Annotated in this window: 36 protein-coding genes (1 of these 36 cut by a window edge); 20 read left to right on the forward strand and 16 right to left on the reverse strand. The window is 70.3% G+C overall.

All coding sequences use genetic code 11. The features are described from left to right. The 3 genes from ACIQ8J_RS20055 to ACIQ8J_RS20065 all read right to left on the reverse strand — a co-directional run. A protein-coding gene (locus ACIQ8J_RS20055) for a methylmalonyl-CoA mutase (protein ID WP_403272869.1) crosses the window boundary here: on the reverse strand, positions 1–1,269 show its 5' portion. The gene continues 432 nt to the left of window position 1, outside the view; the window shows 1,269 of its 1,701 coding nt (coding positions 1–1,269); the start codon lies at positions 1,267–1,269; its stop codon lies off the left edge, out of view. Positions 1,270–1,368: 99 nt separating this feature from the next. Beyond that, the gene (locus ACIQ8J_RS20060; RefSeq protein ID WP_403272868.1) at positions 1,369–1,707 is read right to left on the reverse strand and encodes a DUF3817 domain-containing protein; all 339 of its coding nucleotides are present in this window, start codon (positions 1,705–1,707) and stop codon (positions 1,369–1,371) included. A 90-nt stretch (positions 1,708–1,797) separates the two neighbouring features. After that, complete coding sequence (locus ACIQ8J_RS20065) at positions 1,798–2,307, reverse strand: MarR family winged helix-turn-helix transcriptional regulator (protein WP_403272866.1); 510 nt, start codon at positions 2,305–2,307, stop codon at positions 1,798–1,800. Between the two features lie 185 nt (positions 2,308–2,492). Here ACIQ8J_RS20065 and ACIQ8J_RS20070 point away from each other — a divergent pair, with 185 nt between their 5' ends. Beyond that, positions 2,493–3,506, forward strand: a complete 1,014-nt coding sequence (locus ACIQ8J_RS20070; RefSeq protein ID WP_403273040.1) for a glycoside hydrolase family 6 protein — start codon at positions 2,493–2,495, stop codon at positions 3,504–3,506. A 77-nt stretch (positions 3,507–3,583) separates the two neighbouring features. Here ACIQ8J_RS20070 and ACIQ8J_RS20075 read toward each other — a convergent pair whose 3' ends face one another. The 4 genes from ACIQ8J_RS20075 to ACIQ8J_RS20090 all read right to left on the reverse strand — a co-directional run bounded on the left by ACIQ8J_RS20075 (position 3,584) and on the right by ACIQ8J_RS20090 (position 8,156). Beyond that, positions 3,584–5,539: a galactose oxidase-like domain-containing protein gene (locus ACIQ8J_RS20075; protein ID WP_403272865.1), complete on the reverse strand. Its 1,956-nt coding sequence runs from the start codon at positions 5,537–5,539 to the stop codon at positions 3,584–3,586. A 3-nt stretch (positions 5,540–5,542) separates the two neighbouring features. Further along, positions 5,543–7,303, reverse strand: coding sequence for a glycosyltransferase family 2 protein (locus tag ACIQ8J_RS20080; protein WP_403272863.1), 1,761 nt, complete (start codon positions 7,301–7,303; stop codon positions 5,543–5,545). A 218-nt stretch (positions 7,304–7,521) separates the two neighbouring features. After that, the gene (locus ACIQ8J_RS20085) at positions 7,522–7,815 is read right to left on the reverse strand and encodes an MTH1187 family thiamine-binding protein (RefSeq protein ID WP_365440018.1); all 294 of its coding nucleotides are present in this window, start codon (positions 7,813–7,815) and stop codon (positions 7,522–7,524) included. Beyond that, complete coding sequence (locus ACIQ8J_RS20090) at positions 7,812–8,156, reverse strand: DUF3817 domain-containing protein (RefSeq protein ID WP_403272861.1); 345 nt, start codon at positions 8,154–8,156, stop codon at positions 7,812–7,814. Before ACIQ8J_RS20090 ends, ACIQ8J_RS20085 begins: the two co-directional genes overlap by 4 nt. A 137-nt stretch (positions 8,157–8,293) precedes the next feature. On the opposite strand from ACIQ8J_RS20090, the gene ACIQ8J_RS20095 reads away from it, so the two are divergent. From ACIQ8J_RS20095 to ACIQ8J_RS20110, 4 genes are all read left to right on the forward strand, one after another. Continuing rightward, complete coding sequence (locus tag ACIQ8J_RS20095) at positions 8,294–8,926, forward strand: AIM24 family protein (protein ID WP_403273039.1); 633 nt, start codon at positions 8,294–8,296, stop codon at positions 8,924–8,926. Then, complete coding sequence (locus ACIQ8J_RS20100) at positions 8,926–9,576, forward strand: AIM24 family protein (protein ID WP_403272860.1); 651 nt, start codon at positions 8,926–8,928, stop codon at positions 9,574–9,576. The genes ACIQ8J_RS20095 and ACIQ8J_RS20100 overlap by 1 nt, the downstream gene beginning before the upstream one ends. After that, complete coding sequence (locus ACIQ8J_RS20105; protein ID WP_403272859.1) at positions 9,573–10,349, forward strand: AIM24 family protein; 777 nt, start codon at positions 9,573–9,575, stop codon at positions 10,347–10,349. Before ACIQ8J_RS20100 ends, ACIQ8J_RS20105 begins: the two co-directional genes overlap by 4 nt. 145 nt (positions 10,350–10,494) lie before the next feature. Beyond that, positions 10,495–10,971: a MarR family winged helix-turn-helix transcriptional regulator gene (locus ACIQ8J_RS20110; RefSeq protein ID WP_403272857.1), complete on the forward strand. Its 477-nt coding sequence runs from the start codon at positions 10,495–10,497 to the stop codon at positions 10,969–10,971. A 346-nt stretch (positions 10,972–11,317) separates the two neighbouring features. On the opposite strand, the gene meaB is transcribed toward ACIQ8J_RS20110, so the two are convergent. Both meaB and ACIQ8J_RS20120 read right to left on the reverse strand, forming a co-directional pair. Further along, complete coding sequence (gene meaB / locus ACIQ8J_RS20115) at positions 11,318–12,277, reverse strand: methylmalonyl Co-A mutase-associated GTPase MeaB (RefSeq protein WP_399053605.1); 960 nt, start codon at positions 12,275–12,277, stop codon at positions 11,318–11,320. A 49-nt stretch (positions 12,278–12,326) separates the two neighbouring features. After that, the gene (locus ACIQ8J_RS20120; protein WP_403272856.1) at positions 12,327–13,529 is read right to left on the reverse strand and encodes an acetyl-CoA C-acetyltransferase; all 1,203 of its coding nucleotides are present in this window, start codon (positions 13,527–13,529) and stop codon (positions 12,327–12,329) included. Positions 13,530–13,668: 139 nt separating this feature from the next. On the opposite strand from ACIQ8J_RS20120, the gene mce reads away from it, so the two are divergent. The 7 genes from mce to ACIQ8J_RS20155 all read left to right on the forward strand — a co-directional run bounded on the left by mce (position 13,669) and on the right by ACIQ8J_RS20155 (position 23,480). Further along, positions 13,669–14,109, forward strand: coding sequence for a methylmalonyl-CoA epimerase (gene mce / locus ACIQ8J_RS20125; RefSeq protein WP_403272854.1), 441 nt, complete (start codon positions 13,669–13,671; stop codon positions 14,107–14,109). A 198-nt stretch (positions 14,110–14,307) separates the two neighbouring features. Next, positions 14,308–18,432 carry a polarized growth protein Scy gene (gene scy, locus ACIQ8J_RS20130; RefSeq protein WP_403272853.1) on the forward strand — a complete coding sequence of 1,375 codons (4,125 nt, stop codon included), beginning with the start codon at positions 14,308–14,310 and terminating at the stop codon, positions 18,430–18,432. A 113-nt stretch (positions 18,433–18,545) separates the two neighbouring features. Further along, positions 18,546–19,484, forward strand: coding sequence for a cellulose-binding protein (locus ACIQ8J_RS20135; RefSeq protein ID WP_329462994.1), 939 nt, complete (start codon positions 18,546–18,548; stop codon positions 19,482–19,484). A 94-nt stretch (positions 19,485–19,578) separates the two neighbouring features. Next, the gene (locus ACIQ8J_RS20140; protein ID WP_403272851.1) at positions 19,579–20,574 is read left to right on the forward strand and encodes an ABC transporter ATP-binding protein; all 996 of its coding nucleotides are present in this window, start codon (positions 19,579–19,581) and stop codon (positions 20,572–20,574) included. Between the two features lie 3 nt (positions 20,575–20,577). Further along, on the forward strand, positions 20,578–21,357 hold the full coding sequence (locus tag ACIQ8J_RS20145; protein ID WP_403272849.1) for an ABC transporter permease: 780 nt from the start codon (positions 20,578–20,580) through the stop codon (positions 21,355–21,357). Positions 21,358–21,507: 150 nt separating this feature from the next. Next, positions 21,508–22,632 carry an ABC transporter ATP-binding protein gene (locus ACIQ8J_RS20150; protein ID WP_403272848.1) on the forward strand — a complete coding sequence of 375 codons (1,125 nt, stop codon included), beginning with the start codon at positions 21,508–21,510 and terminating at the stop codon, positions 22,630–22,632. Beyond that, positions 22,629–23,480, forward strand: a complete 852-nt coding sequence (locus tag ACIQ8J_RS20155) for an ABC transporter permease (protein WP_403272847.1) — start codon at positions 22,629–22,631, stop codon at positions 23,478–23,480. The genes ACIQ8J_RS20150 and ACIQ8J_RS20155 overlap by 4 nt, the downstream gene beginning before the upstream one ends. A gap of 6 nt (positions 23,481–23,486) precedes the next feature. Here ACIQ8J_RS20155 and ACIQ8J_RS20160 read toward each other — a convergent pair whose 3' ends face one another. After that, positions 23,487–23,816, reverse strand: a complete 330-nt coding sequence (locus ACIQ8J_RS20160; RefSeq protein WP_403272846.1) for an ATP/GTP-binding protein — start codon at positions 23,814–23,816, stop codon at positions 23,487–23,489. Positions 23,817–24,033: 217 nt separating this feature from the next. On the opposite strand from ACIQ8J_RS20160, the gene ACIQ8J_RS20165 reads away from it, so the two are divergent. Beyond that, the gene (locus ACIQ8J_RS20165) at positions 24,034–25,071 is read left to right on the forward strand and encodes an LLM class flavin-dependent oxidoreductase (protein WP_403272844.1); all 1,038 of its coding nucleotides are present in this window, start codon (positions 24,034–24,036) and stop codon (positions 25,069–25,071) included. Between the two features lie 107 nt (positions 25,072–25,178). On the opposite strand, the gene ACIQ8J_RS20170 is transcribed toward ACIQ8J_RS20165, so the two are convergent. Then, positions 25,179–25,571 (reverse strand): SCO5389 family protein, encoded by a 393-nt coding sequence (locus tag ACIQ8J_RS20170; protein WP_329463001.1) that lies wholly within the window; start codon positions 25,569–25,571, stop codon positions 25,179–25,181. Between the two features lie 228 nt (positions 25,572–25,799). Here ACIQ8J_RS20170 and nucS point away from each other — a divergent pair, with 228 nt between their 5' ends. From nucS to ACIQ8J_RS20190, 4 genes are all read left to right on the forward strand, one after another. After that, entirely contained in the window at positions 25,800–26,471 is a 672-nt protein-coding gene (gene nucS, locus ACIQ8J_RS20175; RefSeq protein WP_403272842.1) for an endonuclease NucS, read from the forward strand. 339 nt (positions 26,472–26,810) lie between these two features. Beyond that, entirely contained in the window at positions 26,811–29,840 is a 3,030-nt protein-coding gene (locus ACIQ8J_RS20180) for a Tn3 family transposase (RefSeq protein WP_403272840.1), read from the forward strand. Positions 29,841–30,039: 199 nt separating this feature from the next. Then, on the forward strand, positions 30,040–31,527 hold the full coding sequence (locus tag ACIQ8J_RS20185) for a 2OG-Fe dioxygenase family protein (protein ID WP_403272839.1): 1,488 nt from the start codon (positions 30,040–30,042) through the stop codon (positions 31,525–31,527). A 456-nt stretch (positions 31,528–31,983) separates the two neighbouring features. Further along, on the forward strand, positions 31,984–32,589 hold the full coding sequence (locus ACIQ8J_RS20190) for a recombinase family protein (RefSeq protein WP_403272837.1): 606 nt from the start codon (positions 31,984–31,986) through the stop codon (positions 32,587–32,589). 73 nt (positions 32,590–32,662) lie between these two features. Here ACIQ8J_RS20190 and ACIQ8J_RS20195 read toward each other — a convergent pair whose 3' ends face one another. The 4 genes from ACIQ8J_RS20195 to ACIQ8J_RS20210 all read right to left on the reverse strand — a co-directional run bounded on the left by ACIQ8J_RS20195 (position 32,663) and on the right by ACIQ8J_RS20210 (position 37,592). Then, positions 32,663–35,242 (reverse strand): ATP-binding protein, encoded by a 2,580-nt coding sequence (locus ACIQ8J_RS20195; RefSeq protein ID WP_403272835.1) that lies wholly within the window; start codon positions 35,240–35,242, stop codon positions 32,663–32,665. 253 nt (positions 35,243–35,495) lie between these two features. Continuing rightward, complete coding sequence (locus ACIQ8J_RS20200; protein WP_403272833.1) at positions 35,496–35,819, reverse strand: STAS domain-containing protein; 324 nt, start codon at positions 35,817–35,819, stop codon at positions 35,496–35,498. Positions 35,820–35,966: 147 nt separating this feature from the next. Beyond that, a complete protein-coding gene (locus tag ACIQ8J_RS20205) occupies positions 35,967–36,815 on the reverse strand; it encodes a 3-hydroxyacyl-CoA dehydrogenase family protein (protein ID WP_403272832.1) in 849 nt (282 codons plus the stop codon). A gap of 135 nt (positions 36,816–36,950) precedes the next feature. Continuing rightward, complete coding sequence (locus tag ACIQ8J_RS20210; protein WP_403272831.1) at positions 36,951–37,592, reverse strand: TetR/AcrR family transcriptional regulator; 642 nt, start codon at positions 37,590–37,592, stop codon at positions 36,951–36,953. An 83-nt stretch (positions 37,593–37,675) separates the two neighbouring features. Between ACIQ8J_RS20210 and ACIQ8J_RS20215 the strand changes: the two genes are divergently transcribed. Genes ACIQ8J_RS20215 through ACIQ8J_RS20225 form a run of 3 tightly spaced genes read left to right on the forward strand, consistent with a single transcriptional unit; the run spans position 37,676 to position 39,830 of the window. Next, positions 37,676–38,458, forward strand: a complete 783-nt coding sequence (locus tag ACIQ8J_RS20215) for an ABC transporter ATP-binding protein (RefSeq protein WP_403272830.1) — start codon at positions 37,676–37,678, stop codon at positions 38,456–38,458. Positions 38,459–38,467: 9 nt separating this feature from the next. Beyond that, entirely contained in the window at positions 38,468–39,229 is a 762-nt protein-coding gene (locus ACIQ8J_RS20220; protein WP_403272828.1) for an ABC transporter permease, read from the forward strand. Positions 39,230–39,242: 13 nt separating this feature from the next. After that, complete coding sequence (locus ACIQ8J_RS20225) at positions 39,243–39,830, forward strand: cob(I)yrinic acid a,c-diamide adenosyltransferase (RefSeq protein WP_403272827.1); 588 nt, start codon at positions 39,243–39,245, stop codon at positions 39,828–39,830. Positions 39,831–40,063: 233 nt separating this feature from the next. On the opposite strand, the gene ACIQ8J_RS20230 is transcribed toward ACIQ8J_RS20225, so the two are convergent. After that, positions 40,064–41,455 (reverse strand): IS200/IS605 family accessory protein TnpB-related protein, encoded by a 1,392-nt coding sequence (locus tag ACIQ8J_RS20230; protein ID WP_403607901.1) that lies wholly within the window; start codon positions 41,453–41,455, stop codon positions 40,064–40,066. Positions 41,456–41,682 lie beyond the last annotated feature (227 nt).

The raw sequence follows: 41,682 nt of genomic DNA on the forward strand, positions 1-41,682 counted from the left end.
CCCCCGCTCCTTTATCTGGTCGAAGATCTTCTCGGCGTCGGCCTCGATGCGGTCGGTGAGCTGCTCGATGTACCAGGAGCCGCCGAGCGGGTCCGCCACGTTGGCGACGCCCGTCTCCTCCATCAGGACCTGCTGGGTGCGCAGCGCGATCTCGGCGGCCTGCTCGGACGGGAGCGCGAGCGTCTCGTCGAGGGCGTTGGTGTGCAGCGAGTTGGTGCCGCCGAGCACCGCGGCGAGCGCCTCGACAGCCGTGCGTACGACGTTGTTGTACGGCTGCTGCGCGGTCAGCGAGACCCCGGCGGTCTGGGTGTGGAAGCGCAGCCACTGCGCCTTGTCGGACTGCGCCCCGTACACCTCCTTCATCCAGCGGGCCCAAATGCGGCGCGCCGCGCGGAACTTGGCGATCTCCTCGAAGAAGTCGACGTGCGCGTCGAAGAAGAACGAGAGCCCGGGGGCGAACACGTCCACGTCCAGACCGCGGCTCAGGCCCAGTTCCACGTAGCCGAAGCCGTCGGCCAGCGTGTACGCCAGCTCCTGCGCGGCCGTCGCCCCCGCCTCGCGGATGTGGTATCCGGAGACCGAGAGGGGCTTGTACGCGGGGATCCCGGCGGCGCAGTGCTCCATCAGGTCGCCGATCAGCCGCAGATGGGGCTCCGGCTGGAACAGCCACTCCTTCTGCGCGATGTACTCCTTGAAGATGTCCGTCTGGAGCGTGCCGTTGAGGACGCCGGGGTCGACGCCCTGGCGCTCGGCGGCCACCAGGTACATGCAGAAGACGGGTACGGCGGGGCCGCTGATCGTCATCGAGGTGGTGACATCGCCGAGCGGGATGCCCTGGAAGAGGACCTCCATGTCGGCGGCCGAGTCGATGGCGACGCCGCAGTGGCCGACCTCGCCGAGCGAGCGGGGATCGTCGGAGTCGCGGCCCATGAGGGTGGGCATGTCGAAGGCGACGGAGAGCCCGCCGCCGCCGGCGGCCAGGATCATCTTGTAGCGCTCGTTGGTCTGCTCGGCGTTGCCGAACCCGGCGAACTGCCGGATCGTCCACGTGCGGCCCCGGTAGCCGGTCGGGTACAGGCCGCGGGTGTAGGGGTACTCCCCGGGCCAGCCGATCCGCTCGAACCCGTCGTACGTATCGCCGGGCCGGGGGCCGTACGCGGGGTCGACGGGGTCCCCGGAGAGCGTGGTGAAGTCCGCGTCGCGCTTGCGGGCCTTGTCGTAACGGGCCTGCCAGCGACGGCGGCCCTCCTCGATCGCGTCAGCGTCCATGGTTCAAATTTACTTGGACGTCCTACTAAATGTCGATGGGCGACCGCCGCGCATCGCTTGCGCGGCGGTGGGGTTGACCACAGGCCCCTAGGGCACGCCCTACGCGCTGGCGCCGGCCGGGACCTCGTCCGCGACCTTGGCCTCCAGCTCCTTGGAGACCTTGCGCTCGACGAAGAAGGCGGCGGTGGGGATCGTGCCGGCGATCAGCACCCACAGCTGCTTGCCGACCGGCCACTTCGCCTTGGAGCCCAGGTCGAAGGCGAAGACGAGGTAGATCACGTACAGCCAGCCGTGCGCGATGCCCACGATCTTCGTGAAGTCGGCGGCGCCGTTCATGTCGAGGATGTACTTGGCGATCACGCCCAGGGTCAGCAGGACCAGCAGCACGCCGGTGACGTAGGCCATCACGCGGTACCGGGTCAGCACGCTCTTTTTCATGCGGTCGAGCGTAACGGGACGCATGGGGCGATCTTCGCGCGGGTGGCGCCTGCGGCGGCCCTACAAGGGTGGGGGTGGGAAAGGCACCCCCTAGCTCTGCTCGAAGTCCTCGGCGGCCACTCGCAGCGGGCGCAGCATCGCGAAGATCTCGCCGCACTCCTCCGCGTCGTACACCCCGAGGCCGAAGTCCATCGCCATCAGGTCGCGGGTCGCGTCCTCCACCACCTCGCGGCCCTTGTCCGTGATGGACGCCAGCGTGCCGCGGCCGTCGTTCGGGTTGGGGCGCTTGTCCACGAGGCCCGACCTCACGAGGCGGTCCACCGTGTTGGTGACCGACGTCGGGTGGACCATCAGCCGCTCGCCGATCTTGGACATCGGCAGCTCGCCCGCCTTGGAGAAGGTGAGCAGGACCAGCGCCTCGTACCGCGCGAAGGTCAGTCCGTACGGCTTCACCACCGCGTCGACCTCCGCGAGCAGGATCTGGTGCGCCCGCATGATCGAGGTGATCGCCCCCATCGAGGGCACGGGACCCCAGCGCTGCTGCCAGAGTTCGTCGGCTCGGGCGATGGGATCGAAGGGGAGGCTGAGCGGCTTGGGCACGCGTCGACCTTACCCACTGGTCACATGCCGGTCAGCCCCGTCTCGCAGTTCGGTCCCCGGGCGTGCGCGGCACGGCCACCGCGCACGCCGCCCGGCATGGCGCTCCCCCACGCAGAGTGACCGCTATGTCACGATTGCCCGGTCCCGTAGAGGCCGTAGAGATCCTTGCCACCCAGGGGAACTGGATGTCCCGGTACCGCACCCTCCTCGCCGCCGCCCTGCTCACCGCCGTCGCCGGCTGCTCCTGGGGCGCCGCGCGCGATGAAGCCGCCGTGGTCCAGGGCCGCCCCAGGGTCGAGGCCGCCCCGGTGGTGGCGCCCGGCTCGCCGTTCTGGGTCGACCCGGAGAGCGATGCCGCCCGGCAGATCAAGATCTGGGAGGGCCAGGGCCGCAAGGCCGACGCCCAGGTGCTGCGCCGGATCGCCGAGCGGCCGGTCGCCACCTGGCCGTCCGATCAGAACCCGGGGCCCGACATCCGCAAGGCCGTCGCCGGCGCCGCCAGGGAGCAGCGGACCGCGCTGTTCGTGGCGTACAACATTCCGCACCGCGACTGCGGGATGTACTCGGCAGGCGGGGCGAAGGGCGTCGAGGGCTACCGCAGCTGGTACGGAATGTTCGCGGAGGCGATCGGCGACGCGCAGGCCGTCGTCGTCCTGGAGCCGGACGCGGTGGCCCACATGATCGACGGGTGTACGACGCCCGACCGCCACGCCGAGCGCTACCAGCTCCTGAACGAGGCGATCTCGCAGCTCAAGCAGTTGCCGAACACCAAGGTCTACCTCGACGCGGGCAACCCCTCCTGGATCCCCGACCCGCACAGCCTGGTCGAGCCCCTCAGGCGGGCCGGCATCGACAAGGCGGACGGCTTCGCGCTGAACGTCTCCAACTTCCAGACCGACGCCGCCGTACGGGCGTACGGGATGAGGGTGTCGCGGGAGCTCGGCGGCAAGCACTTCGTCATGGACACCAGCCGCAACGGCGAGGGGCCGCTGAAGGACGACCGCAACCAGTCCTGGTGCAACCCGCCGGGGCGGTCGCTCGGCACCCCGCCGTCGCTGACCACCGGGGATCCGCTCATCGACGCGTTCCTGTGGATCAAGCGGCCGGGGGATTCCGACGGGCCCTGCCGCGGCGGCCCGTCCGCGGGGACGTGGTGGCCGGATTACGCCCTGGGTCTTGCCAGGCGTGCGCGGGGTTGACGCGAGGCTTCCGGGGCGCCGCCCCCGGCCCTCCGCTCCTCGACCGCCGCAGGGGCTGCACGGCTCTTGACCGGTACTCAGTCGATCCGCAGCCACTTCGCCTCCGACGGGGTGCCCTCCTGGTCCGTCACGAAGAGCATGTACCAGCCCGGCGGGACCAGGGCCCGGTCCTTCGGGACGGTGACCGTGACCGAGTTCCTGTCCTTCGTCAGGCCCACGTCGATCGAGCGCTGCTCCACGTCCGTGGTGTGGGTCACCGCGCTCGGCCGCATCAGGCGGGCCTTCACGATGCGCTCGGGGTGGTCGGACTTGAACGTCGCCCGGCCGTCGCCCGCGGCCACCTCGGGGCCGTCGCCGAGCGCCGGGCGCTTGCTCTTGTCCCGGTAGAGGTACGGCGGGGTGTAGACCTCCATGCGCTGCTCGAACTTGCCGAGCTTGGTGTTGTCCTTGTCGCCGAAGAGCGAGTCGGAGCCGAAGGTGGCGACCCGGCCGTCGGGCAGCAGCAGCGCCTCGGAGTGGTAGTTGCGGCCGACCATGGGGTCCGCCGCCTCCCGGAAGGCGTTCGCCTTGGGGTCGTAGAACTGCGCCTTCAGGATGTTCGAGCTGCCCCGGCCCCGGTAGTCCTCGGATCCGCCGCTGGTGAAGACCGAGTCGTCGGGCATGATGACACTGTTCAAGTACCGGGTGCCCTGCGGGAGTTCGGGTCCGGACTGGAAGGCGGGGCTGTCCTGCTTCAGGTCCACCACGGCGGTGCGCGGCGTGGACTTCTTCGACTCGCCCACCCCGCCGCCGCCAAGCAGCATGAACCGCTGGTCCTGGGCCGGGGGCAGCAGGAGTGAACTGGCCGTCTCCAGCTGGTCGGTGGCGCTCAGGCCGCCGATCTTGGTGAAGGTGTTCTTCTCCACGTCCCAAAGCCCCGGCTCGCGGCCCTTGTCGGCGGGCCCGTACCCGGCGTTGGCCCCCGAGTAGAAGAGCTTGCCGCTCTTGGTCAGGAACAGCGAGGGGTAGGTCGGGAAGTAGCGGAAGGGGCCCTGGGACCACTTCTTCGTCTTCGGGTCGTAGATCTCGTTGTCGCCCGCGAGGATGGCGCCCACGTCGTCGAGTCCGGAGACCGCGAGGACCCTGCCGTCCTGGAGCGTGGTGAGCGTCGGGTACCAGCGGGCCTCCTTCATCGGGGCCACGGGTATGTACTTCTCGGCCTTCGGGTCGAATTCGTACGCCGCCCTGATGCCCTGGAAGTCCTGCTTGTCCAGGGTGAGCTTCTCGGCGAGCCCGTACACGTTGCCGGCGTCGGCGCCCGTGAGGCCCTCGATCTCGTACTGGGCCCGGTCGGTGGCGACCGAGCGGGGGCCCTCGGCGGCGGCCTCCACGAAGACCCGCGCCTCGGCGGCGGTGACCTTCGTGTTCCAGGGCTTCATCTGGCCGGTCGCGTCGTACGAGACCTCGAACTCGCGCTTGGCGCGCGGCACCGTGACGTCGAACCTGGACACGTACTCCATGCCCGAAGCGGAGCGGAACTTGGTGCCCTTCTTGATGGTGACGGCCTTCTCCGGGTTCTCGTTCTTGACCCGCATGCCGCCGCCGGCCCGCTTCACCGCGTCGTCGAGGACCTCGTAGCGGGCGGTGCCGCCGGCCACCAGGAGCTTGCCGTCGGGGAGTTGGGCGTGGCCGCCGCAGAAGAAGTCCTCGGGGGTGGGGATCTTCTTGAAGGAGTTGTCCTTCGGGTCCCACAGCACGGTGTCGAAGGTGCCCGCGTCGAAGTGGTCCTGCTTGTTGCCGGAGCCCGCGATGATCAGCACCTTGCCGGTGTGCAGCAGCGCCGCGTGGATCGCGTTGGTCCGGTACTCCTTCGGGATGTCGACGCCGTGCCAGGCGCCGTACTTCGCCATGTACTCGGGCTGGGCGATCTCGTACGCGTGGTACTGCTCGGTGGCGAAGGAGACCGCGGCGGGTGCGTTCAGTCCCGCCAGGACCACGACGGCGCCGCCGCCGAGCAGGGTCTTCTTCGTCCGCTTCGAGGGCCGGTAGGCCATGGCTCAGTTACCTCCGGTCGTCCTGGCGATGGCGGGCTCCGCCTCGCCGGCGGGCTTCGTCGTGGCACTCCGGGCGGCGGTGCGGGCCGCGCCGCGCTCCCGGGCCGAGGTCCAGGCCCAGATCGCCGCCGGGGCGAGCGCGATGCACAGGCCGAGCACGGCCCAGGTGCGCATGGCGGCGTGGGTGTGGTGGTAGTGGACGGAGGCGATCAGCGAGGCGGTCAGGAGGCCCGCCCAGAACAGGTGGATGCGGAAGGTCCACAGCCGGTCGGGGCTGGCCTGGCCGCCCTTGGGGGTGACGACGAAGTGGCCGGGGGTGCGCAGCACGGCCGAGCCGAGCGACTTGAGGTAGATGGGCGCCGAGAGCGCCGACATGCCCATCCCGGCGAGCCCGCCCGAGCCCTCCGGTTCGTGCGGGGAGACGTTGTGCCGCCGGTTCCACAGGTACAGGCCGATCTGCAGGGCCGCCGCGTCGCTGTAGAGCATCAGCCAGACGGAGGCGGTGACCTGGGTGCCGGACGCGCCGAACCAGAGGAAGAGCACGCAACTGACCATGCCGAGCAGCCAGTTGACGGCCGTCATCGGGTAGTAGACGAGCATCAGGGTGTACGAGAGCAGCCGGCCGGGCGGCATGCTGAAGGGCGCCTTCCAGTACTGCTTGAACAGCGTCTCGTAGGTGCCGCGCGACCAGCGCATCTGCTGGGTGAAGAAGTCGGTCCAGGAGGCCGGGCCCTCGCCGACGGCCAGCACGTCGGGGGTGTACACGGAGCGCCAGTGGCGGCCGGTCCGCGGGTTCTTGTGCCGGTGCAGCTCGAAGCCGGTGGCCATGTCCTCGGTGATCGAGTCGTACAGGCCGCCGATCTGCCGCAGCGCCGCGATCCGCACGACGTTGTTGGTGCCGACGAACATGGGCGCCCGGTAGCGGTTGCCGGCCCGCTGGATCAGCGCGTGGAAGAGGAACTGCTGGGACTCCGCGGCCTTGGTGACGGGCGAGCTGTAGTTCCCGTACACCTGCGGGCCGACGACGAAGGCGACGTCGGGGTCGCGGAAGTAACCCATCATCCGCTCCAGGAAGTTGGGGAGCGGGGCGTGGTCGGTGTCGACGGAGGCGAAGAAGTCGTAGCCGCCGCCGTGCATCGCGATCCAGGCGTTGTAATTGCCGTGCTTGGTACGGGCCTTGTGGACGCCCTTCTTGCGGTTCCACTCGGGGACGCCCTTGCGGGTGAAGTGGCGCACCCCCAGCTCCGCGCAGAGCGCCCTGGCCTGCTCGTCGTCGCCCTCGTCCAGGAGCCAGACGTCCAGCGGCCCGGCGTGGGTGAGCCGGGCGGCGGCCTCCAGGGTGCCCCGCACCATGGCCATGGGTTCCTTGCCCGGCACGTACGTGGTGAGGAAGGCGACCCGGGTGCCGTCTTCGGGGGTGACCGGGACGGGGTCGCGGGCGACCATCGTGGCGTGGGCGACCGAGGCGACGTTGACGACCATGAACAGCTCGATGAGCCCGATCGAGATCAGCATCGCGATGTCGAGGTTCACCAGCCAGCGGTCGCCCCCCTCGCGCTCGACCCAGTGGGTGGGCCAGACCAGATAGACGAGCAGCAGGCCGGTGAGTATCGGCGCCAGGGTCATCAGGAGGACGGCTCGTATGCGGTGCGGCTCCCGGGAGAGCAGGCTCCGGTACTGCACCCGGTAGGGCGAGCCGCCGGGCTCCGTGAGCAGTCCGGCTAGCCGGCTGTGGGTCTCGTAGTCGTAGCCCTCCGGTCGCACGGTGCCCTCCAGCTGATCATCGAGCAGGGGTTTCGAACTGGTTCGATATCCCCACAAAAGTGGAGATTTCCCGGCGTGTCGACTGGAGTACTCCGAGTGAGCGGTTCTAGATTGAACGGCTTCCCGCGCGGGCAGGCCGGCTGCCCCTCATCTCGTACGCCGCAGACGCGAAAGAGCCCCCGGCCGAGGAAGCGGCCGGGGGCTCTCGTGCGGGCGCGTTACGCGGACAGGTGGCGCTCCACCGTCTCGACCTTGGACGTCAGGCCGTCCGTGACGCCGGGGCGGATGTCCGCCTTGAGGACCAGCGAGACCCGGTTCGAGCGGGCCTCGACGGCGGCGACGGCGCGCTTCACGACGTCCATCACCTCGTCCCACTCACCCTCGATGGACGTGAACATGGCGTCCGTGCGGTTGGGCAGCCCCGACTCGCGGACCACGCGCACCGCGTCGGCGACGTACTCCCCCACGTCCTCGCCGACCCCGAGCGGGCTGACCGAGAAGGCGACGATCACGCGTTCACCACCCCTTCCTTGCGGGCCCGGGTGGCGATCACCGCGTCGTCCAGCTCGCGGCGGATCCTGCGCTCGGCGAAGAAGCCGCCGAAGGGCAGGACGGCGAGCACGAAGTACCCGGCGGCGGTCTTCTTCGCCCACTTCGTACGGTTCCAGGCGTCCAGCCAGAAGAGCACGTACACCGTGAACAGGATGCCGTGGACCATGCCCATCACCATGACCCCGTCGAACGAGGTGGTGCGCTTGAGCACCGAGCAGACCAGCAGGATCGGGAACGAGATGGCCTCGGGGAGCGAGACCAGTCGGAGTCGATGCAGGGCGGAGGCTGTCTTGATGTCCACGTGTGGGGCACCTTCGCTGGGAGGGAGCGGGCGGCTGTGATCGTTTGTGAACGGATGCACAAACGGCTCCCCATTCTGACACCGCACCGTTGCCCCTGTTGGGGCGGGGCCCCGGCGGCTAACGTCGGGCCGTGGCAATGTTCCGACTCCAGGGCAGCAAGATGCTTGCCGTAGACATGACAGGCGACGCCGTCAAGGCGAAGAACGGCTCGATGGTCGCCTACGACGGCCAGATGGCGTTCAAGAAGATGTCCGGCGGCGGTGAGGGCCTGCGCGGCATGGTGACCCGCCGGCTGACCGGCGAGCAGATGACCGTGATGGAGGTGAAGGGGCACGGCACGTGCTACTTCGCCGACCGCGCGAGCGAGATCAACCTCGTGAACCTCGGCGGGGACAAGCTCTTCGTCGAGGCGAGCAACCTGCTCGCCACCGACGCCGCGCTGCGCACCGGCACCACGTTCACCGGCCTGCGCGGCGCCAGCCAGGGCAACGGCCTGTTCACCACGACGATCGAGGGCCACGGCCAGGCCGCGATCATGTCGGACGGCCCCGCCGTGGTGCTCCGGGTCACCGCCCAGTACCCGCTGTCGGTGGACCCCGGGGCGTACATCGCGCACCAGGGCAACCTCCAGCAGCACTTCCAGTCCGGGGTGACCTTCCGCACCTTCATCGGCGAGGGCTCGGGCGAGGCCTTCCAGATCCGGTTCGAGGGCGAGGGCCTGGTGTACGTGCAGCCGAGCGAGCGCAACACGATCGGCGGGGACGTCTGATGCCCTTCCGCGAGATCAACTCGAAGATGGTCGAGGCGACGCTGAGCCCCGGTCGGAAGATGTTCAGCCAGCGCGGCGCGATGCTCGCGTACAAGGGCGAGGTGTCCTTCACGCCCAACATCCAGGGCGGCCAGGGCGGCCTCATGTCGATGATCGGCCGCCGGGTCGCCAACGAGGCGACGCCGCTGATGACCGTAGAGGGCAGCGGCACGGTGATGTTCGGCCACGGCGGCCACCACATCCAGGTCATCAACCTCCAGGGCGACACCCTGTACGTCGAGGCCGACCGCCTGCTCGCCTTCGACGGCACCCTCCAGCAGGGCACGATGTTCATGGGCTCGCAGGGCGGGGTCATGGGCATGGTGCGCGGCCAGGTGACCGGCCAGGGCCTGTTCACCACAACTCTCAAGGGACACGGGGCAGTTGCGGTGATGGCGCACGGCGGAGTGATCGAGCTGCCGATCACCCCGCAGCGCCCGGTCCACGTCGACCCGCAGGCGTATGTCGCCCACCACGGCGACGTACGCAACAAGCTCTCGGCCGCGCTGGGCTGGCGCGACATGGTGGGCCGGGGCTCCGGCGAGGCCTTCCAGCTCGAACTGTCCGGCAATGGCGCGGTGTACGTGCAGGCCTCGGAGGAGAAGCTGTGAGCGCGCCCGTGATCTTCGATCCGTACTCGCTGCCGACGGACGACAACGTCAACAAGTACACCTTCTGCGTGGAGCTCAAATCGAGCCAGTGGTTCCTGCAGAAGGGCAAGATGATCGCCTATTACGGGCGCATCGAGTTCAACGGCATCGGCCACGGCCGGCTCGACCGGCTGCTGCGCACCAGCTTCCACTCTCCGCTGCACGCCAGTGACTGGGTGGTGGCGGACGGCAGCGGCAAGATGCTGCTCGCGGACCGCGCCTTCGACGTGAACAGTTACGACCTGGACGACGGCAATCTGACGATCCGGTCCGGCAACCTCCTCGCCTACCAGCCGTCCCTCGCGCTGAAGCAGTCGATCGTGCCGGGCTTCCTGACGCTGATCGGCACCGGGAAGTTCGTGGCCGCCTCCAACGGCCCGGTCGTCTTCATGGAGCCTCCCGTCCGGGTGGATCCGCAGGCGCTCGTAGGCTGGGCGGACTGTCCCTCGCCCTGCCACCACTACGACCACGGCTACATGACCGGCCTGCTGGGCGGAATCCGGTCACTTACCGGGCTCGGGGGAACCTCCGGCGAGGAGCATCAGTTCGAGTTCGTGGGGGCGGGCACGGTGCTGCTCCAGTCCACCGAGGTGCTGATGCCGGAGCAGTCGACCGGGCAGGTGGACGCCGAGCCCGGAGTGCCGGGCGGCGGTCAGGGCGGGCAGGGTCAGGCGGGCGCGGTACCGCGTCTTCCCGGCCAGCTCGGGGACCTGCAGCGTCGCTTCGGGCTGTGAGCGGTAGTCTGCGGAGTGTGACGTCGAACGTCTGAGCCCGTGCGGGCCCGGTCGGGGCCCGCACGAAGTGGCGCGACCGCATCGCGTGCCAGGCGTCACATCCGACACTTGGTTCAGAATTCAACTTCTTAGGTAGAATCCACATATGGAGACCGAGACGGCCACGAACTGGCTGAGCGATGACGAGCAGTGTGCCTGGCGCACCTATCTGGACGTCAACAGGATGCTGACGTACCAGATGGAGAAGGATCTGCAGCCGTTCGGCCTGACCAACAACGACTACGAGATCCTGGTGAACCTCTCGGAGTCGGCCGACAAGCGGATGCGGATGAGCGACCTCGCGGCCGCCACCCTGCAGTCCAAGAGCCGGCTCTCGCACCAGATCACCCGCATGGAGAACGCGGGCCTGGTCCGGCGCGAGAACTGCGAGTCCGACCGGCGCGGACTCTTCGCCGTCCTCACCGAGCACGGCGCGCAGACCATGGAGCAGGTCGCCCCCCACCATGTGGCCTCCGTACGCCGCCACTTCATCGACCTGCTGTCGAGCGAGGCTCTCGCGGATCTACGCGGGTCACTGACCCCGGTCGCGGAACACCTGCGCGGCCACCGCGGGAAGCTCTGACGGCCAGCGCGGAACCGAGGACGGGGACGCCGGCCAGCACGAAGCAGAGCGCGAGCGGGACGACGCCGTAGGAGAGCCTGCCGAGCAGTCCGGCGCCGAAGGCGCGGCAGGCGTGGGGGGTCCGCAGAACCGCGGCATACGAAGACATGGGAATTCCTCACGGTGGGCGTACGAGCGGGAACGCGAAACGGCGCCGTGAGGAGGTCGTCTCAACTCACGGCACCGACGCCCGCGTTACGCACACAGAAGGAACATGCGGTCCAAGGCAGCAGCGCGCCCAAAAGCCAGCTCCTCCGGCGTTTGGGGAGCGGGGCTTGGGGCGGAGCCCCGACGGCCGCAGCCGCGGTCAGGCCTGTTCTGTCAGGCCCGCCACCAACTCGTCCGCCGCCGCGTACGGGTCCAGCTCGCCGTCCACGATGCGTGCGGCCAGCGCGTCCAGGCGGCGGTCGCCGTGCAGGGAGCCGATGCGTTCGCGCAGGGCGGTCACCGCGATCGTCTCGACCTCGCGGGCCGCGCGGGCGCGGCGGCGCTCCGCGAGGACGCCGTGTTCGGCCATCCACGCGTGGTGCTTCTCCAGCGCCTCCACGACCTCGTCGATGCCCTCGCCGCGCGCCGCCACCGTCTTGACGATGGGCGGGCGCCAGTCGCCGGGGCCGCGGGATTCGCCCAGGCCCAGCATGTGGTTGAGCTCGCGGGCGGTGGCGTCCGCGCCGTCCCGGTCCGCCTTGTTGACGACGTACACGTCGCCGATCTCCAGGATGCCCGCCTTCGCCGCCTGGATGCCGTCGCCCATGCCCGGGGCGAGCAGCACGACCGAGGTGTCGGCCTGCGAGGCGATCTCGACCTCGGACTGTCCGACGCCCACCGTCTCGACCAGGATCACCTCACAGCCCGCCGCGTCCAGCACCCGGATCGCCTGCGGCGCGGACCAGGCCAGTCCACCCAGGTGGCCCCGGGTCGCCATCGAGCGGATGTAGACGCCGGGGTCGGAGGCGTGCTCCGACATCCGGACCCGGTCGCCGAGCAGCGCGCCGCCCGAGAACGGCGAGGACGGGTCGACGGCAAGGACGCCGACCCGCTTCCCGGCCCGCCGGTACGCCGTGACCAGCGCGGAGGTGGACGTCGACTTGCCGACACCCGGCGAGCCCGTGAGTCCCACGACGTACGCGCCGCCCGCGAGCGGGGCCAGCGCCGCCATGACCTCGCGCAGTTGCGGGGACGCCCCCTCGACCAGCGAGATCAGCCGGGCGACGGCCCGGGGCCGGCCTTCCCGCGCCTGGGCCACCAGTTCGGGGACGTCCACCATTGCCGCTCCGTTCAGTCGCGTACGCACCGCAGGAATCAGGGAGTTGGGGTCACTTGCCGGGGACGCGCACGATCAGCGCGTCGCCCTGGCCGCCGCCGCCGCACAGGGCCGCGGCCCCGATGCCGCCGCCGCGGCGCTTCAGTTCGAGCGCGAGGTGGAGCACGACGCGGGCGCCGGACATGCCGATCGGGTGGCCGAGCGCGATGGCGCCGCCGTTGACATTCACCTTTTCCGGGGACACCCCGAGGTCCTTCATTGACTGGACGGCGACCGCCGCGAAGGCCTCGTTGATCTCGATCAGGTCGAGGTCCTCGACCGTGATGCCCTCCTTGCCGACCGCGTGCCGGATCGCGTTCGAGGGCTGCGACTGGAGCGAGTTGTCGGGGCCGGCCACATTGCCGTGGGCGCCGATCTCGGCGATCCACTCCAGGCCCAGCTCCTCGGCCTTGGCCTTGGACATGACGACGACCGCGGCCGCGCCGTCCGAGATCTGCGAGGAGGTGCCGGCGGTGATGGTGCCGTCCTTGGCGAAGGCGGGGCGCAGCTTGCCCAGGGACTCGACCGTCGTGTCGGCCCGTACGCCCTCGTCCTTGGCGAACAGGACCGGGTCGCCCTTGCGCTGCGGGATCTCGACCGGGGTGATCTCGGCCTCGAAGATGCCGTTCTTCTGGGCGGCCGCGGCCCGCTGGTGCGAGGCCGCCGCGATCGCGTCCTGCTCGGGGCGGGCGATGCCCAGGCGGGTGTTGTGCTTCTCGGTCGACTCGCCCATGGGGATGTTCTCGAAGGAGTCGGTCAGACCGTCGTACGCCATCGCGTCGAGCATCTCGATCGCGCCGTACTTGAAGCCCTCGCGGGACTTCGGCAGCAGGTGCGGGGCGTTGGTCATGGACTCCTGGCCGCCGGCGACCACGATGTCGAACTCGCCCGCGCGGATCAGCTGGTCGGCCAGCGCGATCGCGTCCAGGCCGGACAGGCACACCTTGTTGATGGTGAGCGCGGGGACGTTCATCGGGATGCCGGCCTTGACGGCGGCCTGGCGGGCCGGGATCTGGCCGGCCCCGGCCTGGAGCACCTGGCCCATGATCACGTACTGCACCTGGTCGCCGCCGATGCCGGCCCGGTCCAGGGCCGCCTTGATGGCGAAGCCGCCGAGGTCCGCGCCGGAGAAGGACTTGAGGGAGCCGAGCAGGCGGCCCATGGGCGTACGGGCGCCCGCGACGATCACTGAGGTGGTACCGGTCGTTCCAGACATGAGGCACGGCCCCTAGGGAGGTGAGGTGTGAACGAGGGTTTACTTCGAATGTACTGAGCGGTACTGCCCACGTCACCGGGCAGCCGGTGTGATCGCGCGCACGTTGCGTAACCGGCCCTGCGAGCGCTGCACTGGACCCATGCTGACGCGAATCGACCACATCGGGATCGCCTGTTTCGACCTCGACAGGACCGTCGAGTTCTACCGTGCGACGTACGGCTTCGAGGTGTTCCACACCGAGGTCAATGAAGAACAGGGCGTGCGCGAGGCCATGCTCAAGATCAACGAGACCTCGGACGGCGGGGCCTCCTACCTCCAGCTCCTGGAGCCCACCCGCGAGGACTCCGCGGTCGGCAAGTGGCTCGCCAAGAACGGCGAGGGCGTCCACCACATCGCCTTCGGCACCGCGGACGTCACCGCCGACTCCGAGGCCATCCGCGACAAGGGCGTACGCGTCCTGTACGAGCAGCCGCGGACCGGTTCGATGGGCTCGCAGATCACCTTCCTGCACCCCAAGGACTGCCACGGCGTGCTCACCGAACTCGTCACTTCCGCACCCCAGGACACCGCCGGCCACTGAGCCCACACAGTGGAGGCCCGACCTCCGGATACTCCGCCCGGTACAGTGGGCGGTTCCGGGCCGGGGTCGGGTCGGGGCCTGGGACCCACGCCCCTGTTTCGATCTGACACCATTCACCGGGGGCCCCGTCCGTCGTGTGCGGTCGGACGGTGCTCGTACGGGCAGTGTTCGCGACCAGGGGACGGATGGGACCGCGCAGTGCGGGGCTACGAACGCCAGGAGAGCCAGAGCCACCGGCCTGACGACCACCTCTCGCGGTTCGAGGCCGAGATGGATCGGCTGAAGACCGAGCGGGAGAAGGCCGTTCAGCACGCCGAGGATCTCGGCTACCAGGTCGAAGTGCTGCGCGCCAAGCTCCACGAGGCGCGCCGCAATCTCGCGACCCGTCCCGCCTACGACGCCGCCAACGTCGGCTACCAGGCCGAACAGCTGCTCCGCAACGCCCAGATGCAGGCCGAGCAGCTGCGTACCGACGCCGAGCGCGAACTGCGCGACGCCCGCGCCCAGACGCAGCGGATCCTCCAGGAGCACGCCGAGCACCAGGCGCGGCTCCAGGCCGAACTGCACGCGGAGGCCGTCAGCCGCCGCCAGCGCCTCGACCAGGAGCTGTCCGAGCGCCGGGCCACCGTCGAGTCGCACGTCAACGAGAACGTGGCCTGGGCCGAGCAGCTGCGGGCCCGCACCGAGGCGCAGGCCCGCCGGCTCCTTGAGGAGTCCCGTGCCGAGGCCGAGCAGTCGCTCGCCGCGGCTCGCGCGGAGGCCACCCGCGTCGCCGAGGAGGCCCGCCAACGGCTCGGTTCCGAGGCCGAGTCGGCCCGCGCCGAGGCCGAGGCGACGCTGCTGCGTGCCCACAAGAACGCCGAGCGGCTCCTGAACGCCGCGTCCACGCAGGCCCAGGAGGCCACCTCCCACGCCGAGCAGCTGCGGACGTCCACCACCGCCGAGACCGACCAGGCGCGCCAGCAGGCCGCCGAGTTGAGCCGGGCCGCCGAGCAGCGGACGCAGGAGGCGGAGGCCGCGCTGCGCGAGGCGCGCGCCGAGGCCGAGCGGACCGTCACCGAGGCCAAGGAGTCGGCGGCCAAGCAGCTCGCGAGCGCCGAGTCCGCCAACGAGCAGCGCACCAGGACCGCGAAGGCCGAGATCGCCCGTCTGGTCGCGGAGGCCACCAAGGAGGCCGAGGCTCTCAAGGCCGAGGCCGAGCAGGCTCTTGAGGACGCGAAGGCGGAGGCCGAGCGGCTGCGCACGGAGGCCGCCGAGTCGGCGCGCACCAGCGCCGCCGAGGACACCGCGGCCCAGCTCGCCAAGGCTGCGCGTACCGCCGAAGAGGTCCTGACCAAGGCGTCCGAGGACGCCCGGGAGACCACCCGCAAGGCCTCCGAGGAGGCCGAGCGGATCCGCCGCGAGGCGGACGCCGAGGCGGAACGGCTGCGCGGCGAGGCCGCCGAGCAGGCCGACGAGCTCAAGGGCGCGGCCAAGGACGACACCAAGGAGTACCGGGCCAAGACGGTCGAGCTCCAGGAGGAGGCCCGCCGACTGCGCGGCGAGGCCGAGCAGTTGCGCGCCGAGGCGGTCGCCGAGGGCGAGCGGATCAGGGGCGAGGCGCGGCGCGAGGCCGTCCAGCAGATCGAGGAGGCGGCGAACACCGCCGAGGAGCTGCTCGCCAAGGCGAAGGCCGACGCCGACGAGCTGCGCACGGCCGCGGGCAACGAGTCCGAGCGCGTACGCAATGAAGCGGTCGAGCGGGCCAACACGCTGCGCAAGCAGGCCGAGGAGACCCTGGAGCGCACCCGCGCCGAGGCCGAGCGGATGCGTACCGAGGCCGAGGAGCTGGCCGAGCAGACCACAACGGACGCCGACCGGGCGGCAGTTGAGCTCCGCGAGGAGACCGAGCGGGCGATAGCGGCCCGTCAGGCCGAGGCCGCCGGAGAGCTGACCCGGCTGCACACCGAGGCCGAGCAGCGCCACGCCGCCGCCGAGCAGGCCCTCACCGACGCCCGCGGCGAGGGCGAGCGGATCCGGCGGGAGGCCGCCGAGGAGACCGAGCGGATCCGCACCGAGGCCGCTGAGCGCATCCGTACGCTCCAGGCGCAGGCCGAGCAGGAGACCGAGCGGCTGCGCACCGAGGCCGCCGCGGACGCCTCGACCGCCCGTTCCGAGGCGGAGAGCGCGGCCGAGCGGCTGCGCGGCGAGGCGTCCGCGGAGGCCGAGCGGCTCAAGTCCGAGGCGCAGGAGACCGCCGACCGGATGCGCGCGGAGGCCGCGGCCGCCGCCGAGCGGGTCGGCGCCGAGGCCGCCGAGGCGCTGGCCGCCGCCCAGGAGGAGGCCACCCGGCGCCGCCGGGAGGCCGAGGAGACCCTCAACTCGGCGCGCACCGAGGCCGATTCGGAGCGCGCTCAGGCCCGCGAGCAGAGCGAGGAGCTGCTCGCTTCCGCGCGCAAGCGGGTCGAGGAGGCGCAGGCCGAGGCGCAGCGGCTCGGCGAGGAGGCCGACCGGCGCGCCACCGAGCTGGTGTCGGCGGCCGAGCAGACCGCCAAGGACGTACGGGATTCGGTGTCCGGGCTCCGCGAGGAGGCCGAGCAGGAGATCACGGGGCTGCGCAGCGCGGCCGAGCACGCGGCGGAGCGCACCACGACCGAGGCGCAGGAGGAGGCGGACCGGGTCCGCGCCGAGGCGCACGCCGAGCGGGAGCGCGCCACCGAGGACGCGGGCCGCATCCGCGCCCGCGCCCAGGAGGAGTCCGAGGCCGCCAAGGCGCTGGCCGAGCGGACCGTCACGGACGCCATGGCCGAGGCGGAGAAGGCCCGTTCGGACGCTTCCGAGTACGCGCAGCGGATGCGCACCGAGGCCTCCGACGCACTCGCCTCCTCCGAGCAGGACGCGGCCCGCACCCGGGCCGAGGCCCGCGAGGACGCCAACCGGATCCGCTCCGACGCCGCGAGCCAGGCCGACCGCCTGGTCACCGAGGCGACCGCGGAGGCCGAACGGCTGGCGGCGGAGTCCACCGCCGAGGCCGAGCGGCTCACCACCGAGGCCCGGCAGGTACGGGTCGAGGGTCAGGCCGAGGCCGACGCGCTGCGCGCCCAGGCGCGCGAGGAGGCCGAGCGGGTCACCAGCAAGGCCGAGGCGGACGCCGAGCGCACCACCAACGAGGCCAACGCGTATGCCGAGTTGGTCACCACCGAGGCGCGCGCCGACGCGGGTTCGACGCTGGGCGCGGCCGCCGCCGAAGCCGAGCAGACCCTCGCCGACGCCCGCGCCGAGTCCGACCGGATCCTGGACGAGGCGCGTCAGGCCGCCGACAAGCGCCGCGCGGACGCGGCCGCCCAGGCCGACCAGCTCATCGCGGAGGCGAGCGGCGAGGCCGAGCGGCTGCGCGCCGAGGCCGCCGACACGGTGGGCTCCGCCCAGCAGGCCGCCGAGCGGATCCGCGCCGAGGCCGAGAAGAACCGGGCCCGCACGGACGAGGCCGCCGAGCAGACGCGTACCGAGGCGCGCGAGGAGGCGGACCGGCTGCTCGACGAGGCCCGCACCGCGGCGGCCAAGCGGCGCGCGGACGCGGCCGAGCAGGCCGACCAGCTCGTCAACAAGGCCCAGGAGGAGGCGCTGCGCGCCGCGACCGAGGCCGAGGAGCAGGCCGACACGATGGTCGGCGCGGCCCGCAAGGAGGCCGAGCGGATCGTCGCCGAGTCGACCGTCGAGGGCAACTCCCTGGTGGAGAAGGCCCGTACGGACGCAGATGAGCTGCTGGCCGGCGCCCGCGCGGACGCCACCGCCATAAGGGAGCGTACGGAGGAGGTGCGCGCCCGCACCGAGGCGGAGGTCGAGGCGCTGCACGATCGGGCCCGGCGGGAGAGCGCCGAGCAGATGAAGACGGCGGGCGAGCGCGTCGACAATCTGGTGAAGGCCGCCACCGAGCAGGCCGCCGAGGCGGAGGCCAAGGCCAAGGAGCTGGTGTCAGACGCCAACTCGGAGGCGGGCAAGGTCCGTATCGCCGCGGTGAAGAAGGCGGAGGCGCTGCTCAAGGAGGCCGAGACCAAGAAGGCCGAGCTGGTCCGCGAGGCGACGAAGCTGCGCGACGACGCGGCCGACGAGGCCCGTCGCACGGTCGAGGAGGGCAAGCGCGAACTGGACGTCCTGGTACGGCGGCGGGAGGACATCAATGCCGAGATCTCCCGTGTCCAGGACGTACTTGAGGCGTTGGAATCCTTCGAGGCGCCGACCTCGGGCGGCAAGACCGCGTCCACCGGCGGTTCTTCCGCAGGTGTCAAGGCAGGTGCGACGGCTGGGGCAACACGTTCGAGTGGCAAGTCTTCCGAGGGCTAGCCACTCAAAAGGCTGGACATTCTCCAGATCAAACGGTCATCCGCTCGATGACACGCCGCTTGGGCCCCTAGGATCCCCTTATCACCTCACCGGTCTCATTCGACAGGAACCCCATGAGCGACACTTCCTCCCCCTTCGGCTTCGAGCTCGTGCGGCGTGGTTACGACCGCGGTCAGGTGGACGACCGCATTACCAAGCTCGTCGCCGACCGTGACAGCGCTCTGGCACGGATCACTTCTCTGGAAAAGCGCATCGAGGAGCTCCACCTCGAAACGCAGAACGCCCAGGCCCAGGTGAACGACGCGGAGCCGTCGTACGCGGGTCTGGGTGCGCGGGTCGAAAAGATCCTGCGGCTCGCCGAGGAAGAGGCGAAGGACCTGCGCGAGGAGGCCCGCCGGGCCGCCGAGCAGCACCGCGAACTCGCCGAGTCCGCCGCCCAGCAGGTGCGCAACGACGCGGAGTCGTTCGCCTCCGAGCGCAAGGCGAAGGCCGAGGACGAGGGCGTTCGGATCGTTGAGAAGGCGAAGGGTGACGCCTCTCAGCTCCGTTCCGAGGCACAGAAGGACGCGCAGTCCAAGCGCGAGGAGGCGGACGCGCTCTTCGAGGAGACCCGCGCCAAGGCCGCCCAGGCCGCCGCGGACTTCGAGACGAACCTCGCCAAGCGCCGCGAGCAGTCCGAGCGCGACCTGGCGTCCCGTCAGGCCAAGGCCGAGAAGCGCCTCGCGGAGATCGAGCACCGCGCGGAGCAGCTCCGCCTGGAGGCCGAGAAGCTGCGTACGGACGCCGAGCGCCGGGCACGCCAGACGGTGGAGACCGCGCAGCGCCAGGCAGAGGACATCGTGGCGGACGCCAACGCCAAGGCGGACCGGATCCGTTCGGAATCCGAGCGCGAGCTGGCGGCGCTCACCAACCGCCGCGACTCGATCAACGCGCAGCTGACCAACGTCCGCGAGATGCTGGCGACGCTGACCGGTGCGGCCGTGGCCGCCGCCGGTTCCCCGGTCGACGACGAGCCCGTCTCGCGCGGCGTCCCGGCGCAGCAGACCCGCTAGTCTCCGCAGCCCTACCCCCGTGGGCTGCGGTCACCGGTCGAAGCCCCCTGCCACTCCAGTGGCGGGGGGCTTCGTCCGCATCTAGCGTGGCCGCATGATCGAGCTAGCGGGGCTCACCAAGCACTACGGCAGCAAGGTGGCGGTCGACCACCTGTCCTTCCAGGTCAGGCCAGGGGTGGTGACCGGATTCCTGGGACCCAACGGGGCCGGCAAGTCGACCACGATGCGGATGCTCCTCGATCTCGACAACCCGACCAGTGGGACCGTACGCATCGACGGCAGGCACTACCGCGAGCTCTCGGAGCCGCTGAAGTACATCGGGGCGCTGCTCGACGCCAAGGCGATGCACGGCGGCCGCAGCGCGTACAACAACCTGCTGTGTCTCGCCGAGTCCAACCGGATCCCGGCGGCGCGGGTGTCGGAGGTCCTGGACACGGTCGGTCTGACGGCGGTGGCGAAGAAGAAGGTGAAGGGCTTCTCGCTGGGTATGGGTCAGCGCCTGGGAATCGCGTCCGCGCTGCTCGGCGACCCCGAGATCCTCATGTTCGACGAACCCGTCAATGGTCTGGACCCCGAGGGAATTCACTGGATCCGCAATCTGATGAAGCAGCTCGCGGGCGAAGGGCGAACGATCTTCGTTTCGTCTCACCTGATGAGCGAAATGGCGCTCACGGCGGATCACTTGATCGTTATCGGGCAGGGCCGACTGCTCGCCGATACATCGATGGCGGATTTCATCCGGGAGAACTCGCGGAGTTTCGTCCGGCTCCGTTCACCGCAGTGGGAACGCCTCCTCGACGTGCTTCAGCGGGCCGGCGTCCCCTTCCTCCAGACCGGTGACGGCGCCATCGAAATCGACAACGGCAAGATCGAGGCGCTGGGTGAACTGGCCGCCCAGCACCAGCTCGTACTGCATGAGCTGTCCGGTCAGCAGGCCTCCCTCGAAGAGGCGTTCATGCAGATGACGGCGGCTTCGGTGGAGTACCACGCACACGGCGCCACCACCTCGGGCGGGCCGCCCGCGGCGCCCGACCGGGGTGCGCGGCCGACGCCGAACTGGGGCGATCCCGGCCGGGGCAAGGGGGTCTGAGCGATGGCGTCGGTACCCGCGGTCCTGAAGTCCGAGTGGACCAAGATCCGTACGGTCTCCTCCACCACCTGGACGCTGGCCAGCGCCCTGATCGTGACGGTCGCGATCGGCGCGGCGCTCTGCGCGCTGATGAAGTCGCAGTTCGACAACCTCAGACCGGCCGAGAGGCTCACCTTCGACCCGACCCTCATCAGCTTCTCCGGGATGATCCTCGGTCAGCTGGCGATGGTCGTCTTCGGCGTGCTGGTCGTCGGCACCGAGTACAGCTCGGGCATGATCCGCTCCTCGCTCGCCGCGGTGCCCCAACGCGCCACCTTCCTCTTCTCCAAGGTCACCGTCGCCACCCTGCTCGCGCTGGTCGTGGGCATGGCGACCAGCTTCCTGTCCTTCTTCCTCGGCCAGGCGCTGCTGGGCCCGCACCGCACCACCATCGGCGAGCCCCATGTGCTGCGCGCGGTCTTCGGCGCCGGGCTCTACATGGCACTGATCGCGCTCTTCTCGATGGGCGTCGCCACGATGCTGCGCAGCTCGATGCTGTCACTCGGCATCCTGATGCCGTTCTTCTTCCTGATCTCGCAGATCCTGTCGGCGGTGCCGGGCGCCAAGAACGTGGCCCGCTACTTCCCCGACCGGGCCGGCTCGCGGATCATGCAGGTGGTCCCGGACGCGATGAACAGCGATCCGGCGCCGTACGGGCCCTGGGGCGGCCTCGGCATCATGGCGCTGTGGGTGATCGCGGCGCTGGCGGGCGGCTGTCTCGTACTGAAGAAGCGGGACGCCTGAGCCCTGCTACGCCCGGCGACCGAAGCGGAACGAACCGTTTGACTTAGCTGGAACCGTCAAGGCCTGGATAAGCTCCTCACTCATACGGGGGCAGACCGGCCGCAGGCCGGACACCGCCCCGACGACCCAAACCGTCGATGGGGCTGGAGAATGATCGAGGCAGTCGGACTGACCAAGCGCTACGGCGCCAAGACGGCCGTGCACAACCTTTCCTTCCAGGTGCGGCCCGGTGCCGTCACCGGCTTCCTGGGGCCCAACGGCTCCGGCAAGTCGACGACGATGCGCATGATCCTCGGCCTCGACCAGCCGACCGCCGGCCACGTCACCATCGGCGGCCACCCCTTCCGCAGCCTCCCCAACGCGCCCCGGCAGGTCGGCGCGCTGCTCGACGCCAAGGCCGTGCACGGCGGCCGCAGCGCCCGCAACCACCTGCTCTCGCTCGCCCAGCTGTCCGGCATCCCGGCCCGCCGGGTGGACGAGGTGCTCGGCGTGGTCGGCCTCCAGGAGGTCGCGGGGCGCCGCTCCAACGGGTTCTCGCTCGGCATGGGCCAGCGGCTCGGCATCGCCGCCGCGCTGCTCGGCGACCCTCAGGTGCTGCTCTTCGACGAGCCGGTCAACGGCCTCGACCCCGAGGGCATCCTGTGGGTCCGCAATCTGATGAAGCAGCTCGCCGCCGAGGGCCGCACCGTCTTCGTCTCCTCGCACCTGATGAGCGAGATGGCGCTGACCGCCGACCACCTCATCGTGATCGGCCGCGGCCAACTGCTCGCGGACATGCGCATCACCGACTTCATCTCGCACAACTCCGCGGACTTCGCGCGGGTGCGGACGCCGCAGACGGAGCCCGCGCAGCGCGAGAAGCTGACCGCCGCGCTGACCGAGGCGGGCGGCCAGGTGCTGCCCGAGCCGGACGGCGCGCTGCGCGTGACCGGCCTGGCGCTGCCCCGCATCAGCGAGGTGGCGCACGGGGCGGACGTACGGCTGTGGGAGCTGTCCCCGCACCAGGCCTCGCTGGAGGAGGCGTACATGCGGATGACGCAGGGCGCGGTCGACTACCGCTCGACGGCCGACGAGAAGGCGGGCCTGATGCCGCCGGTGCCGCCCGGGTACGCCCCGCCGCCGGTGATCCCCGAGGTGCCGCAGCAGGGCTGGTACGCCCCGCCGCCGCCCGGCCAGAACCCGTACGCGGCCGCACCCCAGCCGCCCGCCGCTCCCCCGGCTCCGCAGGCCCCGGCCGCTCCCGCCGCCCCGACCAAGCCCGAGGACGCCCGATGACCACCCCCTACCAGCAGCAGCCGCAGTACCAGCAGGCGCCGGGCGCGCCCCTCGGTCCGTACACCTCGCCGATCGCCGTGCGGCGCGCCACCTTCGGTGATGCGCTCGCCTCCGAGTGGACCAAGATCCGGTCGGTTCGTTCCACCATGTGGACACTGGGCGCGATGATCGCACTCGTCGTCGTCCTCGGCGTGCTCGCGGCCTACCTCGCACGGAACAGCGGCGCACGCATGGGCGAAACCCCGGTCCTGGTGCTCGGCTTCTACGGGGTGCCGCTCGGCATGATCTGCGTGATCGCGCTCGGCGTGCTGACCATCACGTCCGAGTACGGCACCGGCATGATCCGTACGACCCTGACGGCCTGCCCGAGCCGGGGGCGGATCCTGGCGGCCAAGTCGATCGTCTTCTTCCTGCTCGCGTTCGTCACCGTGACGGCGGCGACGACCCTGGTCGCCGCGGTCCAGACCGCCATGGTGCGCGACGCGACGCAGCCGACCGGCGGCCAGTGGCTGCGGGCCACCGTCGGGGTCGGCCTCTATGTCGCGATGATCGGGCTGCTCTCGCTCGCGGTCGGAGCGCTCATCAGGCACTCCGCGGGCTCGATCACGATCATGATGGGCGTGGTGCTGCTGCCGCTGGTGCTCGCGCTGTTCATGTTCAACCAGTCACTGCGGAGCCTGCAGCAGTTCCTGCTCCAGTACTCGATCCCCAGCCAGCTGAGCGCCTTCTACGGGGTCTCGATGTCGAACTCGGGGCCGAGCGGCTGGGAGCCGCTGTGGATCATGACCGGGATCACCGCGGTCGCTCTGGGCGGAGCCTTCCTCGCGCTCAACTCGCGCGACGTGTAGGCGCGTTCAGTATTTGGGCGCGTTCCTGGACCGCTGCACCCTGGTGGTGCGGCGGTCCTTCGCGTTCCAGCAGGCCTTGTGCCAGTGACGGCGCTCGTCGACGCCCGCGTACTCGGGCCAGGCGACCAAGTGCGGGGCGCCGGACGGGATCTCCTGGTCGCAACCGGGGCAGCGGTACCGCTTGCCGGCGGCACTGGCCCCCGCCACATGCCGCACCGACCACTCCTCGCCCTGCCACGACTCGGTGCCCTGGAGGCCGAAACGTTCGCCGCCCGTCCGGCTCTCGGACTCGGTCGGCTTCTCGCCACCCTTGGGGCGGTTGCGGCGCGGGGACACGTGAACACCTCACGGGGCGGGTCGGACGTTTCTCCCAGCCTAGGGCCACGCCGCCCGGGTACCCGCCCTGGGGAGGAGGTCGCGGAGTCACTCGTTCGGGCGAACCCCAAGCGGACAATCGCAAGAAGTCGGCGCAGGACCGTGCCTTTGGCACTTGTCAGACGTTAATGCCGGTAAGAGGGGGAGTACCGCGTCGGCCGCAAGGAGGCAGAAGGCGATGCGTGTGGGAACTTTTGTACTGGCAGCGCAGTTCCCGGGCCAGGGGCAGGGAGAAACACTTCACCGGGCGGTCCGGTCCGCCGAGGTCGCCGAGGAGTCGGGTCTCGACTCGGTATGGCTGGCCGAACACCACTTCGTACCGTACGGCGTGTGCCCGTCCGCGGTGACGCTGGCCGCGCTGCTCCTCGGGCGTACGCGCCGGATCAGGGTCGGCACCGCGGTCACCGTGCTGCCGACCGCGCACCCGGTGGCCCTCGGCGAACAGGCCGCGCTGCTGCACCTCACCTCCGGCGGCCGGTTCTCGCTGGGCCTGGGGCGCGGCGGGCCCTGGGTCGACCTGGAGGTGTTCGGCTCGGGCCTGCGGGCGTACGAGGAGGGCTTCCCGGAGTCGCTCGATCTGCTGCTGCGCTGGCTGCGCGAACCCCGCGTCGCAGGTCTGGGGGAACGGTTCACCTTCCGGGAGGTGAACGTCGTGCCGCGGCCCGACGAGATCCTGGACGGCGGCCCGGGGGGCGCGAGCCCCGAGGTGATCGTGGCGTGCACCTCGCCGACGAGCGTGAAGCTGGCCGCCGAGCGCGGTCTGCCGATGCTGCTCGGGATGCACTGCGGCGACGAGGAGAAGGCCGAGATGGTCGCCCTGTGGCGCCGGGAGGCGCTCGCGGCGGGTCATGGGCCGGAGGTGGTGGCGGCCGCGGGCCATGTGTCGGCCGGGGTCGCCCAGATCGCGGACGGCCGCATCGAGGCCGCCGAAACGTTGCTGAAGTCGATGCCGGGCTGGCTGAAGCAGGGCCTGGAGGCCCATGTGACGGTCGACGGCCGCCATCGCGCGATGCGTGACCCGGTGACGTACACCGAACTCCTCTGCCGCCTGCACCCGGTGGGCACCGCGCGCACGGCCGCGGACCGCCTCGCGGCCACCGCCGAACGCACCGGCATCACCCGCTTCGCCCTGCTGGTCGAGGGCTCGGGCGACCTGGCGGCCACGGAGGAGAACGTACGGAGGCTGGGGACGGAGGTGCTGCCGATGCTGAGCTGAGGCGCCGAGCGGCCCAACAGCCGCCCCAGGTCGGGCTCGGCCACCCTCAAGTGGCCGCCGCCCCACGTCAGTTGCACCTCCCGCGACGCGGAGCGGCGGCGAAGACTTCAGCAGTCCCGAAGCTCCGGCGACTGGTTGAGAAGCTGACCCCTGATCGAGGTGAAGCGGGCCAGCCGCTCATCGGACGAGGGGTCCAGCGGGAACACCGCGACACGGTGGCAGTTCTGGAACGCCAGGCGGACACCGAAGTGCCGCTGGAGCGCACCGCGAATGGCGTCACTCGCGAGGGCGCGCAGCAGTTGGCCGCGCGCCTGCTCGTCCGGCGGTGGCGTCTGGTTGTCGGCGAACTCTCCGCCGTCGACCTTCAGCTGGGCCACCAGAGAGCTGATCATCTCCCACGCGTAGGGCAGGGAGCTCCGGACGCAGTCGACGAAGGCGGCTTCGTCGACCTCGCCTCGCTCGGCCTGTTCGAGTAGGGCCGGTGAGACGTCGAGCGACATGGTTTCTCCTCTCGCGACCCCGGGGTGCGGGGCCTTACGGGCAGGGAAAGGGACGATGACGGCCGCTCCTCCCGACAACACAGCGTGCACGGCCGACAACCTCCCGCTTCCACGGTAGGCGCGTTGTCCGGCCCGTGGCAGCCACTTGGCGCATAACCGGCCAATAACGAACAGTGCACTCCAGGGCGAATCGCGTTCGGCGGGGGGCTTCGAGTAGCGTTGCCCACCATGCGTCTCGTCATCGCCCGCTGCTCCGTCGACTATGCGGGCCGGCTCACCGCCCACCTCCCCTCCGCTCCCCGCCTCATCCTGGTGAAGGCGGACGGCAGCGTCTCCATTCATGCGGACGACCGGGCGTACAAGCCCCTCAACTGGATGTCTCCGCCCTGCACACTGAAAGAGGGATCGGGGGACGACGCGGGCGTCTGGACCGTCATCAACAAAGCGGGCGAGAAGCTCATCATCACCATGGAGGAGGTCATCCACGACTCCTCCCACGAACTCGGCGTGGACCCTGGCCTGATCAAGGACGGCGTGGAAGCGCACCTCCAGGAGCTCCTCGCGGACCGCATCGAGACCCTCGGCGAGGGTTACACCCTGATCCGCCGCGAGTACCCGACGGCGATCGGCCCGGTCGACATCCTGTGCCGGGACGGGGACGGCAAGACCGTCGCGATCGAGATCAAGCGCCGCGGCGAGATCGACGGCGTCGAGCAGCTGACCCGCTATCTGGAACTGCTCAACCGCGACCCGCACCTCGCCCCGGTCCAGGGCGTCTTCGCGGCCCAGGAGATCAAGCCGCAGGCCCGGGTGCTCGCCACCGACCGCGGCATCGGCTGCGTCGTGCTCGACTACGACGCCCTGCGCGGCATCGAGGACGACAAGCTCCGCCTGTTCTGAGTCCGTCCGGTACGTACGAGAAGGGGCCCGCAGAGTGCTGCGGGCCCCTTCTCGTGTCTTGCGTGGATCCGTGTCTTACCGGGTCCCCGTAGTAATCGCCGAAAAAACAACGGATATCGCCGACCTGCTCGACGCGACGGACTGAGCGCCCAGGGCGCTGGGGGCACTTCTCTGCCGGTGTCCGGGCCGGGTCTGGCACCGCGGATGGGCAACGGCCTTGACCGGCTTGGCATCCGATACGCCGCGATGTGACCGTTTGCCTGACCGTGCCCCGCCATGGCTTCTACGGTGTGGCGCACGGTGCCCACGAGACGTGGGCGGTTGCGGTGGAGGTTCCGGGTGGCGACCCGTGTGTTCGCGGATGACGAGCTGGAACGGCTGCGGGACTTCCCGGAGATCAACAAGGAAGAGCTGATCCGGTTCTTCACGCTGACCCCGGCGGACGTGGGGTTCATCGACCCGGGACGCGGTCGTAGCGCCAAGGACCGGATCGGGCTGGCCGTCCAGCTGTGCACACTGCCCTGGCTCGGGTTCGTACCGGATGACGTCGCCTCGGCCCCGCCGGCGGCGGTGGCCCGGCTCTCGGAACGCCTGCGGATACCCATCGGCGAACTGCGTTTCTACGGCGAGCGAAAACAGACCCGGACTGACCACCTGCGGGAGGTGTCCGGGTACCTGAACTGGAAGCCCGCCAAGGCGATACAGCTGAAGGAGCTGGACGAGTTCCTGCTCGCTCGGGCGATGGAGCACGACTCGCCCTCGCTACTGTTCCGTCTGGCATGCGAACATCTGGTGGCCTCGCGGGTGGTGCGGCCCGGGGTGGTCAGTCTGCTGGAGCGGGTGGCCGCCGCGCGGGCGGAGGCGGGCCGGGAGACCTACCAGCGGGTCAGGCACCTGCTGACGCCCAAGCTGATGGGTGAGCTCGACGGCCTGCTGAGCATGGATCCGTTGATCGGGGCGACGAGGCTGAACTGGCTGTCGACGGGCGCGACCGGGGACTCGGCGAACGCGGTCAAGGGGGAGCTGGAGAAGCTGGGGTTCCTGCGCGGCCTGGATGCCCACGCGCTGGATCTGACCGCGCTGCCCGCCGAGCGGCGCCGGTTTCTGGCCCAGGTGGGGCGCCGGCTGACCCCGCAGTCGCTGGACCGGCGCGAACCCCAGCGCCGCCACCCGATCCTGCTGACGGTCCTCGCGCAGTCGGCGGCCGACGTGCTGGACGAGGTCATCGGCCTGTTCGACCAGGCCGTCTCGGCCCGGGAGAGCCGAGCGCGGACCAAGATGCGCGACGCACTGGCGGCACGGGCCGCGGCCGGGGAGGGCCGCCAGGCGCTGCTGGACGAGATCCTGCCGGTACTGCTGGATTTGGGAATCGAGGACGAGCAAGTCGGCGGCCTGCTGCGGGACACCATCGGCATGGAGCGTCTGCGGGCCGCGGCGGCGGGGTCCTCACCTCGGCTGCCGCGCGATCACGGGCACCTGGCGATGCTGGACGACTCCTACGCCTACCTGCGGCAGTTCACCCCGGACGTGCTGCGGGCCATCTCCTTCAAGGGCGGCACGGGCGCGGAGTCGCTGATGGAAGCCGTGAAGATCCTCAAGGAGTTGAACGCGACCGGGGCGCGGAAGGTCCCCGACGGCGCGCCCTCGGACTTCGTGCCGGTGCGCTGGGTGGGCTACCTGGAGCAGGCCGCGAAGTCCAGGGACGTCACGGCGTACCGGCACTTCTGGGAGCTTACGGTGCTGCTCGGTCTGCGCGACGGGCTGCGGTCGGGCGATGTGTACGTGCCTTCGTCTCGCCGGTACGCCGATCCGGCCTCGTACCTGTTCACGCCCGAGCAGTGGACGGTGCAGCGGGACCAGTTCTGCCATCTGGTCGGCAAGCCCGCGTCGGCCAGGGCCGCGCTGGACGGGTGCAAGGAGGAGCTTGAGGTGGCGATGGGGGACCTGGAGAAGGTCCTGGGCAACCGCCAGGCGAGCACCGGGGAAGTACGGCTGTCGGACAAGGGAGAGTTGATCATCCCTCCGCTGTCGGCCGAGGACGTCCCGGCCGAGGCCGCCGCGCTGCGCGACGAGTTGTCGGAGCTTTTGCCGCTGGCGCCGATTGCCTCGCTGCTGGTGGAGCTGGACCGCCGCACCGGGTTCCTGGACTGCATCACTCACGCCGGCGGGAAGCAGTCGCGTTCCCCGGAGCTCAAGCGCAATCTGCTGGCCGTGCTCATCGCCAACGCCACGAATCTGGGGCTGGTGCGGATGGCGGAGGCGTGCGGGATCTCCTACGACATCCTGGCCTGGACCCAGGAGTGGTACATCCGGGAGGAGACGCTGGCCGCGGCGAACGCCGCGATCGTGAACTACCACCACCGCCTGCCGATGACCCAGGCGTTCGGCGGCGGCACGCTGTCCTCCTCGGACGGGCAGCGGTTTCCGGTCCAGGGCAAGTCGACGACCGCGCGGGTGATGAAGAAGTACTTCGCCGGGCAAGGGCTGTCCACCTACACCCACGTCTCGGACCAGCACTCGACGTTCGGTACGAAGGTCATCGTGGTCACCCGGCGTGAGGCCCAGTACGTGCTGGACGAGATCATGGGCAACAAGACCGATCTGCCGATCACCGAGCATGCCACCGACACGCACGGGGTGACGCTGGTCAACTTCGCCTTGTTCGACCTGGTGGGGATGCAGCTCTCGCCGCGGATTAGGGACCTGGGGAAGATCACCCTTTACCGGATGGACCCGCAGCGCGACGTCGGCAGGCTCTGGCCGGTCGCGGGACCGCTGCTGACCCAGAAGATCAACATGGGGTTGATCGAGGAGAACTGGGACGATCTGCTCCGTCTGGCGGCCTCGATCAAGTTCGGGCACGCCACCGCTTCTCTGATTGTCGGCAAGCTCTCCGCGTCCTCGCGGCAGAACACCCTGGCTGCCGCGCTCAAGGAGTACGGGGCGCTGCGGCGCACGATCTACGCCGCCCGCTATCTGGCGGACGAGACCTATCGCCGCAAGATCGCCCGGCAGCTCAACAAGGGTGAGTCGCTGCACTCCCTGCGCCGGGACCTGCACTACGCCCACCAGGGGAAGATCCGTGAGCGGTTCCTGGCCGGGCAGACCGAGCAGGCGTGGTGCCTGACAGTGCTGACCAACTCGGTGGTGACCTGGACCACGGAGTACTACGGCCTGGCCGTCGCGCAGATGCGCGCCGAGGGCCGGGCGGTGGACGACGAACTGCTCGCGCACATCTCCCCAGCGCACAGCGAGAACGTCAACTACCACGGCACGATCAACGTCGAGGTCGACACCGAACTCGCCAAGCTCGACCCGGCCGGCTACCGGCCACTGCGGTCACGGCGGCCGGAGCGCGCGAACACGTGACGACCATGCGGGCCCCGTCGAACTGTCGGTCGACGGCACGAATGGCCCGACGAGTCCTTGACCAGCGCATACATCTCCGAATCGTCCGAAACCACGGCGCCGCACAGGTCGCACACCTCAGGCTGCTGCGGCCCTTTCGTTCACTCGATCGGTGCACCAGCCGTGGCGTGACCTCTGCGTCTGTCCATACGGTTTCTGCATGACTGCGCGAAGGCCGTATCCCACCGTCCTCGACGGTTCACACGTCTGCCTGACGCCGTTTTCCGAAGCCCATATTCCCGAGCTGCTGGCCGCAGGTGGCGGGGATGACGAGCTGTGGCGTTGGATGCTGGCGCCCACTCCACACACGGAGGAGGACCTGCGGAAGGTTGTCGCGGCCATGCTGCACGACCATCTGATCATATTCACGGTGTTTCACAAGGAGAGCGGGCGGGCCGCCGGCTGGACGTGTTACGAATTCGACGCGACAACCGAGGAGCATGAGCGTCTGGCGATGGAATGGACCTGGTACGGCCAGTCCTATCGCGGTAGCGCGGTCAATACCGAGGCAGCCTTGCTCACGCTCACGCATGCCTTCGAGGAATTGGGCATCGGGCGGGTGTCCTGGGAAATTGATGCCCTCAACGTGCGGTCCTGGCGCGCCGTGGAGCGTTACGGTGCGGTCCGCGAAGGACTGTTTCGTCGTCATCACCGACGCGTCGACGGCACCTGGAGCGACTGCGTCCGGTATTCGATGATCCGTAGCGAATGGCCGGCCGCCAAAGCCGCGTTCCATGCACGCCTGCAGGAGAAAAGCAGCCCAGCACTAGTCTCCACTACCCCGCCGTCACGGGCCGGCGCCGGAGGAACGATGACCGACAGCACCATCCCCCGCACCATGGCGGCCGCGTCGGCGCCTGCATCGCCGAGCCCCGCCACCGACCTCGGTGACCTGCCGACACGGGGATACGCACGCTACAGTCCGCAAGACCTGGACCTCAACGCGCTCGGCGGCTCGTGGCGCGATGAGCTCGCACGGCTGTCACGAGCCTTCTGTAACCTGCCTCACGATCAGTACGCACCGGAGGAGAACCGTCTGCGGCGCTATGCCGCCGCCGTCTATCTACCCTGGGACGACACGTTGTCCTGGATCCCGGGCAAGCCCGACACCGATCACGGCTCTCTCGCTGAGTACCCGCAGGCACGCCACCCCGATTACGAAGACGCACGGTACTGGCCCGCTATCCCAGACGAGGCCCGCGACAATGCACTGTTGCGGCACTTGATGCGCTTCGACGTACACCAGACCCTGTATCGGGAGGATCACCAGCGCTCCCCGCTGTACCTTGCGGTCCACCTGATGAAGCTGATCGCGCACAAGGCGGGCGACGCGGCAGTCGCCTCGCCCAACTGCTTCCATCAGGACGGTGACGGCACTTTCACCTTCGCGCATCTCATCAGCCGCAGCAACGTCGCTGGCGGCGAGAACTTCATCGCCCGGCCAGAGTGTGCCGGGCGGCAGCCCGACGAGGTGGTGCCGAACCACGTCCACTCCACCTTCACCCTCGATGAGCCGCTGGAGTCCTACGCCGTCTACGATCCCCGGGTTACACACTATGTCGCTCCCGTGCGACGCGGTCAGGGACCTGGTCCCGGTGAGCGTTGCATGATCTTGATCGGCGTGGTGCCCTTCGGCCCCCGGCTGTGAGCAGCTCTCTCCGAGCGCTACTCGGTCCACCATCGCCCGAGGTGTGCTGTGACTTGCGTCTATGGCCCAGGCGGCCCTGACGGGCGGAGTATGAACCGGTGCCCCACTTTTCCGCCCTCGCCTTCATCACCTGGCTCGACAGCCTGGGCCACCGCGACGGAAGCCTTCACCCAGAACGGCAACGTCAACTCCTCCCGCCCGTCCGGCGCACTCGACGACCTCCGCGGCCAGCTGGCCCCGCACCGGGACGTACGGACAGTACGCGACTTTCTCAGCATCAGCGCATAGCCGGCCGGAGAGTCAGTTTTCGCCTGTGTCACAAGCATGGTTGTGACACAGGCGACCACTGGCGCCGCGGTGATCACGTCCCCGCAGGTCGACCGGTGTCAAAAGCTGGTGCCACAAGTGTGTGTCAGAAGCCGTGCCGCGGGGTCAACTTGTGAGACTGTAGCGCGCATGGATCTCGCGTATTGCAGAGTAAGTACGACCGCACAGGACCTCGCCCGGCAGATCGACGCGATACGCGCCGCCGGAGTCGCCGAGGAGCATATCTACGTCGACAAGCGCACCGGCGCGAACATGGACCGCGAGGGCCTGACCGCCCTGCTCGGCTTCGCCCGTCCCGGCGACCGGATCAACGTGCTCACCCTGGACCGGCTGGGCCGCAACATGCGCGAGACCCTGAACCTCGTACACGACCTCACCCAGCGCGGCATCTTCCTGCGCACGCTCGGCGACAAGCTCGCCGTGGACACCAGCGAGCCGGGGCCCGGAACAGACATGGCCATCGCGCTGCTGGCGATGTTCGCGCAGATGGAACGGATCTACATGCTGGAGCGCGCCGCCGGCGCCCGCGCGGCCAAGGAAGCCCGCGGCCTACCGACCGGCCGCCCGGCGAAGCTCAACGCCACCACCCGAGCTGGAGCCGCCCAACGGATCAAGGACGGTGCGATCCCCGAACAAGTAGCCGTCGAACTCGGCGTCAGCCGCTCCACGCTCTACCGAGAACTGCGCAAGCACCGCGAAAGCGCCACTGCCGAGCCCGTTGGACATGAAGGCTGATCAACGAGCTAGGTCGCATCCGTGCAGGTCAGCGATATCCGTTGTTTTTCCGGCGATTACTACGGGGACCCGCTTACGCGGGGGCGCCGGCGGCCGTCGGTTGCGAGGTGGCCTGGGCGCTGGTGGTGGGACCGGTGGACGTCGCCGTCGGCTTGGAGCCTGCCGGGGTGCTGGACGTCGGGGACTTGGAGACCGCGGGGCTCGAAGGCGGCGGCTTCGTGGCTGGCGGACTGCTGCCCCCGGGGCTCGCCGGCGGGCTGGACGGCGACGACGGCGTGCCCGTCGGGGTGTGGCTGCTCGGGCTCGGGTCCGGGATGTGCGACGGCGAGTGCGACGGCTTGCCCGAGCCGGACGGCTTGCCCGAATTGGAGGGCTTCGTCGAGCCCGGCGTGGACGGCTGGCCGCTCGGGCTGTCCGGGCTGCCGCTGGTGCCGGGCTCCGGCCGGCCGGAGGTGCCGGGCTTGGCGGATCCCGACTTGCTCGGACTGGCCGGGCCGCCGCTCTTGGTGTGGCCGGGCTTGGAGGTGCTGCCCGGGTCGTTCGGGTCGGCGTTCAGGCCGCCGCCGCTGTCGCCCTCGTTGGCCGACTGCTGCTGCTTCACCTTGTCGCCCTGGCCGCCGTCGTTGTTGTTGGAGGTCGCGCCGAGCGTGACGACCGTGCCGAGCACCGCGGCGAGCAGTGCGCCGGCCCCGGCCGCGACGAGGTTGCGCCGGGCGCCGCCGAGCAGGGTGCGCCGCGCCTTGGGCATGGCGCCGCCGACCGGGGTCTCCCGCCGGGTGATCAACGTGGCGCCGACATCCGGGAGTTGGGCCGTCACGGCCGCTGCCGGGACGCCCCGGGGCGGCGACTGGGACTCCTCGTAGCGGGCCGCGGGCACCTCTTCCCCGGCGGGGGTGCGGCCGCCCGGCAGCAGCCCGCCCGAGCGGTCCTCGACCAGGGCGAGCGCCCGGCGTCCGGCGACGGTGCCGCGCTTGTCGGCGAGCGCGCCGCGCAGCGCGATGGACGCCTCCAGCTCGGCGCGGGCCCGGTCCGGGCTGCCGCCGCAGAGCGCGAGGACGCCCAACTCGTGGTGGAAGTACGCCTCTTCGGCCACCTCCCCGGTCAGCCGGGCCGCCTCGGAGCCGACCCGCAGGGCGCGCTCCCAGGCCGTCCAGTGCAGTCCGGCCGCGAAGGCGGGCGCCGAGCTGCGGGCCAGCTTGACCACGGTGGCGGGGTGTTCGGGAGCCGCGCCGGGCACCAGGGCGCCCATCGCGGCGAGCACCGCGTCCGCCTCGGCGGCGGCCCGCTCGGGGGTGACCGAGGGGTGCCCGGTCCACCAGGCGTAGTGCTGGGCTGCGGCGTAGGCCTGCTCGGCCGCGTCGGCTGCGTAACCGGCGCCTTCCAGCTGGGTGAGTACGCCGGCCGCGAGGCGGTAGCGGGCGCCGACCGGTGACAGCAGCCCGCCGTCGAGGAGTTCGCCGAGGGCGGCGTCCGCGTGGGTGTCGCCGACCAGGGCGGGCAGGTGCGCCTGGTGCGGCACCTCGCCGCCGAGCGCCACGGCGAAGCGCAGGGTGGCCCGAGCGGCCTCGCTCAGCCGGGAGGCGAGCAGCGCCGCGGGGGCCGCGCCCTCGCCGAGCGTGGGCAGCGGTATCTCGCGTCCCTCGCCCGAGAACACCGAGGCCTCGGCGGGTTCCTCCGACGGAAAGCCGTACGGGTCAAGGGAGTTGACCTCGCCGCGCAGCCGGTCGCGCTGGCGCAGCAGGGCTCCGGCCTGGACGAAGCGCAGCGGCAGGCCCTCGGACTCGAACCACAGGTCGCCCGCCCAGTTGGCCTCCTCGTCGGTCAGCGCCCGGTCGACCGCCTGCTCCAGGAGTTCGAGGGAGGCGCCGCGGCCGAGGCCGGACAGGAAGACCTCTTCGACGTGCGATTCGGAGTGCGGCGCCGGTACGTCGGGGGTGGCGGCGAGCAGATAGGCGCACTCGGGGGTGGCCATGAGCAGCTCTTCGAGGGTGGCACCGCCGAATTCGAGGTCGTCGAGGACGACGATGGCGCCGATCTGGCGGACCCGTTCGAGCAGCGTGGCCCGGTCGGGCCGGTGCAGGGGTGCGCGGAACACCGTGGCGTACAGCTCGTACAGCAGCTCAGCGGGGCTGCGCCGGTGGCCGGAGAGGCGTACGACGCCGTCGGGCGCGAGCTCCGCGCAGTCCGCGGCGACGGCGTCGAGCAGGGCGCTGCGCCCGGAGCCCGCGGGGCCGGTGAGCCGCACGGAGCGGCCGCGGCCGAGGAGGCGTACGAGCCGGGCGCGCTCCTCCTGCCGTTCCAGGAGCGGGGGTGTCAGTGCCAGGGGGCCCGGCGGGAGCGGGGGCCGGGCGGCGCGCTCGGCCTCGGCACGCTCGGCGGCGCTGTGCCGCACGGGCCGAGCGGGTGTCTCGCTCGGCGGGCAGTTCTCGATCTCGCTGCCGTCCACCGGATTGACGGTGAGGAGGAAGTCTCCCGAGACGAGCTGGACGGTGCGGGCGAGTCCGGCCGCGCGCCCCGCGAAGTCGGGCGTGGCGGAATCTCTGTCGCGCGGCGGACGCTGCGGCCCGGCACCCGGCTCCGCGTGTGCGCCCGCACCGCCGACCGTCTCGTCGGCATGGTTGAACTCTTCCGGTCCCCGGTTCATCGGGTCCATGGTGAAAGCCCCCCAGATGCGTGGTGCGTAAGGATTGGCCCCTCCCGGCCCTTACGCACTTCGCTCTTCGCTGTCGCTTCTGGTCCGGTGCCCGCCGTGTGGGTTCGTCGATCGGCGGGAAGCCGAACCCTAGACTCCGCACAGTATCTCTGAACAGGCGGGGTGCCGCCCCGCCCAAGACGTCACGGTCTCGTGAGGATTGCGCGCGGAGTCCGATTCCTTCCCGCTCGCGGTCCCTACGACACCCCCGCGGCTACACGCGCGGCAGGGCCTCCGCCACGATGCCGCCCTCGATCGCCAGGATCCGGTGCAGCCGCGTCGCGACCAGGAGGCGCTGCATCTGGGGCGGTACGCCGCGCAGTACGAGGCGCCGGCCGCACCGCCCGGCCCGGCGGTGCGCCCCCATGATCACGCCGAGTCCGGTGGCGTCCCACGAGTCCAGTTCGGTGAGGTCGAGCACGAGGTCGCCGACCCCGTCGTCAACCGCCGTGTGCAGGGCCGTACGGGCGTCCGCCGCGCTGCGGACGTCGAGGCGGCCCCCGACGACCAGCTCGACGTGGTCGCCCCTGATGTGCATATGCGCTCCCGGGAGTGCTACTGGCTGCTGGATTTACGACAACCGACTCATCAACTGACTGCCCCACGGCCACAGAAGTTGCCGCCCGTGAGCGAACCGAGACCTAATTCACCCCTTGGGGTGAACACCCCGGAAGACGGACGGTTCTCAGTGCTTGTAGAAGCCCTGCCCGCTCTTGCGGCCGATGTCACCCGCGTCCACCATCCGGCGCATCAGCTCCGGCGGGGCGAACTTCTCGTCCTGGGACTCCGTGTAGATGTTGCTGGTGGCGTGCAGCAGGATGTCGACGCCGGTGAGGTCGGCGGTGGCGAGCGGGCCCATCGCGTGGCCGAAGCCCAGCTTGCAGGCGAGGTCGATGTCCTCGGCGCTGGCCACGCCCGACTCGTACAGCTTGGCCGCCTCGACGACGAGCGCCGAGATGAGGCGGGTGGTGACGAAGCCGGCCACGTCGCGGTTGACCACGATGCAGGTCTTGCCGACCGACTCGGCGAACTCCCGTGCCGCGGCGAGGGTTTCGTCGCTGGTCTTGTAGCCGCGGACCAGTTCGCACAGCTGCATCATCGGCACCGGCGAGAAGAAGTGGACGCCGACGACCCGCTCGGGGTGCTCGGTGGCCGCCGCGATCTTGGTGATCGGGATGGCGGAGGTGTTGGAGGCGAGCACGGTGTCCGCGCGCACGATCTTGTCGAGCGTGCGGAAGATCTCGTGCTTGACCTCCAGCTTCTCGAAGACGGCCTCGACCACGATGTCGGCGTCGGCGGCGGCGTCCAGGTCGGTGGTCGTGGTGATGCGGGCGAGCGCGGCCTCGGCGTCCTCGGCCGCCAGCTTCCCCTTGCTCACGAACTTGTCGTACGAGGCCTTGATGCCGTCGGTGCCCCGGGTGAGGGCCTCGTCGGTGACGTCGCGCAGCACCACGTCCCAGCCCGCCTGAGCGGAGACCTGCGCGATACCGGACCCCATGAGTCCGGCTCCGATGACGGCGAGCTTCCTGGCCACGACACTTCCCTCCAACAGGTTTCCACCCAAGCCTTCTTGGCGGAGGCTATCGGCCGGGCGGCCTTCTGGGACCGCTAAGAGATGCGCGTCACGTCTCAGATGACGGACATCACACCGGACCGCGTGAGGTGGCTCTCAGCGTGCGCCCCGTACGGCGTAGTTGAGCACCTTCTCCCCCAGCAGTCCCTCCATCTCGTCGATCAGGACGAGCACCTCGCGGGAGACCGCCCGGGGGTCGCGGCCGGCCATCATCTCGCGGCTGATGGCGGCCATCGCCGTCTGGTGGACCCAGTTGATCTGGCCCGCGACCAGGGAGGGCAGCGGTTCCTCGGGGCGGGCGCCGACCTCCTCGCGCAGGGCCGCGTCCAGGTTCTCCAGGACCTCCTGGCCCACCGCCCACAGCCGGGCCTTGAGCGCGGGCGATTCGTGGATGACGGCCATGAACCGGCTGTAGCCCTCCATCAGCCCGACCCGCGGCGAGACCGCCTCGACCTCGGCGCGCAGCTCGCGCAGGACGGCCTCGGCGGCCGACTCCCCCGCGTCGCGGCCCCGCACCCAGCGCGAGAGCCGGTCCACGACGCCCTCGGTGCGGTCGAGGAACAGGTCCTCCTTGGCGGGGAAGTAGTTGTAGACGGTGTTGACCGACACGTCGGCCACCTCGGCGATCTCGGCGATCGTCACCGCCTCGAAGCCGCGCTCCAGGAAGAGCCCGGTGGCCAGGTCCGAGATCCGCTGCCTGGTCTCGCGCTTCTTCCGCTCCCTGCGCCCCTCTGTCATGGACCGAAGCCTAGGCGATGATCTGCACCCCCCTAAATTTTGGGGCCATTGCAAAATTTAAGAGACTCTGTTTTTCTGGGGCCATGGCAATCATCAGTACCGCCGGGCTCGCCCGGACCTTCCAGAGCAAGGGCGGCCCCGTCGAGGCGGTGCGCGGCATCGACCTGACCGTGCGGCCCGGCGAGATCCTCGGCCTCCTCGGCCCCAACGGCGCGGGCAAGACCACCACCCTGCGGATGCTCACCACCCTGCTCCCGCCGACTGGCGGCGCCGCGACCGTGGCCGGCTGCGATCTGCTCCGGGACCCCGCCGGAGTCCGCCGGGCCTGCGGCTACGTGGCCCAGTCCGGCGGCGTCGACCCGCACATCTCCGTACGCGAGGAGCTGGTCACCCAGGGCCGCCTCTACCGCCTCCCCAAGGCCCAAGCCGCCCTGCGCGCCGAGGAGTTGGCGGACGACCTGGGTCTGAGCGAACTCCTGGAGCGCACGACGGCGGCGCTCTCCGGCGGCCAGCGGCGGCGGCTCGACATCGCGATGGGCCTGATGCACCGGCCGGCGGTGCTCTTCCTGGACGAGCCGACCACCGGCCTCGACCCGGGCAGCCGGGCCGATCTGTGGGACCTGGTCCGCCGGATCCGCACGGAGCACGGCACCACCGTGCTGCTCACCTCCCACTACCTGGACGAGGCCGACGCGCTCGCCGACCGGCTCGTCATCGTCGACCGGGGCGTGATCGTGGCCGAGGGCACCCCGGCCGAGCTCAAGACCCGGTACGCGGGCGGCCCCGACGCATCCCTCCAGGACGCCTTCCTCGCCATCACCGGGCGCACCGCCGCGCCGCAGGAATCCACCCCCGTAGCCGTCTAGGACTCCCCCATGACCGCCTCACCACTGCTCTCCGACATCGCCCTGATCTTCGGCCGGTACGCCCGTGCGACCCTGCGCTCGAAGTTCCAGGTCCTCTTCGGCGTACTGATGCCACTGCTCTACCTGGTCTTCTTCGGACCGCTCCTCACGGGCATGCCGCTGGCCTCCCGCGGCAGCTCCTGGCAGGTCCTGGTGCCGGGGCTGCTGCTCCAACTCGCCCTGTTCGGCGCCTCGTTCGCCGGTTTCTCGATCATCATCGAGAACGGCTGGGGCGTCGTGGAGCGCATGCGCGTCACCCCCGTCCCGCGCCTCGCCCTGCTGCTCGGCCGGGTCCTGCGGGACTCCGCGCTCTTCGTCTTCCAGGCGGTGCTGCTCGTGCTCGCCGCGCTCGTGATGGGCCTGCGCGCGCCGCTCGGCGGCATCCTCATCGGCTTCGCGTTCGTGGCGCTGCTCACGCTGTCCCTCGCGTCGCTCTCGTACGCGCTCGCCATGAAGGTGACCACCCCGCAGGGGTTCGGCCCGGCGGTCAACGCGATCACCATGCCGTCGATGCTGCTGTCCGGGCTGATGCTGCCCATGACGCTCGCGCCGGGCTGGCTGAACGTGCTGTCCCACTTCATGCCGCTGCGCTATCTGGTGGACGCGGTGCGGGACGCGTATCTCGGCGCGTACGCCACGACGGCCATGCTGTACGGGGCCCTGGTGGCGGTCGGCTTCGCGGTGCTCGCCGTGACGGTGGGCACACGCGTCTTCCGGACGGCCGGAGCGTAACTACTCTGGCCGCATGGTCAATCTGACGCGCATCTACACCCGCACCGGCGACCAGGGCACGACCGCCCTCGGCGACATGAGCCGGACCGCCAAGACCGATCTGCGGATCTCGGCGTACGCCGACGCCAATGAGGCCAATGCCGTCATCGGCACGGCCATCGCGCTCGGGCAGCTTCCCGAGGACGTCGTGAAGGTGCTCGTCCGGGTCCAGAACGACCTGTTCGACGTGGGCGCGGACCTCGCCACGCCGGTCGCCGAGAACCCGGAGTACCCGCCGCTGCGGGTGGAGCAGTCCTACGTCGACAAGCTGGAGGCGGACTGCGACCGCTTCCTGGAGGAGCTCGACAAGCTCCGCAGCTTCATCCTGCCGGGCGGCACCCCGGGCGCGGCCCTGCTGCACCAGGCGTGCACGGTGGTGCGGCGCGCGGAACGCTCGACGTGGGCGGCCCTGGAGGTGCACGGCGCCCAAGGAAACAAAGGCAGTATGAACGCGCTGACGGCGACCTACCTCAACCGCCTCTCCGACCTCCTGTTCATCCTGGCGCGTACCGCCAACAAGGAGGTCGGAGACGTGCTGTGGGTGCCGGGCGGGGAGCGGTAGCGCTCCGCTGGGTTGCGGTTGTTCGACTGCGGGCCGTCCCTGGCTGGTCGCTCCCCCAAGTTCTCGGCTTCGCTCGAACAGGGGAGACCCTCATCGCGGCGGAGCCGCACGGTGTCACAGCCCCGGTCGAGCGAACGGCGCACCGCGTCGTCGTCATCGACGACGAGGACGTCTCCGGGACGGCTCGGCCCGTTCATCCGCCACTCCTTCACCGCATGCCGCTACCGTTCCAATTAAGTGACCAGAAGTGAGTCTTGTACCCATACCTGGTCACTGCGGATATCCCGAACGGTTTTGGATATCCGACTGGTCTCCCGCGTTCCAGTGGTCCCCGCTCGGGCACGTGCATCGTGTGCGCGTTCCGTGGCGGGTGGGCGGGTTCCCTCACGCCCTCGGATGTCCGGTCCGGCCTGGACGGTCCGATGCCCGCGACGATCGCTCTGGTCGTCGTGGGGCGGTGCCGTCCGTCGCCGGATCGGGTGCCCGAGGGCGCGTCGCCCGATCGCGATACCGGCGGCATCGTGACGGGACATGGTGCGGCGCGGGGTGACCAGTGGCTTACGCCAGTGCTGGCCTCCCCACTGAGAGGTGTAGGCCGGATCGACGGCCACGATGGACAGGTCTATCTCGGCGGCCATCGAGATCAGCCGGGCCTTGAGCTTGCCGGTGGGCATGCCGGAGATGAGCTGGCGGAACCGCTTCCTGCGGCCGTGTTTCTCGCGGGTCTTCTCGGCGGTGAAGTCCAGGTCCTCGATGCCGATCGCGTTGACGCCGCAGCGTTTGGCCCAGTGCAACAGTTGGGTGATGGCGTGCCGGATCTGCGCGTCACGGTGACCGGCCGACCCGGACAGGCCGAAGAAGAACCTGCGCGGGTCCCCGACCGGGTTGCCGTGCCGGTCGAGCCGGTAGGCGGCGAAGTGGTCGGCGTTGGTATCAACACCGACCATGCCGTTCGCGCGGGCGGTCTCCAGCGGGACCGGGATCGTCTCGTTGCCGTACCGCTTCCCGGACTCGCCGTCAGTGGCCAGGAACCAGCGCCCGGCTTCCCAGCGCTCACGCCATTCGGCGTCGGTGAGCTGTGCGGCTTGGAGGTGGTGCCGATGGCTGAGCAGCTTGCGGCCGCCGCGCACGATGTGCACGACCCCGTTCTCCCGGTCGGCGCGGGCGACATCGAGACGGTGTTCCAGGGTGTGCAGACGACGCGACTTCTGGAACCACTCGCCCTTGCTGCGGTATCCGCCCGGAGCACGCTTCGTGCCGCGCTCGCCGACCGGCTGGGACAGACGGTGCATCAGCGTGCGCACACCGGCCTCAAGACACTCGATATGTGCCAGCTGGCAGCGACGGGAGAGCGCCCACTGATCGTGGGTGGCTTTCGTGATGGACCCGGCCCACCGCGAGGAGGACTCGGCGGTCAGGCTCTGCTTACGAGCCGCCCATCGGTCCGTGTCGTGGTCGTTGCCGTCTGCGCATCGCGCTGCCAGATCACGCGATGCCAGGCGCCCTAGGTGCTCGCCGACCATGCACAACACTTCATCGTCCTCGGCCGTGAGGTTCTTGAGCCGATCGCGGATCGCCACACCGGACGGCCCCAAGGCAATGAACGGCGCCTCGATCACCCGCAGTTGCCGTTTCGCGCTCCGCCGCACCGCTCACCTCCCTCCGCGACCAACACCCCGAACCTACCCGCCACCACTGACAATCCGACCCCCACCGCACTCCCACACCACAACCGCAGGACACACTCATACGCCCTTAGAGGTCCTAACAGAAGTGGTTGTTGGTGTGACCGTCGGCTTGGCTGTTCGTTGGTGTGGGTGTGGGGAAGAGACAGTCGCGGCCGTGGATCGTG

It is taken from the genome of Streptomyces sp. NPDC094147 (assembly GCF_044764265.1).
Lineage (GTDB): Bacteria > Actinomycetota > Actinomycetes > Streptomycetales > Streptomycetaceae > Streptomyces.

Excerpts from the sequence above, each read along its gene's own strand:
- ACIQ8J_RS20155 (WP_403272847.1), top strand. The coding sequence starts at position 22,629 with ATGACCACCCCCTACCAGCAGCAGCCGCAGTACCAGCAGGCGCCGGGC.
- ACIQ8J_RS20195 (WP_403272835.1), bottom strand. The coding sequence starts at position 35,242 with ATGGACCCGATGAACCGGGGACCGGAAGAGTTCAACCATGCCGACGAG.
- ACIQ8J_RS20140 (WP_403272851.1), top strand. The coding sequence starts at position 19,579 with ATGATCGAGCTAGCGGGGCTCACCAAGCACTACGGCAGCAAGGTGGCG.
- mce (WP_403272854.1), top strand. The coding sequence starts at position 13,669 with ATGCTGACGCGAATCGACCACATCGGGATCGCCTGTTTCGACCTCGAC.
- ACIQ8J_RS20190 (WP_403272837.1), top strand. The coding sequence starts at position 31,984 with ATGGATCTCGCGTATTGCAGAGTAAGTACGACCGCACAGGACCTCGCC.
- ACIQ8J_RS20165 (WP_403272844.1), top strand. The coding sequence starts at position 24,034 with ATGCGTGTGGGAACTTTTGTACTGGCAGCGCAGTTCCCGGGCCAGGGG.
- ACIQ8J_RS20145 (WP_403272849.1), top strand. The coding sequence starts at position 20,578 with ATGGCGTCGGTACCCGCGGTCCTGAAGTCCGAGTGGACCAAGATCCGT.
- ACIQ8J_RS20060 (WP_403272868.1), bottom strand. The coding sequence starts at position 1,707 with ATGAAAAAGAGCGTGCTGACCCGGTACCGCGTGATGGCCTACGTCACC.
- ACIQ8J_RS20070 (WP_403273040.1), top strand. The coding sequence starts at position 2,493 with ATGTCCCGGTACCGCACCCTCCTCGCCGCCGCCCTGCTCACCGCCGTC.
- ACIQ8J_RS20215 (WP_403272830.1), top strand. The coding sequence starts at position 37,676 with ATGGCAATCATCAGTACCGCCGGGCTCGCCCGGACCTTCCAGAGCAAG.
- ACIQ8J_RS20110 (WP_403272857.1), top strand. The coding sequence starts at position 10,495 with ATGGAGACCGAGACGGCCACGAACTGGCTGAGCGATGACGAGCAGTGT.
- ACIQ8J_RS20200 (WP_403272833.1), bottom strand. The coding sequence starts at position 35,819 with ATGCACATCAGGGGCGACCACGTCGAGCTGGTCGTCGGGGGCCGCCTC.
- ACIQ8J_RS20220 (WP_403272828.1), top strand. The coding sequence starts at position 38,468 with ATGACCGCCTCACCACTGCTCTCCGACATCGCCCTGATCTTCGGCCGG.
- ACIQ8J_RS20170 (WP_329463001.1), bottom strand. The coding sequence starts at position 25,571 with ATGTCGCTCGACGTCTCACCGGCCCTACTCGAACAGGCCGAGCGAGGC.
- ACIQ8J_RS20185 (WP_403272839.1), top strand. The coding sequence starts at position 30,040 with ATGACTGCGCGAAGGCCGTATCCCACCGTCCTCGACGGTTCACACGTC.
- ACIQ8J_RS20100 (WP_403272860.1), top strand. The coding sequence starts at position 8,926 with ATGCCCTTCCGCGAGATCAACTCGAAGATGGTCGAGGCGACGCTGAGC.
- ACIQ8J_RS20120 (WP_403272856.1), bottom strand. The coding sequence starts at position 13,529 with ATGTCTGGAACGACCGGTACCACCTCAGTGATCGTCGCGGGCGCCCGT.
- nucS (WP_403272842.1), top strand. The coding sequence starts at position 25,800 with ATGCGTCTCGTCATCGCCCGCTGCTCCGTCGACTATGCGGGCCGGCTC.
- ACIQ8J_RS20225 (WP_403272827.1), top strand. The coding sequence starts at position 39,243 with ATGGTCAATCTGACGCGCATCTACACCCGCACCGGCGACCAGGGCACG.
- ACIQ8J_RS20210 (WP_403272831.1), bottom strand. The coding sequence starts at position 37,592 with ATGACAGAGGGGCGCAGGGAGCGGAAGAAGCGCGAGACCAGGCAGCGG.
- ACIQ8J_RS20075 (WP_403272865.1), bottom strand. The coding sequence starts at position 5,539 with ATGGCCTACCGGCCCTCGAAGCGGACGAAGAAGACCCTGCTCGGCGGC.
- ACIQ8J_RS20095 (WP_403273039.1), top strand. The coding sequence starts at position 8,294 with ATGTTCCGACTCCAGGGCAGCAAGATGCTTGCCGTAGACATGACAGGC.
- ACIQ8J_RS20150 (WP_403272848.1), top strand. The coding sequence starts at position 21,508 with ATGATCGAGGCAGTCGGACTGACCAAGCGCTACGGCGCCAAGACGGCC.
- meaB (WP_399053605.1), bottom strand. The coding sequence starts at position 12,277 with ATGGTGGACGTCCCCGAACTGGTGGCCCAGGCGCGGGAAGGCCGGCCC.
- ACIQ8J_RS20135 (WP_329462994.1), top strand. The coding sequence starts at position 18,546 with ATGAGCGACACTTCCTCCCCCTTCGGCTTCGAGCTCGTGCGGCGTGGT.